Origin of the sequence: Streptomyces sp. NPDC048718, assembly GCF_043198875.1 — a bacterium.
Taxonomy (GTDB): Bacteria; Actinomycetota; Actinomycetes; order Streptomycetales; family Streptomycetaceae; genus Streptomyces.
In genome coordinates this window covers 539,780-595,754 of the sequence record NZ_JBICVG010000001.1, presented here as the reverse complement: position 1 = coordinate 595,754, position 55,975 = coordinate 539,780, and the positions used below count along the sequence as shown (strand labels likewise).

The 55,975-nt window shown below is 70.3% G+C and carries 57 protein-coding genes and 4 tRNA genes (2 of these 61 cut by a window edge); 32 read left to right on the top strand and 29 right to left on the bottom strand.

The annotated features are described in order from the left end of the window. Together ACGFRB_RS02855 and ACGFRB_RS02850 are read left to right on the top strand one after the other, a co-directional pair. Positions 1-508, top strand: partial view of a 2'-5' RNA ligase family protein gene (locus ACGFRB_RS02855; RefSeq protein WP_393238088.1) — the 3' portion only. 32 nt of this gene lie to the left of the window's left edge; 508 of the gene's 540 nt are visible here — the last part of the coding sequence; its start codon lies beyond the left edge, outside the window; it ends in the stop codon at positions 506-508. 208 nt (positions 509-716) lie between these two features. Continuing rightward, entirely contained in the window at positions 717-2,807 is a 2,091-nt protein-coding gene (locus ACGFRB_RS02850) for a PIG-L family deacetylase (RefSeq protein WP_393238086.1), read from the top strand. Between the two features lie 17 nt (positions 2,808-2,824). Here the strand turns inward: ACGFRB_RS02850 and ACGFRB_RS02845 are convergent, their stop codons facing one another. The 7 genes from ACGFRB_RS02845 to ACGFRB_RS02815 form a co-directional block, all read right to left on the bottom strand. Further along, positions 2,825-4,345: an N-acetylmuramoyl-L-alanine amidase gene (locus ACGFRB_RS02845; protein WP_393238083.1), complete on the bottom strand. Its 1,521-nt coding sequence runs from the start codon at positions 4,343-4,345 to the stop codon at positions 2,825-2,827. 164 nt (positions 4,346-4,509) lie between these two features. Continuing rightward, positions 4,510-5,322, bottom strand: coding sequence for an NshR/TsnR family 23S rRNA methyltransferase (gene nshR, locus ACGFRB_RS02840; protein WP_393238080.1), 813 nt, complete (start codon positions 5,320-5,322; stop codon positions 4,510-4,512). A 286-nt stretch (positions 5,323-5,608) separates the two neighbouring features. After that, entirely contained in the window at positions 5,609-6,802 is a 1,194-nt protein-coding gene (tuf, locus tag ACGFRB_RS02835; RefSeq protein ID WP_361236626.1) for an elongation factor Tu, read from the bottom strand. 146 nt (positions 6,803-6,948) lie between these two features. Further along, the gene (gene fusA, locus ACGFRB_RS02830) at positions 6,949-9,075 is read right to left on the bottom strand and encodes an elongation factor G (RefSeq protein ID WP_361236623.1); all 2,127 of its coding nucleotides are present in this window, start codon (positions 9,073-9,075) and stop codon (positions 6,949-6,951) included. Positions 9,076-9,114: 39 nt separating this feature from the next. Then, entirely contained in the window at positions 9,115-9,585 is a 471-nt protein-coding gene (gene rpsG / locus ACGFRB_RS02825) for a 30S ribosomal protein S7 (RefSeq protein WP_359872649.1), read from the bottom strand. A gap of 2 nt (positions 9,586-9,587) precedes the next feature. After that, entirely contained in the window at positions 9,588-9,959 is a 372-nt protein-coding gene (gene rpsL, locus ACGFRB_RS02820) for a 30S ribosomal protein S12 (RefSeq protein ID WP_003948652.1), read from the bottom strand. Between the two features lie 587 nt (positions 9,960-10,546). Further along, a complete protein-coding gene (locus ACGFRB_RS02815; protein WP_363009727.1) occupies positions 10,547-10,978 on the bottom strand; it encodes a helix-turn-helix transcriptional regulator in 432 nt (143 codons plus the stop codon). A 277-nt stretch (positions 10,979-11,255) separates the two neighbouring features. Here ACGFRB_RS02815 and ACGFRB_RS02810 point away from each other — a divergent pair, with 277 nt between their 5' ends. From ACGFRB_RS02810 to ACGFRB_RS02800, 3 genes are all read left to right on the top strand, one after another. After that, positions 11,256-11,738 carry a WhiB family transcriptional regulator gene (locus ACGFRB_RS02810; protein WP_393238075.1) on the top strand — a complete coding sequence of 161 codons (483 nt, stop codon included), beginning with the start codon at positions 11,256-11,258 and terminating at the stop codon, positions 11,736-11,738. A gap of 187 nt (positions 11,739-11,925) precedes the next feature. Beyond that, complete coding sequence (locus ACGFRB_RS02805) at positions 11,926-12,630, top strand: hypothetical protein (RefSeq protein WP_393238233.1); 705 nt, start codon at positions 11,926-11,928, stop codon at positions 12,628-12,630. Further along, on the top strand, positions 12,624-12,869 hold the full coding sequence (locus ACGFRB_RS02800; protein WP_363009731.1) for a hypothetical protein: 246 nt from the start codon (positions 12,624-12,626) through the stop codon (positions 12,867-12,869). Before ACGFRB_RS02805 ends, ACGFRB_RS02800 begins: the two co-directional genes overlap by 7 nt. 91 nt (positions 12,870-12,960) lie before the next feature. On the opposite strand, the gene ACGFRB_RS02795 is transcribed toward ACGFRB_RS02800, so the two are convergent. Then, entirely contained in the window at positions 12,961-13,887 is a 927-nt protein-coding gene (locus tag ACGFRB_RS02795) for a hypothetical protein (protein WP_393238072.1), read from the bottom strand. A 383-nt stretch (positions 13,888-14,270) separates the two neighbouring features. Here ACGFRB_RS02795 and ACGFRB_RS02790 point away from each other — a divergent pair, with 383 nt between their 5' ends. The 4 genes from ACGFRB_RS02790 to ACGFRB_RS02775 all read left to right on the top strand — a co-directional run bounded on the left by ACGFRB_RS02790 (position 14,271) and on the right by ACGFRB_RS02775 (position 16,471). Continuing rightward, a complete protein-coding gene (locus ACGFRB_RS02790; RefSeq protein ID WP_393238069.1) occupies positions 14,271-14,678 on the top strand; it encodes a hypothetical protein in 408 nt (135 codons plus the stop codon). Positions 14,679-14,956: 278 nt separating this feature from the next. Then, positions 14,957-15,571, top strand: a complete 615-nt coding sequence (locus ACGFRB_RS02785) for a phage tail protein (RefSeq protein ID WP_363009737.1) — start codon at positions 14,957-14,959, stop codon at positions 15,569-15,571. Positions 15,572-15,728: 157 nt separating this feature from the next. Beyond that, positions 15,729-16,019 carry a hypothetical protein gene (locus ACGFRB_RS02780; RefSeq protein ID WP_361236603.1) on the top strand — a complete coding sequence of 97 codons (291 nt, stop codon included), beginning with the start codon at positions 15,729-15,731 and terminating at the stop codon, positions 16,017-16,019. A gap of 116 nt (positions 16,020-16,135) precedes the next feature. Next, positions 16,136-16,471, top strand: coding sequence for a hypothetical protein (locus ACGFRB_RS02775; RefSeq protein WP_393238065.1), 336 nt, complete (start codon positions 16,136-16,138; stop codon positions 16,469-16,471). 317 nt (positions 16,472-16,788) lie between these two features. Here ACGFRB_RS02775 and ACGFRB_RS02770 read toward each other — a convergent pair whose 3' ends face one another. Then, positions 16,789-17,604, bottom strand: a complete 816-nt coding sequence (locus ACGFRB_RS02770) for a hypothetical protein (RefSeq protein WP_393238062.1) — start codon at positions 17,602-17,604, stop codon at positions 16,789-16,791. Between the two features lie 248 nt (positions 17,605-17,852). Here ACGFRB_RS02770 and ACGFRB_RS02765 point away from each other — a divergent pair, with 248 nt between their 5' ends. Then, positions 17,853-18,047, top strand: coding sequence for a hypothetical protein (locus tag ACGFRB_RS02765; protein ID WP_393238059.1), 195 nt, complete (start codon positions 17,853-17,855; stop codon positions 18,045-18,047). Positions 18,048-18,152: 105 nt separating this feature from the next. On the opposite strand, the gene ACGFRB_RS02760 is transcribed toward ACGFRB_RS02765, so the two are convergent. Beyond that, positions 18,153-18,398: a hypothetical protein gene (locus ACGFRB_RS02760; RefSeq protein ID WP_393238057.1), complete on the bottom strand. Its 246-nt coding sequence runs from the start codon at positions 18,396-18,398 to the stop codon at positions 18,153-18,155. Positions 18,399-18,653: 255 nt separating this feature from the next. Here ACGFRB_RS02760 and ACGFRB_RS02755 point away from each other — a divergent pair, with 255 nt between their 5' ends. The 14 genes from ACGFRB_RS02755 (at position 18,654) to ACGFRB_RS02690 (ending at position 30,593) form a co-directional block, all read left to right on the top strand. Continuing rightward, complete coding sequence (locus tag ACGFRB_RS02755) at positions 18,654-19,337, top strand: hypothetical protein (protein ID WP_393238054.1); 684 nt, start codon at positions 18,654-18,656, stop codon at positions 19,335-19,337. A 46-nt stretch (positions 19,338-19,383) separates the two neighbouring features. Then, positions 19,384-20,586: a phage tail protein gene (locus ACGFRB_RS02750; protein ID WP_393238051.1), complete on the top strand. Its 1,203-nt coding sequence runs from the start codon at positions 19,384-19,386 to the stop codon at positions 20,584-20,586. Between the two features lie 8 nt (positions 20,587-20,594). Continuing rightward, positions 20,595-21,836 carry a tape-measure protein gene (locus ACGFRB_RS02745; protein WP_393238048.1) on the top strand — a complete coding sequence of 414 codons (1,242 nt, stop codon included), beginning with the start codon at positions 20,595-20,597 and terminating at the stop codon, positions 21,834-21,836. A 115-nt stretch (positions 21,837-21,951) separates the two neighbouring features. Further along, the gene (locus ACGFRB_RS02740) at positions 21,952-22,875 is read left to right on the top strand and encodes a phage distal tail protein (RefSeq protein WP_393238045.1); all 924 of its coding nucleotides are present in this window, start codon (positions 21,952-21,954) and stop codon (positions 22,873-22,875) included. Continuing rightward, on the top strand, positions 22,869-23,015 hold the full coding sequence (locus ACGFRB_RS02735; protein WP_393238042.1) for a hypothetical protein: 147 nt from the start codon (positions 22,869-22,871) through the stop codon (positions 23,013-23,015). Before ACGFRB_RS02740 ends, ACGFRB_RS02735 begins: the two co-directional genes overlap by 7 nt. Continuing rightward, the gene (locus tag ACGFRB_RS02730) at positions 23,012-24,208 is read left to right on the top strand and encodes a hypothetical protein (RefSeq protein ID WP_393238039.1); all 1,197 of its coding nucleotides are present in this window, start codon (positions 23,012-23,014) and stop codon (positions 24,206-24,208) included. Before ACGFRB_RS02735 ends, ACGFRB_RS02730 begins: the two co-directional genes overlap by 4 nt. 89 nt (positions 24,209-24,297) lie before the next feature. Beyond that, on the top strand, positions 24,298-25,479 hold the full coding sequence (locus tag ACGFRB_RS02725; RefSeq protein WP_363009754.1) for a hypothetical protein: 1,182 nt from the start codon (positions 24,298-24,300) through the stop codon (positions 25,477-25,479). Positions 25,480-25,644: 165 nt separating this feature from the next. Continuing rightward, the gene (locus ACGFRB_RS02720; protein WP_363009755.1) at positions 25,645-26,790 is read left to right on the top strand and encodes a hypothetical protein; all 1,146 of its coding nucleotides are present in this window, start codon (positions 25,645-25,647) and stop codon (positions 26,788-26,790) included. A 12-nt stretch (positions 26,791-26,802) separates the two neighbouring features. Then, a complete protein-coding gene (locus tag ACGFRB_RS02715) occupies positions 26,803-27,936 on the top strand; it encodes a hypothetical protein (RefSeq protein WP_363009757.1) in 1,134 nt (377 codons plus the stop codon). Continuing rightward, positions 27,933-28,562, top strand: coding sequence for a hypothetical protein (locus tag ACGFRB_RS02710; protein ID WP_363009759.1), 630 nt, complete (start codon positions 27,933-27,935; stop codon positions 28,560-28,562). The genes ACGFRB_RS02715 and ACGFRB_RS02710 overlap by 4 nt, the downstream gene beginning before the upstream one ends. A gap of 34 nt (positions 28,563-28,596) precedes the next feature. Then, the gene (locus ACGFRB_RS02705) at positions 28,597-28,995 is read left to right on the top strand and encodes an ATP-binding protein (RefSeq protein WP_363009761.1); all 399 of its coding nucleotides are present in this window, start codon (positions 28,597-28,599) and stop codon (positions 28,993-28,995) included. Positions 28,996-29,130: 135 nt separating this feature from the next. Further along, complete coding sequence (locus tag ACGFRB_RS02700) at positions 29,131-30,081, top strand: peptidoglycan-binding protein (protein WP_393238034.1); 951 nt, start codon at positions 29,131-29,133, stop codon at positions 30,079-30,081. A gap of 28 nt (positions 30,082-30,109) precedes the next feature. Further along, on the top strand, positions 30,110-30,343 hold the full coding sequence (locus ACGFRB_RS02695; RefSeq protein WP_393238031.1) for a hypothetical protein: 234 nt from the start codon (positions 30,110-30,112) through the stop codon (positions 30,341-30,343). After that, the gene (locus ACGFRB_RS02690; protein ID WP_361237243.1) at positions 30,330-30,593 is read left to right on the top strand and encodes a hypothetical protein; all 264 of its coding nucleotides are present in this window, start codon (positions 30,330-30,332) and stop codon (positions 30,591-30,593) included. The genes ACGFRB_RS02695 and ACGFRB_RS02690 overlap by 14 nt, the downstream gene beginning before the upstream one ends. Before the next feature lie 107 nt (positions 30,594-30,700). Here ACGFRB_RS02690 and ACGFRB_RS02685 read toward each other — a convergent pair whose 3' ends face one another. From ACGFRB_RS02685 to ACGFRB_RS02640, 10 genes are all read right to left on the bottom strand, one after another. Then, on the bottom strand, positions 30,701-34,600 hold the full coding sequence (locus ACGFRB_RS02685; protein WP_393238028.1) for a DNA-directed RNA polymerase subunit beta': 3,900 nt from the start codon (positions 34,598-34,600) through the stop codon (positions 30,701-30,703). A 100-nt stretch (positions 34,601-34,700) separates the two neighbouring features. Beyond that, a complete protein-coding gene (gene rpoB, locus ACGFRB_RS02680) occupies positions 34,701-38,183 on the bottom strand; it encodes a DNA-directed RNA polymerase subunit beta (RefSeq protein ID WP_363009769.1) in 3,483 nt (1,160 codons plus the stop codon). A 545-nt stretch (positions 38,184-38,728) separates the two neighbouring features. Beyond that, positions 38,729-39,115 carry a 50S ribosomal protein L7/L12 gene (gene rplL / locus ACGFRB_RS02675; protein WP_363009771.1) on the bottom strand — a complete coding sequence of 129 codons (387 nt, stop codon included), beginning with the start codon at positions 39,113-39,115 and terminating at the stop codon, positions 38,729-38,731. Positions 39,116-39,234: 119 nt separating this feature from the next. Next, entirely contained in the window at positions 39,235-39,765 is a 531-nt protein-coding gene (rplJ, locus tag ACGFRB_RS02670) for a 50S ribosomal protein L10 (protein WP_361237231.1), read from the bottom strand. Positions 39,766-40,047: 282 nt separating this feature from the next. After that, complete coding sequence (locus ACGFRB_RS02665; RefSeq protein ID WP_393238024.1) at positions 40,048-41,091, bottom strand: hypothetical protein; 1,044 nt, start codon at positions 41,089-41,091, stop codon at positions 40,048-40,050. 171 nt (positions 41,092-41,262) lie between these two features. After that, on the bottom strand, positions 41,263-41,991 hold the full coding sequence (gene rplA / locus ACGFRB_RS02660) for a 50S ribosomal protein L1 (RefSeq protein ID WP_361237225.1): 729 nt from the start codon (positions 41,989-41,991) through the stop codon (positions 41,263-41,265). Between the two features lie 83 nt (positions 41,992-42,074). Then, on the bottom strand, positions 42,075-42,509 hold the full coding sequence (gene rplK / locus ACGFRB_RS02655; RefSeq protein WP_363009775.1) for a 50S ribosomal protein L11: 435 nt from the start codon (positions 42,507-42,509) through the stop codon (positions 42,075-42,077). Between the two features lie 158 nt (positions 42,510-42,667). Next, on the bottom strand, positions 42,668-43,552 hold the full coding sequence (gene nusG, locus ACGFRB_RS02650) for a transcription termination/antitermination protein NusG (RefSeq protein ID WP_393238020.1): 885 nt from the start codon (positions 43,550-43,552) through the stop codon (positions 42,668-42,670). A 44-nt stretch (positions 43,553-43,596) separates the two neighbouring features. Beyond that, on the bottom strand, positions 43,597-43,881 hold the full coding sequence (gene secE / locus ACGFRB_RS02645) for a preprotein translocase subunit SecE (RefSeq protein WP_361237216.1): 285 nt from the start codon (positions 43,879-43,881) through the stop codon (positions 43,597-43,599). Positions 43,882-43,985: 104 nt separating this feature from the next. After that, positions 43,986-44,058, bottom strand: a tRNA-Trp gene (locus ACGFRB_RS02640). A 259-nt stretch (positions 44,059-44,317) separates the two neighbouring features. Here ACGFRB_RS02640 and ACGFRB_RS02635 point away from each other — a divergent pair. Both ACGFRB_RS02635 and ACGFRB_RS02630 read left to right on the top strand, forming a co-directional pair. Continuing rightward, positions 44,318-45,544 carry a pyridoxal phosphate-dependent aminotransferase gene (locus tag ACGFRB_RS02635; protein WP_363009779.1) on the top strand — a complete coding sequence of 409 codons (1,227 nt, stop codon included), beginning with the start codon at positions 44,318-44,320 and terminating at the stop codon, positions 45,542-45,544. Between the two features lie 138 nt (positions 45,545-45,682). After that, the gene (locus tag ACGFRB_RS02630; RefSeq protein ID WP_393238015.1) at positions 45,683-46,717 is read left to right on the top strand and encodes an adenosine deaminase; all 1,035 of its coding nucleotides are present in this window, start codon (positions 45,683-45,685) and stop codon (positions 46,715-46,717) included. Between the two features lie 78 nt (positions 46,718-46,795). Here the strand turns inward: ACGFRB_RS02630 and ACGFRB_RS02625 are convergent, their stop codons facing one another. Next, complete coding sequence (locus ACGFRB_RS02625) at positions 46,796-47,401, bottom strand: TetR/AcrR family transcriptional regulator (RefSeq protein WP_361237207.1); 606 nt, start codon at positions 47,399-47,401, stop codon at positions 46,796-46,798. Positions 47,402-47,491: 90 nt separating this feature from the next. On the opposite strand from ACGFRB_RS02625, the gene ACGFRB_RS02620 reads away from it, so the two are divergent. Beyond that, complete coding sequence (locus ACGFRB_RS02620; RefSeq protein ID WP_393238012.1) at positions 47,492-48,124, top strand: NAD(P)-dependent oxidoreductase; 633 nt, start codon at positions 47,492-47,494, stop codon at positions 48,122-48,124. Positions 48,125-48,257: 133 nt separating this feature from the next. Here the strand turns inward: ACGFRB_RS02620 and ACGFRB_RS02615 are convergent, their stop codons facing one another. From ACGFRB_RS02615 to ACGFRB_RS02590, 6 genes are all read right to left on the bottom strand, one after another. Beyond that, complete coding sequence (locus tag ACGFRB_RS02615) at positions 48,258-49,313, bottom strand: UDP-N-acetylmuramate dehydrogenase (RefSeq protein WP_393238009.1); 1,056 nt, start codon at positions 49,311-49,313, stop codon at positions 48,258-48,260. A 167-nt stretch (positions 49,314-49,480) separates the two neighbouring features. Then, entirely contained in the window at positions 49,481-49,909 is a 429-nt protein-coding gene (locus ACGFRB_RS02610) for a MaoC family dehydratase (RefSeq protein WP_363009788.1), read from the bottom strand. A gap of 2 nt (positions 49,910-49,911) precedes the next feature. Continuing rightward, positions 49,912-50,364 carry a MaoC family dehydratase N-terminal domain-containing protein gene (locus ACGFRB_RS02605; protein ID WP_361237194.1) on the bottom strand — a complete coding sequence of 151 codons (453 nt, stop codon included), beginning with the start codon at positions 50,362-50,364 and terminating at the stop codon, positions 49,912-49,914. Positions 50,365-50,604: 240 nt separating this feature from the next. Further along, positions 50,605-50,769: a 50S ribosomal protein L33 gene (gene rpmG, locus ACGFRB_RS02600; protein WP_018834916.1), complete on the bottom strand. Its 165-nt coding sequence runs from the start codon at positions 50,767-50,769 to the stop codon at positions 50,605-50,607. An 88-nt stretch (positions 50,770-50,857) separates the two neighbouring features. After that, a tRNA-Met gene (locus ACGFRB_RS02595) sits at positions 50,858-50,930 on the bottom strand. Between the two features lie 42 nt (positions 50,931-50,972). Beyond that, positions 50,973-51,045: transfer RNA gene (locus ACGFRB_RS02590), tRNA-Thr, on the bottom strand. A 518-nt stretch (positions 51,046-51,563) separates the two neighbouring features. Here ACGFRB_RS02590 and ACGFRB_RS02585 point away from each other — a divergent pair. Both ACGFRB_RS02585 and ACGFRB_RS02580 read left to right on the top strand, forming a co-directional pair. Beyond that, positions 51,564-52,904 carry a hydrolase gene (locus ACGFRB_RS02585; RefSeq protein WP_393238005.1) on the top strand — a complete coding sequence of 447 codons (1,341 nt, stop codon included), beginning with the start codon at positions 51,564-51,566 and terminating at the stop codon, positions 52,902-52,904. A 2-nt stretch (positions 52,905-52,906) separates the two neighbouring features. Further along, the gene (locus ACGFRB_RS02580) at positions 52,907-53,563 is read left to right on the top strand and encodes an SDR family oxidoreductase (protein ID WP_393238002.1); all 657 of its coding nucleotides are present in this window, start codon (positions 52,907-52,909) and stop codon (positions 53,561-53,563) included. Between the two features lie 112 nt (positions 53,564-53,675). Here the strand turns inward: ACGFRB_RS02580 and ACGFRB_RS02575 are convergent. Next, positions 53,676-53,757, bottom strand: a tRNA-Tyr gene (locus ACGFRB_RS02575). A gap of 171 nt (positions 53,758-53,928) precedes the next feature. Here ACGFRB_RS02575 and ACGFRB_RS02570 point away from each other — a divergent pair. The 3 genes from ACGFRB_RS02570 (at position 53,929) to ACGFRB_RS02560 (ending at position 55,724) form a co-directional block, all read left to right on the top strand. Further along, positions 53,929-54,420 (top strand): YajQ family cyclic di-GMP-binding protein, encoded by a 492-nt coding sequence (locus ACGFRB_RS02570; RefSeq protein WP_361237184.1) that lies wholly within the window; start codon positions 53,929-53,931, stop codon positions 54,418-54,420. A gap of 165 nt (positions 54,421-54,585) precedes the next feature. Beyond that, on the top strand, positions 54,586-55,104 hold the full coding sequence (locus tag ACGFRB_RS02565) for a methylated-DNA--[protein]-cysteine S-methyltransferase (protein WP_393237999.1): 519 nt from the start codon (positions 54,586-54,588) through the stop codon (positions 55,102-55,104). Next, positions 55,101-55,724: an alpha-ketoglutarate-dependent dioxygenase AlkB family protein gene (locus tag ACGFRB_RS02560; RefSeq protein WP_393237996.1), complete on the top strand. Its 624-nt coding sequence runs from the start codon at positions 55,101-55,103 to the stop codon at positions 55,722-55,724. Before ACGFRB_RS02565 ends, ACGFRB_RS02560 begins: the two co-directional genes overlap by 4 nt. Positions 55,725-55,790: 66 nt before the next feature. Here the strand turns inward: ACGFRB_RS02560 and ACGFRB_RS02555 are convergent, their stop codons facing one another. Continuing rightward, a protein-coding gene (locus ACGFRB_RS02555) for a GlsB/YeaQ/YmgE family stress response membrane protein (protein ID WP_363009799.1) crosses the window boundary here: on the bottom strand, positions 55,791-55,975 show its 3' portion. Its footprint extends 85 nt past the window's final position; the window shows 185 of its 270 coding nt (coding positions 86-270); its start codon lies off the right edge, out of view — the gene reads right to left on this strand; it ends in the stop codon at positions 55,791-55,793.

Below are 55,975 nucleotides of genomic sequence, written 5' to 3'. Positions count from 1 at the left end.
GACCGCGCTCGCCTGGCTGCCGCCGGAGCCGCTGTGGCCGGGGATCCAAGCGATCCGGCGGGTGCACGACCGGCAGATCCGGCGCTGGCCACCGCACGTGAACGTCGTGTACGGGTTCGTGCCGGAGGGCGCCTTCGAGCGGGCGGCGGTGCTGGTCGCGGACGCGCTCGCCGCGTGCCCGCCGTTCGAAGCGCGGCTCGCGGGGGTGCGCTGGTTCCGGCACCGGTACGACGCCACGGTCTGGCTCGACCCTGCCGCGGCGGGCCTGGAGCCGTGGGTACGGCTGCGCACGGCGCTGGAGGAACGGTTCCCCGACTGCGCCGACCCCCGGCCGTACACCCCGCACCTGTCCCTGGGGCGCAGCCCCGAACCCGCGATCCTCGCCGCCGAGTGCGCCGCGCTGCTGGGTACGGCCACCGTCCGCGTGGAGGAGCTGGTGCTGCTCGCCCGGCGCGGCGACGGGCCCATGCGGGTACGGGCGGCCGTACCGCTCGGCGCCGGGCCCTGAGGAGGCGGCCGCTCCCCCGAGGGTCCCGCCGGCTCCGGCCGCCCCTCCCCTTCACACCCCCGGGTGAAGGAATCCCCGCCCGCTGAACCCCTCCCCCGGAATTCCCGTCTTGCCGGGCGCACACGGCCGGTGCCCGACCAGTACCGGTGGCACGCACGCGGCGGTCGGCGGGAAGCGCGGCGCCGCTCACGGGGGGACCGAGGACCAGGTGGACAACCGAACAGTGGCGCGCCGGACGCTGCTCGCGGGCGTGGCCGGCGGGGCGGCGGCCGCGGCCTCCCTGACCCTCGCGGGCTGCTCCGTACCCGTACCGCCGGCGCCCGTCCGCTCCGCCGATCCGGCGCCGGGACGGCCCATCGCGACGAACCGCCGGGCGCTGCTGCTCCAGGTCGCGGCGCACCCGGACGACGATCTGTTCTTCATGAACCCCGACACGCAGCGGCTGCTCGACGCCGGGGTGCCGGTGGTCTCGGTCTATGTCACCGCCGGTGAGCACAACGGCAGGAACGGGCTCCCCGGCAAGCCGCCCGTCTCCGTCGACAAGGCCGCCTACTCCGCCGCACGTCACCAGGGCCTGCGGCAGGCATATGCCGAAGCGCTCGGACTGAACAAGTTCACCGCCTGGCAGCGCCGGTCCCTCGGCCTCGCCGGCGGGCGGCACGCGGAGGCCGACACCCTGGAGCACGCGGGCCGCCGCGTCGAGCTGGTCTTCCTCAACCTGCCGATGCACCACCCCCGCCACTCCATGGCCGTGCCCGCCCTGTGGGAGGACCGCGCCCTGGAGCTGCGCACCCAGCTGTCCGCGGGCTCCCCCGTCCTCCGTTCCGACACCTACGACCACGACCGGCTGGTCGAGGTGCTGGCCGGACTGTTCGCCGCGTACCGCCCGACCGTCGTGCACACCCTCGACCCGGACCCCGACATCCAGCACGGGAACCTCGCCGCCGCGCGGCGCGACAGCGAGCAGCCCGGCTACTCCGACCACGGCGACCACACCGCCGTCGCCTGCTTCACCTGGGCGGCGCTGCTGCGCTGGGTGGCCGACGCGACCGCCGGAGGCGGGCCGGTGCCCGCGTTCACGACGACGGCGTTCCGCGGCTACTACAACCGGCACTGGCCCAAGAACCTCCCGCCCCGCGTCCTCGCGGAGAAGGCCGCCCACCTCGTCCCGTACGGCGGCGACCCGTCCTGGGACTGCGGCGATCCGTCCGGCTGCGGCGACTACGGACAGGGCGGCGGCCGGCCGCTGACCAACCGCAAGGGCTGGGTGCGCGCCACCCACCACCGCTGGCCCGGCGCCCGCCCGGTGCTCGCCGGGGAGCCGGACGGCCGGCTCGCCGCGTACGGGGTGCTGGGGCTGCGGATGGCCCGCTGGCGCGAGACCGCGCCCCGGTCCGGGGTGTGGGGCGAACCGACGGACCTGGGCGGCGGGCCACTGACGCCCGCGCTCGGCCAGGCGATCCTCGGCGACGGGCGGCTGCTGCTGTTCGGGGTGCGGATCTCGGCGCTCAGCGGGCGCGGCGGGCCGGACCGGCGCGAGGTGGTGCTACTCGAACAGCGGTCTACCGGTGGGGAGTTCAGCGCGTGGCGGGGGCTCGGCAACCCGGAGCGCGGGGACGACCGGGGCCGCCGGATCGGCGCGCCGGTGGCGGTCGCCGCGCCGGACGGCCGGGTCCATCTGTTCGTACGGAACGCGGACAAGGGCGTCTCGACCCGGGTCCGGTCCGCCGACGGCGCCTGGGGCCCGTGGCGGACCCTGCCCGGCAGCGGCGAGGCCTCCGGCACGGGCTCCGGCGAGGGGCCGGGCAAGGGTTCGGGCGAGGGCGTCCAGGACGGGCTGACCGCGCTCGTCGACGGTGCGGGCCGAGTACGGCTTCTGGCGGCGGGGCGGACGGCGGTACGGCAGTGGGTGGACGGCTCCCCCGCCGCGCCGCTGCCCCTGGCGGGCGATCCCGTCGCGGCGGTCCCCGGACCCGGCCCGCGGGACCTGGCGGTCTACTACCGGGCGCCCGCCGAGGGCCGGCTGCGCGTGGCACCAGGGGCCGGGGTCCGGCCCGTGCCCGCCTTCGAGGGGTACGGGGCTCTCGCCGCCGCCCCCGGACCGGTACTGCTCGGCCTGGACGACCACGGCCGGGTCCAGCTGCACCACAACGGCCGGCTGTCCGTCCGTACGCGAGGGGCGACACCGGTCGGCGACACCGCGCTGTGGATGGAGAGCGCGGGCGGAGGGGCGCTCGCGGTCGGCATGGGCGCGGACGCCCGGCCGTGGATCTGGCGCCCCCCATCACCCTCCGCGTAACGGCGGATGACGCGCGCTCAGAAGCGCGGCAGCACGGCCTCGTACCGGCCGCCGAAGGACGCCGGACCGCTCTCCGACGGGCTCCCGATCCCGCTCCCCATGGCGCTCCCGATGGCGGTCCCGATGCCGTTGCCGACGTCGGTCCCGGGTCCGTTGCCCCTGATCCGGCCGGGGGCGGCGTATCCGCGGATCGTGTTCAGCTGCCCGTAGAGCCCGTCGCCCGGGCAGGCGGTGGCGAAGCCGTCACGGTGCCCGGAGATCGCGTCGAAGGTGTACGGATCGCCCTCCACGTACTTGTGCGTACCCACCGTCTGGTTGGCGCCGGAGGTCAGGGTCGTCCGGCCGGCCGGATCGACCCGGTACTGGCCGAGCTTGTACGCGATGATCCGCGCCACCGAGGCGAGCGCGGCCTGCGGTGCGCCCTCGGCCGAGAAGTCGCCGATCACGGCGATGCCGGTGGTCTGCGCGTTCCAGCCGTAGGTGTGGGCGCCGTGCACCGGCTGGTCGATGCCGCCCTTGCGGCCCTCGTAGATCGTGCCGCACTTGTCGACGAGGAAGTTGTAGCCGATGTCCCGCCATCCCTCGACGCGGACGTGGTAGTCGAGGATGCCCTGGATGATGCTCGCGGACTGGGAGCACTCGTACGGGCGGCTGTCGGTGTGGTGGACGAACGCGGCCTTGATCCGGCCGGCCGGCAGATAGATCGCCGGTTCGGTGACCTCGGACTCGTCGGCGCCCCACTCGGCGCGGGTGACGACCCGGGGGCGCGCGGCCGTGGACGACGGGCCGGGTCGGCTCGGCGGGACGGTCGGGGAGTCCTCGGCGGCGGGCGCGCCGTTCGCGCCGTCGCCCGCCTTGGTGCCGGCGTCCTCGGTGCGGGGAGAGCCGTCCGGGTCGCTGCCCGCCCTGGTCCCCGCCCGTCCGGCGGCGGTTTCCCCGCTCGCGCTCCGGGGGTCGATCAGGTTCACCCGGAGACCGGCGGGCAGCGGGGCCGCGGCCGTGCCGTCCACGCCATCGCCGCGACCGCTCTCGCCCCGGGCGCCCCCGAGGCGGGCCTCGACGCCGTCGGAGGGTCCGACCCACAGGGGCTCGGTCGAGCCGCGGCCGGCCGACCGTTCGCCGTCCAGGCCCGCGGGGTGCCGGTCCAGCTCGGTCCAGTCGGACCAGAGGCCGGTCACCAGGTCGCGGGTGCGGACCTCGATCGGGCCCGGGACCTCGGCCCGAGGATCGTCCCAGGTCACGCCGAGCAACCGGAACGGCTCCGTACGCTGCCGGCCGAGGACCGCTCCCCCATTCCCCTGGCCGGTCAGACCGAGCGTGCGGATCCCGCCCGGCAGGTCGTGGTCGAGGTCGTGGTCGCGCCCGAGGTCGTACGCCGACACGGACCCCGCGCCGCCGTCGCCTCCGCCCACCCCGTACGCGGCGGCCTGCGGGGCCAGCAGCACGGTGGCCGCGAGCGCCGCCCCCACGGCCGTACGACGAACCCGGGTGCCCGATCCCCCGCGCGTACGCGCGCGTGCCCGTCCAACCGCTGCCACGATTCCTCCACCCGCTCGAACCGCCCGTGCCACGCCTGATGTGCGCGTACGTTACGGGACATCAGATACGGGACGAACGGGATACGGCACGAAGCGGGCCCGCCTTCCCACGAAGGAAGGCGGGCCCGGGAGCCGTGTGGACGCGCACGCGCGCCGGAGGCCGGTCAGCCGGCGGCGGCCGCGAGGTTGCGGCGGGCCCGGCCGTGCAGGGCGATGCCGGCCGAGACGGAGACGTTGAGCGATTCGGCGGCGGGGTTCATCGGGATGGACACCGTCTCGGCGGCGACCCCGGCGAACGAGCCCGACGGGCCGGTCTTCTCGCTGCCGAAGACGAGCACGAGCCGCTCGTCGATGCCGTCGAGCTCGCTCGCGGAGAGCTTGCCGTCGGCCTCGAAGACCACCGGGCGCATCCCGCTGCCGCCGAAGTAGGCCAGCGCCTCGTCGCGCGACGCGAGGACGATCGGCAGGGAGAACACGTAGCCGCGGCTGGCGCGGATGAGACGGCGGTCGGCGATGGTGCCGAGACCGCTGTCGACCAGGACGACACCGGCGGCACCGAGCGCGAACGCGGTCCGCACGATGGCGCCGATGTTGCCGACGATCTTCACGCCGTCGAGCAGGACGACATCACCGGCGAGGCTCTCCAGATCCGCGAATCGGCCGGCCGGCGGAACCTTGGCGATACCGAAGACCTTGGGCTTCTTCTCGGTCTTGAAAACCTGATTCGCGACCGTGGCGGAGAGCAGCCGCACCGGAATTCCGCGCTTTTCGCACGCGTCGAGCAGGTCGCCCGGCACCGGCACGGTGTCGAGACCGTAGACCTCGGCGAACTCGACCCCCGCGCGGATGCTCTGCAGCAGGGGCTCGATGTCCTCGATCAGCACCGTACGCACGACGGACCGGGAAGGCTTGGTCACATCGACGATGCGCTGCACCGCGGGGTCGGAACGGTCGACAATAACGTCAAGATTGGGCACGACGGAGACGTTAGCACAGGGGTTGTGACCGATTCGGACCCTTTCGGGAGCGGCCGGCGAGGACCCCGCTCCCGAATTGTTTTCCCTGGCGAAACCCTGCTTTTCCGCATTCCCCACGCGGGAAATGCCCGGAGCGCGAGACACCGGGGCACGGGACCCTCGGGACGGAGCGTCCAGGATCCCGGGTACGACAAAGGGCCCGTACGACCGGAGTCGTACGGGCCCTTCGCGTGATTCGAGCGCTCCTACGGAGCCACCCGGTCAATCAAGCCACAAGCAAGCGGACTTACTTGTTGATCTTGACGACCTGGCCGGCGCCGACGGTCCGGCCACCCTCACGGATGGCGAACTTGAGGCCCTCCTCCATGGCGACGGGCTGGATCAGCGCGACGGTCATGGAGGTGTTGTCGCCCGGCATGACCATCTCGGTGCCCTCGGGGAGGGTCACGACGCCGGTCACGTCCGTGGTACGGAAGTAGAACTGCGGGCGGTAGTTGTTGAAGAACGGGGTGTGACGGCCACCCTCGTCCTTCGACAGGATGTAGGCCTGGGCCTCGAACTCGGTGTGCGGGGTGACCGAACCGGGCTTGATGATGACCTGGCCGCGCTCGACATCCTCGCGCTTGATGCCACGGAGGAGCAGACCGACGTTCTCACCGGCCTGGCCCTCGTCGAGCAGCTTGCGGAACATCTCGATACCGGTGACCGTGGTGGTGGTCTTCTCGGTCTTGATGCCGATGATGTCGACGGTCTCGTTGACCTTGAGGACACCACGCTCGATACGACCGGTGACGACGGTGCCACGACCGGTGATCGTGAAGACGTCCTCGATCGGCATCAGGAACGGCTTGTCGACGTCACGCTCGGGCTGCGGGATCGACTCGTCGACGGCCTTCATGAGGCCGAGGAGCTTCTCGCCCCACTCCTTGTCGCCCTCGAGGGCCTTGAGCGCGGAGACGCGGACGACCGGCAGGTCGTCGCCCGGGAACTCGTACTCGGTGAGGAGCTCACGGACCTCGAGCTCGACGAGCTCCAGGATCTCCTCGTCGTCCACCATGTCGGCCTTGTTCAGGGCGACGACGATGTACGGAACGCCGACCTGGCGGGCCAGGAGCACGTGCTCCTTGGTCTGCGGCATCGGGCCGTCGGTGGCGGCGACCACGAGGATGGCGCCGTCCATCTGGGCCGCACCGGTGATCATGTTCTTGATGTAGTCGGCGTGACCGGGGCAGTCGACGTGCGCGTAGTGACGCGACTCGGTCTGGTACTCGACGTGCGCGATCGAGATCGTGATACCGCGCTGGCGCTCCTCGGGAGCCTTGTCGATCTGGTCGAACGCCGAGGCCTCGTTCAGCTCCGGGTACGCGTCGTGCAGCACCTTGGTAATGGCGGCCGTGAGGGTCGTCTTACCGTGGTCGATGTGACCGATGGTGCCGATGTTGACGTGCGGCTTAGTCCGCTCGAACTTCGCCTTCGCCACTGGGGTCCTCCTGTGGAGTGGTTCTGAACGCCTTGCTTCATCGGCGCCAGGATGATCTTTGCTGGGGTGCCGTCCGCCGGGGATCTCCCCTTCCGGGTCCTTCCCCGGCGGTCGGTGTCAAGCCTAAAGCGTGGAAACGCGGAGCGTTACTCGCCCTTGGCCTTCGCGATGATCTCCTCGGCGACGTTCCGCGGAACCTCGGCGTAGGAGTCGAACTGCATCGAGTAGCTTGCGCGACCCGAGGTCTTGCTGCGGAGGTCTCCGACGTAGCCGAACATCTCCGACAGAGGCACGAGGCCCTTCACGATGCGAGCACCGTGACGCTCCTCCATGGCCTGGATCTGGCCACGGCGGGAGTTGATGTCGCCGACGACCTCGCCCATGTAGTCATCGGGCGTGGTGACCTCGACGGCCATCATCGGCTCGAGGAGCACGGGGGACGCCTTGCGCGCGGCCTCCTTGAAGGCCTGCGAACCGGCGATCTTGAAGGCGAGCTCGGAGGAGTCGACCTCGTGGTAGGCACCGTCGAGCAGGATGACACGGACACCGGTCATCTCGTAGCCCGCCAGGATGCCGAACTGCATGGCCTCCTGCGCACCCGCGTCCACCGAGGGGATGTACTCCTTGGGGATGCGGCCACCGGTGACCTTGTTCACGAACTCGTACGAGGCCTCGCCGGCCTCGATCGGCTCGATCGCGATCTGCACCTTGGCGAACTGACCGGTACCACCGGTCTGCTTCTTGTGGGTGAAGTCCACGCGCTCGACGGCCTTGCGGATCGTCTCGCGGTACGCGACCTGCGGCTTGCCGACGTTCGCCTCGACCTTGAACTCGCGACGCATACGGTCGACGAGGATGTCGAGGTGAAGCTCGCCCATACCACCGATGATGGTCTGGCCGGTCTCCTCGTCCGAGTGAACCTGGAAGGAGGGGTCCTCCTCCGCGAGACGCTGGATGGCGACACCCAGCTTCTCCTGGTCACCCTTGGACTTGGGCTCGATGGCGACCTGGATGACCGGCGCCGGGAAGTCCATGGACTCCAGGATGACCGGGGCCTTGTCGTCACACAGCGTCTCACCAGTGGTGGTCTGCTTCAGACCCATGACGGCGACGATGTCACCGGCGCCCACCGACGCGATCTCCTCACGCTTGTTCGCGTGCATACGGTAGATCTTGCCGATGCGCTCCTTCTTGCCCTTCACGGAGTTCAGCACCGCGGTGCCGGCCTCCATGCGGCCCGAGTAAACCCGGACGAAGGTGAGCTTGCCGAGGTGCGGGTCGCTCGCGATCTTGAACGCGAGAGCGGCCAGCGGCTCGTCCTCGGACGGCTTGCGAAGGATGACCTTCTCGGCGTCCTTGACGTCCTGGCCCTCGATGGCCTCGACGTCGAGCGGCGAGGGGAGGAAGCGCACGACGGCGTCGAGCAGGGGCTGAACGCCCTTGTTCTTGAACGCGGTGCCACAGAACACCGGGGTGACCGTGGTGGAGTCCTTCGAACCCGACGCGATCGTGATGCGGCGGACGGCCGCGTAGAGCTGCTCCTCGGTGGGCTCGGTGCCCTCCAGGAACATCTCCATGATCTCGTCGTCGTTCTCGGCGACACCCTCGAGCAGCTTGCCGCGGTACTCCTCGGCGAGCTCCTGCATGTCGGCCGGGATGTCGACGATGTCGTACATCTCGCCCTTGCTCGCGTCGGCGGACCAGACGAGAGCCTTCATGCGGACGAGGTCGACGACACCCTGGAAGTCGGCCTCGGCACCGATCGGGAGCTGCATGACGATCGGGGTCGCGCCGAGGCGCTCGTCGATCATGCCCACGCAGCGGAGGAAGTCGGCACCCGTACGGTCGAGCTTGTTGACGAAGCAGATACGCGGAACGCCGTAGCGGTCCGCCTGACGCCAGACAGTCTCGGACTGGGGCTCGACGCCGGCGACGCCGTCGAACACGGTGACAGCACCGTCGAGCACGCGCAGCGAACGCTCCACCTCGACGGTGAAGTCGACGTGACCCGGCGTGTCGATGATGTTGATCGTGTGATCGACGTCCTCGAGCGGCCAGTGGCAGGTGGTGGCAGCGGACGTGATCGTGATGCCACGCTCCTGCTCCTGCTCCATCCAGTCCATCGTGGCGGCGCCGTCGTGGACCTCACCGATCTTGTACGAAACGCCGGTGTAGAACAGGATCCGCTCGGTGGTGGTCGTCTTGCCCGCGTCGATGTGGGCCATGATGCCGATGTTGCGCACCTTGGCCAGGTCAAGCGAAGTGGTAGCCATAAGGCTTCAGTCTTCTCTCGGTCTCGATGTGGGTTGCGACTACCAGCGGTAGTGCGCGAAGGCCTTGTTGGACTCGGCCATCTTGTGCGTGTCCTCGCGCTTCTTGACGGCAGCACCGAGGCCGTTCGAGGCGTCGAGGAGCTCGTTCATGAGGCGCTCGGTCATGGTCTTCTCGCGACGGGCGCGGGAGTAACCGACCAGCCAGCGCAGCGCGAGGGTGGAGGCACGACCCGGCTTGACCTCGATCGGCACCTGGTAGGTGGCGCCACCGACACGGCGGGACTTGACCTCGAGGGACGGCTTGACGTTCTCGAGAGCGCGCTTCAGCGTGATGACCGGGTCCTGGCCGGTCTTCTCACGAAGACCCTCCATGGCGCCGTACACGATGCGCTCGGCGGTGGAACGCTTGCCGTCCAGCAGGATCTTGTTGATCAGCGAGGTGACAAGAGGAGAGCTGTAGACCGGGTCGATGATGACCGGGCGCTTCGGGGCGGGGCCCTTACGAGGCATTCTTACTTCTCCTTCTTGGCGCCGTAGCGGCTGCGAGCCTGCTTGCGGTTCTTGACACCCTGGGTGTCAAGCGAACCGCGGATGATCTTGTAACGAACACCCGGCAGGTCCTTCACACGGCCACCACGCACGAGCACGATGGAGTGCTCCTGCAGGTTGTGTCCCTCACCCGGAATGTAGGCCGTGACCTCGATACCGGAGGTCAGACGCACACGCGCGACCTTACGGAGGGCCGAGTTCGGCTTCTTCGGGGTGGTCGTGAACACACGCGTGCAGACGCCGCGGCGCTGAGGGGAACCCTCAAGTGCGGGCGTCTTGTTCTTCTCGACCTTGTCCTGCCGGCCCTTCCGGACCAGCTGCTGGATCGTAGGCACTACTTCTCCGGTTTCTGTGTGCCGATCGTAAAGCTAACCTGGAACGTCGCCGACCCACGCGGTCGGGTGTGTCGAATCACGCGGACCCTCCACCGAGGGCGGAAAGGTGCGGATCGCGGTGGCCGGTTTCGGAACCTTGTGTGCGGTTGAGGACACGCACTCGGCTCCGGGCACACCCCAGGCACAAGGCATGAGCGTACCTACCGCATGCACTCCGGTCAAAACAAATGCCCACGCAGGCAGAACCCCGGGCGGTCGGCCGAAACGGCGGCCCGGGGCGCGCCTGGGACCGACCCTCCATCAATCCTCCCCCGAGGCTCCGGTGACCCCCCGAGGGACCCCGAGAGGGCCCGTGGGGGCTCTGTGGGCGACCGTGGGGGTCCCGGGGAGGCCTGGAGGCGGGAAAGGGACCGAACGGGGCCCCGGGGGGCACCTGCACGGAATGAGAGGTTCCGGGCGGGGGTGCCGCGGGGGCCCGGAATCGGGGGCGGGTGGGCGCGGCCGACAGATGTGGCCGGTGGACGTGACGGTGGGCGTGACGGGGTACGGCCGCCGGGGCCGGTGGCCGGAACCCGTCGCCCCTCGGATCAGTCCTGGGCGGCGCGGCGGGTGCCGGGCTCGTCCACCTCGGGGTCGAGGAACTGATTGACGACCTTGACGAAGACGCCCATCCGCTCGTCGGGGACGCCGAGCCAGCGCGCGAAGTCCTCCATGGTCGGCTGCCAGTCGCCCGGCGGCAGCAGATCCGCGGCCAGCGGCAGCTCCTCCGGGGTCACCCGCCCGGACCGGATGAGCATGTCGCGGACCGACACCCCGAGGAGCGGGGCGATCCTGCGCATGGTCTCCAGGTCGGGCATGCTCTGCCGCTGCAGCAGCCGGGTCACGGCGGCGCGGTGCACGCCGGCCTCGTCGGCGATCCGCGACTTCCCGCCGCCCCGGGGGCTGTCGATGTCGTAGCCGCGAGCCCGCATCAGTCCCTCGACCCAGCCCGCGAACTCGTCGAGTCCTTGAGTGCTCATGTGTCCTGCTCCCTCACTCCCCCACCCTTACGGGCCCCTTACCTTAGCGTGCTTGCGCGCACAGAATTACGTGCTTTCGGGCACGCAACCGTGACGAATCAGTGAAGAAATACGGAAGGTGAGCGGGGGGTCGCAAAGGGATCACCATCCCTTCGGAAAGAAGTTGGTTGCGCGCTCGCACGCAACATGCTTATCGTGCTCGGCGCCGCACTCGTCGGCCTCCCGAGTCCGTGGGCCCCCGGCCCCCGGGGCGGGGGCCCGGACCGTGGAGAACACCTTGCAGCAGCCCGACACCTCCCCCTGGCAGGCCACCGCCGCGTGCGCCGGCCTCTCCCCGACCGTCGTCTTCTCCCGGCGCGGCAAGGAGGCGGCCCCGGCCCTGCGGGCCTGCGCCGTCTGCCCCGTGAGCCGCGAGTGCGAGACGGTCGTCGCCCCGGCCGAGAGCTGGTTCGACGGCGTCTGCGCGGGCCGTCTGTGGCGCAACGGACGTCCGGTACGGCCGCGCCGCGGGCGCGGCGGGGCGGCCGGGATCGATACGGCCGACGGGACCGACGTGACCGGCGCGGGCGGGGTCGCCGCAGCCGACGGGGCGCCGGCCGCCGCCGGCCCGAACCGGTCCCAGCGCCCGGGCCTTTCGATCCGGCCGTCCCACCAGACCCACCAGACCCACCAGACCCACCAGACCCACCAGGCCCTTCCGGCCCGCACAAGCCGTCCGGACCACCTGGCCGGCCTCACCTCCGGAGGCAACCGTGGCTGAGCGATCCGGTACGGGCGCGGCGCGGCCGCCGCGCGACACCGACGGACGGACGGCGACAAGCGGGCATCCGGCGGACGGACAGCCGGCGGCCCCGACCGACGGGCACCTGGCGGCCCCGGCCGACGGCCACCCGGTGGCCGGACACCCCGCGACCCCGGTGGGCGGCCACTCGGCGGACGAGCGGGTGATGCGGGACCTCACGTTGTGGGCCGCCTCCCTCGTACGCCAGTTCCCCGAGCTGGCCGAGGAGCTGGCGCCCGGTCGCCGGGGGCCCGCCCCGGCCGCTCCCGCCACCGCCCCGCGCCCTGGCCACGACGAACTGATCCGCGCCGAGCGGCGCGAGGCGCTGCTGCTGGAACAGCGGCACGGTCTGGTCGTCCCCGGGCACGGTGCCGCGCCCATCCGGCTGCATGTCTCCGACGCCATCCGCGACATCACCGACGGCGTGGTGGAGCTGGAGGAGGCGGTATGCGCCCGGCTCGGACTCCCCCGGCCGCGCCGGGCGGGGGTCGTGGAGCGGCTGCGCCGGATCGTCGGTCTGCGGGACGCGGTCGCCGCGTACCCCGTGCTCGCCCGGCACGTACGGGACGAGATCCGCCGCATGGCCCGCCGCTGCGCGCGGACGCTGGGCGACGCGGAGACGGTCGTACGGGTCTCGGGACGCTGCCCGTGGTGCGACTCGGTCTCGCTGCGGGCCTTCCCGGACCGGCGGGCGGTGCTGTGCGTGAACCCGGCGTGCCTGTGCACGGACCCGGCGTGCGGCTGCCAGGACGACCCGGCCTACCGGCATCTGTGGCCCGAGGAGCGGTGGGCGGAGCTGGCGGACGCGTCGGGGGCCCGTACGGACGAGATCGAAGCGGCGATGGACGACACGACGGAGACCTCATGCTGAGTTCGACGGCGGCGACCGCGCCGGCCACACGGTCCCTGTCGGGCCTGCCGGGCCTGCCGGCCCTGATCCCGGGGCCGCTCGCCGCCGAGGAGGCGGGCGTCGCCCCGGCGACCATCCGCAAGTGGGTCCAGCTGGGCCATCTGCGGGCGGCGGGCAAGGCGGGACGGGCGCAGTTGTTCCGGCTGGAGGACGTCTTCGCGGCGGAACGCGCGGCGCGGCGCCGGCCCCGTACCGCCTGATCCGGCATATGCCGCACTGAAGCGCCCCGTGTCTCTCGGACGAGACACGGGGCGCTTCGTCGTCTCACCTCACCGCCGGATCACCTCACCGTCACATCCCCCGCCGCGTCGCGTCGTCAGATCTCGGGCCTCGGATCGCGAGGAACGCGTGCAGCGACTCCGTCAGGTCGGCGACGAAACGTTCCCGTACGGGCTCCGCGACCCGGTCGAGGGAGAGATACGGGTTGAGGTCCTCCAGCTCGACGAGGAGCAGCGCGCCCTCCCGGGTCCGGCAGGCGTCGACGCGCTGGATGCCGTGGTCGAGGGTGTTCCAGCCGATGAAGCGGCGGGCGAAGCGCAGATCGTCCTCGGTCGGCTCGTACGGCTCCAGAACCCAGCGGCGCTCGGGGTCGGGGGCGTACAGCGCGTACTGGAAGCGGTCGTCCACGAAGTAGAAGGACACCTCGTGGAGGAAGTCGATCCGGGGCTGGAGGAGGAGCGTGCCGGCGGCGGCGTGGTCGTCGAGCGCGGCGAGTTCCTCGTACGGCAGGAAGCGCAGCCCTATGGAGTCGGCGCCCGCCTTGGGCTTGACCGCGTACAGCTCGGCCGCGGGCAGCCGGTCGGCGTGCTCGGCGCGGTCGACGGTGGGGATGACGGGGTATCCGGCGGCGGTGAGGTCGAGCAGGTACTGCTTGCCCGCCATGTCGGCGCGCCCGTGCGGCGGGTTGTAGACGCGGATGCCGCGCGCGGTCGCGGCGGCGCGGAAGGCGTCGTAGTCGTCCTGGTAGTGCAGGACGGGGCCGCTGTTGCGGACGACCACGGCGTCGAAGCCGTCCATGAGGGCGGCGGCGTCGCGCGGGTGGCACAGGGCGAGGTCGAAGTCGGCGCGGAGCCGGGCGGTGAGGTCGATGTCCTCGTCGCAGTAGCGCCGGCCGCGGGCCGGATAGGCGAGGTCGGTGACGTAGAGCAGACGGGGGCGGCGGGCGGCGGGGGCGGCACGTACCGGCGGCGGGGACGGTTCGGACGCGGTCGAGGGCACAGTGGGGACAGGGGGTGCAGGGGGCACAGGGGGTACGGAGGGCACGGACGGCTCCTGGTTCGGCGCGCGGCAGACGGCGGCCCGCCGGGTGGGCTGCCCCACTATCAGGCCCCTGAGCTGGGCTTTCAAGGGTCCGGTGAGGGGTCGGGCAAGCGGCCGGACGGTCGTGGTCCCGATCGGGTGAGCGATCGGATCCCGAACTAGTTGCGTGCGCGCACGCTCTCTGTCACAGTTGGTGCAGCGGCGGAGCTGCGCCCGTAGGACGGGCGGCGGCTTCGCCGTTCGCCGTCCGGGCGCGCTCCGCGCCCCTCGCCCCCTCCCCCGCGTCGAGCGCCCCGGACGGCCGCCCGCCCTTCCCCTCCCGAGGACCCCGAGGAGCAGTCATGACCACTCCCCCGAGTGCGTTCCCGGACGTCGAGAAGCTGGTCGTCGACGTCCTCAAGGCCGACCCGGCGCTGGCCGGCGTCACGGTCGCCGTCCAGGCGCCCACCGGTTTCGACGGCACGCAGAACACCGTCCTGGTCAACCGCCGCGGCGGCGCCTGGATCGGCGATCTGCACGTCGACAAGCCGCTGATCGAGTTCGAGGTGTACGGCCCGACCAAGAACGCGGCCCACATCCTCGCCAACGCGGCCCGCCGGGCGCTGCTCGCCACCATCGGCAAGCAGGTCGGCGTCAATCTCGTCCAGGACGTGGAGGAGATGGACGGCCCGCGCTGGATGCCCGACTACCTGTACCGCGGCGCCAATCGCTACCTCTGCGTCATCCAGCTCGCGCTGACCGTCTTCTAGACCGGATCGCGCCCGGACGACACGCGCCCCGCGCCCGTCCCGTACCCCGGGACCTCCCGCGCAGGGCCCGCCCACGGCCCGCCCAGGGTCCGCCCAGGGTCCGCCCAGGGCGGCTCGCCGCCCCGGGATCCGCCCGCGCGACACCCCCGAGCGCCACTCCGGCGCTCCCCACAGACCAGGCCTCGCCGGCCCCTCCGGCGGGGCCTTCGCCGTACCCGGACCGGAATCCCTCCGGTCCGGGGCGGTGCCCCCACCCTCTCTACAAGGAGAAACCCACCATGGCAGGAAACAACTCCGCCGAGATCCGCGTCGCCGGAATCGGCAAGCTCTTCGTGGCCGACGCCGGCACCGCCGCCCCGACCGCCTTCGGCACCGACACCACCACCGACTGGACCGGCGCGGGCTGGAAGGACCTGGGCTTCACCACCGGCGACGGTGTCACCTTCTCGAAGAAGGACAAGCTGGAGGCCATCGACTCGTGGCAGTCGGTCTCCCCGGTGCACTACATCTACTCGGCGCGTGACCTGTCGCTGAAGTTCTCGCTGCTGCAGTTCAACGAGCTGACGATGCCGTTCTTCATGGGCGGCGGCGACGTCAAGTCCGAGGCCGTTCCGCCGGCCACGTCCGACGTCTACCGCTACGAGATCGCGGAGCGTCCGTACGCGGACGTGCGCGCCCTCGGCCTGGAGTTCACCGACGTCAAGGCGGGCTCCACGGACAAGGTCACCTACCGCTTCGTGATCGCCCGCGGCCAGGTGACGGCGACCGACGACATCAAGCTGGCCCGCAAGGCCGCCTCCCAGCTGGGCATCACGTTCACCGCGATGTCCAAGGGCGACGGCAAGCCGCTGGCCACCTTCCTCATGAAGGACAGCCAGTACGCCGCGGGCTGATCCCCTTCCCGGGCGGGGCGGGCCGGCGACCGTCGGCCCGCCCCGCCCGGGGCCTCTCCCGCTCGCACCCTCCGCTCCACACTGCTCTCCCTTTCCCCAGCTCTCCCTCTCTCCTCTCTTCCCGCACCTCACGCACTCGGACACAGGAGTACGCACCATGGCCCGTTTCGACGTCAACGCCGCTCGCGCCCAGCGCCAGGAGGCCGCCGGCCGCACCTGGAGTTTCGAACTGGACGGCGAGACCTACACCCTCCCCACCGAGCTCTCCCGCGCGACGGCGAAGGCCCTGCGCAAGCTCGACGACAACGACGTGGACGGGCTGCTCGAACTCCTCATGGGCGAGGCGCAGTTCGCCCGCTTCGAGCAGCACGACATCACCATGCAGGACATCGCCGCCATCCTGGAGGCCTACGGCAAGGAGACCGGGCTCGGCCTGGGGGAAGACTGAGCCTCGTCGAGTTCGTCGACGAACACGCCGAGGCACTCGAGGCGGACCTGCTCCGTCATTACGGCACCGACCTGCTCGACTGGCACCGCGGCGCGCTGTCCAGCCGGCGCCTGTCGGTGCTGATCAAACATCTGCCGAACGACAGCGCCGTGCTGCGCGAGATCCACGGCGAGGGCGCGGAGTGGTCGGTCACCGACCATCTGCTCGCGGCGGCGGTGGATCATCTGGCGGTCTCCAACTGGATGTTCGCCTGCGTCAACACCGGCGAGGACGACGACCAGCCGGAGGCGCCGCAGCCGGTCCCGCGTCCGAGTTCGCCGGACGGCGACGAGGACGGGGACGGGGATGGCGCGAACGGTGAGGACGGCGCCGGGGGTGAAGGTGGGCGCACCGTGCTGGAAGCCGGCGGCGAGGCCGTCAGCCCTGGTGCTCTGGCCCGCTTCTTCGGCTGAACCTCACCCGCGCGCCGCGCCGACGGGGCCGTCGGCGGGCTCGGGCCTGGTGGCTCGCGTCTGGTGGCTCGGGCCTGAGGGCGCGGGCGGGCACGGCGGCTCCGATGGGCCGGTGGGCCCGCCCGTCGGCCCTGCGGCTCTGCGGCTCTGGTGGGCCCGTCGACTTCGGCGGGTCCGTCGCGCCCGGTGGTGTCTGTCAGATCCAGCGAGTCCTACGGGTCCGACAGGCCCAACAGACCCGACAGGCCCGACAAGCTCACGAATCCGTCGAGCCCGCCGAATCAGCCGAACTCGCCGAACCCCGGAGCCCGTTCCCGTCAGGGAGCGCGCTCCGGGGGCACGTCCTGTGCGCGTTCCTCCAGTTCCCTGGCCCGGTCGGAGAGCCGACGGCCCCGGCCGCCGGCGCGTCCGTCCGGTTCACCGTTCTCGGCGTCGCGCGCGGCGGGCTGCCCGGGCACGCCGTCGAGCGGCGGAACGATCGGACGCCCGCCCTTGCCGCGTACCACCTTCCGTACCGGCTTCGGGTTCCGGCGGGTCCGGCTCTCCTGGGCCGCGACCCGCGCTTCGGACCCCGTCCCCGGCCCCGTCCCCGGCCCCGGCCTCGTACCGGATTCCGGTTCAGGCGCGGGTTCGAACGCGGGCTCGGGCTCGGGCTCGGGATCCGGTTCGGGCTCCGGCTCGGGTACGCGTTCACAGTCGCCGCGCCGCTCGAACAGCTCTCGCTCCCGGCGGACGCGCTCTTCGGCGCGGACCACGGAGGCGGGCGGTTCGAGCAGCCGGGCGAAGGGCAGCGCGATGACCCGGGCGCCGTCCGGATTGTCCCGGCGGCGCTGGGGCTGTCGGATGCCCCGCGCGTCGGCCTGGCCTTGCGCGTACGCGTCGGCCACCCGCTTCTCGTACTCGCGCCGTATCCGGGGGAGTTCGTCCGAGACGGCCTCGGCCCAGCCGGCGGTGAACGCGGTGGTCTCGCGCCGGTCCACCTCGGCGCGCGGCATGACGACGAGGTCCTCCGGGGCGCACCCGGCGACGTGGACGAGCTCGGCGACCCGGGCGAAGAGATGGGGCAGGTCCGGGTGGGCTGCGAGCCAGTCGACGACCTGCTCCCGCCGGCTAGCGCTCGGCTCCGTTTCCATGCGTCCGCACTGCCTTCCAACCCCCTGGGGTCCCCACGCGCCCCTCGCGCCCCTCGCCCCCCGACTGTGTCAGGTGCAGGGAACGCGTCCTCCAGAGTACCCGGGCCGCCCGCAGGCGCTCATCAAGGTTCAACCGCTGCCCCATGCCGTCGGGAAGACGCCACGTCAGGTGTTTCATGCTCGACAAGCCCGAACACTTGTTCGACAATGCTTCGCACGCACGATCGATAGTCGGAAGGCAGGTCACCATGACGTCCCAGGCCGGAGGAAACCACTCGGGCAGCAAGCTCCATGACCGCCTCGACGCACTGCTCCAGGGCCCCGGTTCCCTCGACAAACGCGCCCTGCTCGCCACGGTCGACGCCGAACTCGCGGCCCGCGAACTCCACGCGTACAAGGCCGGCTGGAACGACGCCCTGGCCGAGGCCCGCCAGGCCTCATAGACCCACGACACGCCACGGCGCGCACCCGACCGCGCCGTCGCGCGGCGCGGCGCCCGGCATCCGATCACGCCGCCCCGCACCAGGGCGGATGACGGCCGGCACTCGTCAGCTGAACACCGTCGCGATCAGAACGACGGCGGCGACCAGAGAGACGAAGCCCGCCAGGAAGACGTAGGGGAGCCTCACCCTGAAGGAGCGCAGGTACTGCGCCGTGGCCGCGGAAGCCGGCCGCTCCGGGTCGAATATCAGCGTGAGGCGCTCCCCGTACGCCGGGGCCGGCGCAGGGCTGACCACCGTGACGAGCACTTCACCGCCCCCCTCCAGCCGGAAGGCGCAGCTGAGGCGCTCCACGCCCCCCCCCGTCCCTCCGGATGCGCCCCACGCACTCCGCATCGATCTCGACCCCTCTCCTCAGGAGCCTGCGGTCACGGATCAGATCCGGCAGATACAGCAGGGCCACCGCTCCCAGCGGGAGAGCGAAGAAGCACAGATAGGGCAGAGCGCCCGAAAGATCCACTGCGGACGGACTCACGAAACCCCCCGTATCGAAATCCCTCGCGATTCGGCGCCCAGTCTAACGACGGCACCATTCACAGGAGGCCCGAAGTGACGGACTACGTAACAAAGACCGAGCTCCCCGGCGCCATCAGCCAAGCCGTAACAAAAGAGATCGACGCATACGACAAGAAGAAGGAACAGGAAGAGAACTCCAAGGTCGTCGGCGACTGGAAGACCTGGGTCGCCACCGAATTCAATGGCTTCAAGACGGAGTTCACCGCCTTCAAGTCCGAATGGGTTCCCTTCAACGCCTCCTTCCCCTCCGTCTTCAACCTTGAGGAATTCATCAAGGAGAAGGCCGGATTGGAATACCGGAACGGTTTCCTGCGGCGTGAGGGTCCGGACTCCCCCAACAATCGGATAGCGAGGGCGGAGGCGAAAATCACCGCCCTTGAGGGCAAGGCCACCGAGGCGACCACGAAGATCGCCGAGCTTGAGGGCAAAGCCACCGACGCGGCCCAGAAGATCCGCGACCACGGGACCGCGATACAGACCGCGGAGCGAAGGATCACCGCGGCGAACAACAGGATCACCTCGCTGGACACCAAAGTCGGCAACGCCGAAACCAAGATCACCAGGTTGAAGGAAACGGTCCAGCGGATGAACCGCCGGTCGGCCAGCACCAGAAATCAGGCCCGGGGTATCCGCACCGACGCGCAGGTCCAGAACGCCACCAGCGACATCCAGCGACTGGAGCGACAGGTCCATTTGCTCACCTCCGCGCTCTCGTGACCCCACCCCACGCCGTATCGACCCCCAGTAGCGGAGGTGGACACGCATGTCCCTCGTCAGCTCCCTGAAAAACGCCAACGGATCCCTGCAACAGTTCCGATCGGCCACGTCCAACGCCGAACGCGCCGCGTCGACCCTCGGTCAGCGCGCCTCGTCGGCCGGGCGGGGCGTCAGCGGGGTGAAGGGCGCGGCCCAGGGCTCCGCCAAGGAGCTCAAGAATCTCAAGACCGCCTCGGACCAGGCCGAGAAGGCCATGACCAAAGCCGGCAAGACCGGCGAGTCCGCCGGCGGCAAGCTCGGCAAGTACGAGTCCGGCGCCGGCAAGGCGTCCAAGGGCCAGGACAAGCTCAACAAGTCCATGAAGGGCAACTTCCTGGCGCGGCTGCTCGAACTCTTCATGCCGCTCATCGAGAAGGTCGTCGAGATGGCGACCCGCTCGAAGACGATGCAGACGATCATGAAGAAGGCCTTCACCGTCATCAAGTCGGTGATCAGCTCCGTCATGAAGGCCATCGGCCCGATCATGAAAAAGGCCGGCGCCCTGATCAAGACGGTCTGGAACGGCATCAAGTCGGCCATCTCCAGCGTCGTCAAGGCGGTCGCGACCGTCATCAAGACCTACGTGACCATCTGGAAGACGGTCATCACCACCGTCCTGAAGGCGATCAAGACGGTCGTCAGCAGCGTGTGGAACGGCATCAAGGCCGTGATCACCCCGGTGATCAACTGGATCAAGAGCGCGATCCCGAACGCCTTCCACGCCGTCAAGGACAAGATGTCGTCCATCTGGAACGGCCTGAAGGACATCGCGTCCCGGGCGTTCAACGGCATCAAGAGCGGTGTCTCCGGCCCGATCAACGCCGTCATCGGCCTGATCAACCGCATGATCGGCGCCCTCAACCGGGTCAAGGTCAGCGTCCCCGGCTGGGTGCCCCTCGTCGGCGGCAAGACCTTCGGCGTCAGCATCCCCACCATCCCGATGCTCGCCACCGGTGGTGTCGTCATGCCGCGTAACGGCGGTGTCCCCGCGATCATCGCCGAGGCCGGCGAGGCCGAGGCCGTCCTCCCGCTGTCCAAACTGGACCGGCTGCTCGCCGTCACCGCCCGCCGCGCCCGGATGCACGCGCAGATGCAGGCGGGCCAGGGCATGGGCGCCGGGCTGCACATCGAGCACTATCACGCGTCCCGGGGCAGTGACCCGCAGTCCACCGCCGACGCGCTGATGTACCTGGCGAAGGCACGCGGATGAGTACGGCCATGGCCGTACCCCGCGACCCGCTCGCCGGCAGCGCCTCGGCCTTCGCCGGCCTGCGGCGGGCAGCCCAGCAGGGCGAGCAGACGGTGCGGCGGCTGCTGAGTTCGGTACGCCGCGCCGCCTCCGGGGTCGACGCCCTCGGCCGCGACGCCAAGGGAGCGACGCCGTCCGTCCGTACCTTCGGGCAGGACGCCTCCGCCGCGAGCGGCGCCGTCGGCAAGCTCGGTCAGTCGAACGCGACGGTCAGCGGCCTCAAACGCATCGGGACCATGGCGGCCAGGGCCCGCAAGAGCTCCGGCAAGATCGGTACGGGCATCGGCGGCATCCTCGCCCTCCTCCTGCCGCTGCTGCCCATCACCGACATCGTCACCGGGCTGATGGACACCTTCGGCACCGTGATGACCGTCGCCTCCGTCGCCATGATGGCGATCAACGTCGTCATGCGCGGCAACCCGCTCGGCTTCGTCGCCGGCATCCTGCTCCCCGTCGCCGGCTGGCTCATCGAGTACGCGATGAACTCCGAGACCGGGCAGCGGATCATGCGGCAGGTCTTCCAGCAGGCCCTCAAGGGCTTCCAGTCCGTCTGGAAGTTCCTCCAGCCGGTGTTCAAGGTGATCGGCACGGTCGTCGGGACCTACTTCAAGGCCTACCTCACCGTCATCGTCACCATCCTGAAGGTCGTCGTCGCCGCCGTCGACGGCCTCACCCATGTCCGGTCCACCGTCACTTCCGCCCTCAACGCGCTGCGCGGCATCGCGTCGCGCACGATCGGCGGGATCAAGAGCGCGATCCACCCCTTCCTGTCCTTCTTCACCGAGTCCGTGCCGGGCTTCTTCCGGCACGCCAAGGACGCGCTGGGCAAGGCACTCCACGGGATGGGCGAGCTGGTCAAGGGCGGTCTGAGCGCGGTACTCGGAGTGGTGAAGGGGCCGATCAGCGGTCTCGCCGCCTTCGCCAACTGGATCATCGACGGCCTCAACAAGCTGAGTTTCGACTTTCTCGGCAAACACTTCGGCGTCGACATCCCCAAGCTGCCGATGCTCGCCGAGGGCGGTGTCGTCTTCCCCGGCGCCGCCGACGCCCCCCGCATCGACCCGTTGGCCGTCCTGGAGAACCGCCGTGTCCCGGCGGTCACCGAGGCGCCCCGGCCGCCGCACCGGATCCGGGACTTCCACGAGGACCCGGGGGCCGGTCCCCGGTCGACCGCCGAGGATCTGCTGTTCCTCGCCGGCGCGCACTGCTGACGCCCTGCCGCCTGCCGACATCCCCGCCGCACGCCGGCACCCCACGCCGCCCGGCGCACCCATGTGCCCCACGTCGCCCCCATCCACCCGCCCTCAGAAGTGAGGTGACGGCCTCATGGCCGAGAACTCCACCGGCTACGCCGGCAACACCTACACCGCCGACCTCGCCCCCGGCTCCCTCATCACCCAGGACGGGCAGATGCAGTGGGCCGGGCTGCTCATCGGCCCCGGCACCCCCTTCGCCGTGGACCGCTCCGGTCTGTCCGGCTGGGAGGACCTGCCGGAGTACGACTCTTCCGACGCCGACCGGCCCACCTCGCACGGCGCCTGGCCGGGCTCCCGCTACGCCAAGCCGCGCAAGGTCGGCGGCACGATCGTCCTGATGCCGGAGTTCGACAGCGTCCCCGAGGCCCTGCGCGCGCTGCGCCAGGCGCTCGCCCTGATGGACGAGGAACGCTGGCTGACCGTACGGCTGCACGGCGAGCTGCTCGCCGTACGCGCCCGGATCGCCCAGCGGGTGGTCCCGGCCGACCAGGGCTTCGCCACGCAGGGCAGCTCGCGCATGTCGGTGCAGTGGCTGGCCTCCGACCCGCGCCGGTACGCCGTCTACGAGCAGTCGGCGTCCACCACGGCCCCGCAGCCGGAGTCCGGTCTGACCTGGCCGCTGACCTGGCCGCTCAACTGGGGCCAGGCCAGGTCCACCGGGGATGCCGTCGCCGAGAACACCGGGTCCGCGGCCACCCACCCGGTGATCGTCTTCCGCGGCCCGTGCTCCATGCCGACCGTCACCGAGCGGGTCAGCCAGCGCCGGCTGCGGTACGCGATCGACCTGGCCGCCGGGGACGAGCTGATCGTGGACACGGCCGCGGGCACGGTCACCCTCAACAACACCGCGTCCCGCCGCCACACCGCGATGGGCGACTCCAGTCCGGAGGAGCTGTTCGTGCTCGAACCGGGCCGCACCGAGCTGGCGTTCCGGCCCGACGGCGCCACGCCCGACGCGCTGATGACCGTCCGCTGGCGCAGCGCCGAGTGGTAGCCGACACCCCCACCGCCGTACTCGACGGCCCTGGTCCCCGCGCCCCCACCGGCACCACCCGCACCACTCCTCGCACCACCCCCGAACACCCGCCCAGCCCCACCAGCCCCACCAGCCCGACCGCCGAGGTGAAGCGATGACCGTACGAGCCGCCTGGCTCCAGTCCACCGGCCAGACCCGCGAGGACACCCGGATGGCACTGTCCGCGCTGCTCACCCCCAGCGGGCAGAGCGCCGCCGAGACCCCGCTGCGGTCCCGGCCCGGCATCGTGCCGGGCGGGCTCGTGCTGACCGGCACGGCCGCGATGCAGTGTGTGATCGGCACCGGCCGGGCCGTCATCCAGGGCAACGACACCGCCCAGGGCACGTACATGATCGCGGTGACCGCCGCCGAGACGCTGACGCTCACCGACGGCGACCCGCAGTACGGCCGGATCGACCTGATCGAACTGGCCGTCCTCGACGACACCTATGACAAGAGCGGGCGGGCCGAGGCAGTGATCCGGCTGGTCAAGGGCACGCCCTCGGCCACCCCGGTGGCCCCGGCCTCCGGTCCCGGCAGCGCCTTCCCGCTCTACACGGTCGCCGTCCCGGCGGGCACCTCCGCCGGCTCCGGGGGCATCGCCTGGCAGAGCGCCGTCACCACGCTCCACTACCCGATGACGGCGCTCGGCGGGATCATGCCGACGAGTGGTTTCAAGGGCGCGTACGTCGGCCAGTACCGCGATGTCTCCGGTCTGCTCCAGCGCTGGGACGGTACGACCTGGGTGTCGTACCCGAAGCCGATCGGCGGCATCGCGCCCAGCGGCACCGCGACGACCGGCGGCTACACCGGGCAGTACCGCGACAACGCCGGCGTCCTCCAGCGCTGGGACGGTGCCGCCTGGCAGTACGCCGAGGGCAAGGGGAAGATCCTCTTCGCCGCCACGCAGTGGCAGACCACCGAGGCCCAGAGCATCGCTCCCAACATCTGGACCCTGCTCACCCTGCCGACCGTCGAGGCCGACGACGCCAAGGGCTGGAACGGGACCGACACATACGTCGTCCCGCGCTCCGGCTACTGGCGTATCTCCGCCCAGGCCGCCTGGTCCAACGACGGCCAGACCGGCATGCGCGGCGCCCGCGTCTCGGTCAACGGCGTCGTCCAGTCCCGGATGAGCTGGCTCACCCCCGCCGCCAACGGCACGATCACCGTCGGCGGCTCCGCCCTGATCCACATCGACGCGGGCAAGACGGTCCAGCTCTCCGGCTACCAGAGCCACACCGCGGCGGTCCGCACGCTCGGCGGCTCCGGTTACTCCTGCACGCTCACCGCCGAGTGGCTCAAGGCCTGACCGGCCCACCCCCTGCGACGGCCTCTCCCGTCGCACAGCCCGCCCCTTCGCACCTCCCCCTCCGCCTCTCCACCCGATCGGAGAACACCGTGAATCTGCGCAGCAGCTGGGTCGCCGAGACCGGCCAGACCCGCGAGGACACCCGTCTCACCCAGACCCCGACCACCATGGTCAACCCGGTCCAGGTCCGCTCCGGCATCACCCCCGGCTCCTACAACGGCCAGTACCGGCTCTCCGGCTTCTGGATGACCGGCGCCTCCACCATGACCGCCACCGTCTCCGAGGGCCGCGCCGTCATCCAGGGCGACATCTCCCAGGGCGTCTACCCGGTCACGCTGCCCGCCTCCGAGCCGGTCACCTTCGCCACCGGCGACGCCCAGTTCGGCCGCGTCGACCTGGTCACCCTGCGGATCTACGACAACCTCTACGACGGCAGCAACCGCAACGAGGCGAAGATCGAGGTCATCCAGGGCGTGCCGAGCGCGTCCCCGGTCGCGGCGGCCGTCCCGCCGCGCTGTATGCCGCTGTACGAGGTGCTGGTCCCGGCCGGCGCCAGCGCGGGCAACGGCGGCATTCCGTGGAACACCTCCCTGCGGGACCTGCGCACCCCGGTCGTCGCGGTCGGCGGCATCCTGCCGGTAGAGAACGCGGTGCTGCCGGGCGCCTACCCGGGCCAGTACCAGGACACCGCGAACAACCAGTTCCAGCGCTGGGACGGCGGCAAGTGGGTCGCGTACCCGGAGGCGGTCGGCGGTGTGGTGCCCAGCTCGGCCTCCACCGCGCAGGGCAGTTACGTCGGCCAGTACCGGGACGGCACCAACGGCGAGCTGCAGCGCTGGAACGGCACCGCGTGGGCGCCGGCGTTCCGCGGGGGCTACTACAACGACTTCAGCGACGCGGGCACCACCAAGTCCACCACGTACACCCCCAATCTGACCGACACGGTGAAGACGCCGTTCTCGGTGACCTTCACGGCCCCGGCGTCGAAGGCCGTGCTCGTCTCCTTCGGCACCCGGCTGCGCTCCAACAACGCCACCTACGCGTACATGGCGCTCCGGCTCACCCAGGGCACCACGGCCGTCCAGGAGCCGAGCGACGACTACGCGGCGCTCGCCGCCTCCGACACCCTCGTGTCGGTGGCGTCGCACCGGCGGCTGTCGGGGCTGACGCCGGGCGCGACGTACACCCTGACCGCCTACTTCAGGGTCAACGTCGCCACCGTCACCGCCGAGTTCGACAACTGCTTCATCCGCGTGGACGCGCAGTACTAGGGGCTGTCCGGTGGATCAGGGTCGGGACCGCCTCGCCCGGTCCCGACCGCCCCCTCGGCCGGCCTCCCCGGCCCGACCGCCGCCCCTCGCCTCCCCGCAGTCCCCCACCCCCACCCCCCACTCCCCGGCCCCGCCCGCCCCTCCCAGGAGATCCCAGGAGATCCCATGCCCGTACGCTCCGGCTGGCTGCTGCCCACCGGCCAGACCCGACAGAACACCCGCGTCACGAACATCGGTGCCACCACCCCCGTCAACCCGCTGGGCGTACGGTCCGGCATCCTGCCCGGCACGTACGACGGCAAGTACCGGGTCGGCGGCCTGTGGATGGCCTCCAGCGGCCCGATGACGGCCACCGTCTACCACGGCAAGGCCGTCATCCAGGGCGGCAACGCCGACGGCGCCTACCCGGTCGCCCTCGACGAGGACATCACCATCACCTTCGCCGACGGCGACCCGCTCAACCCGCGGATCGACCTCGTCGTGGTGCGCGTCTACGACCAGGACGTGGACACGTTCGGCAAGTACGAGGCCGGCGTGGAGATCGTCAAGGGTGTCCCGGCGGCCGCGCCGGTCGCCCCCACCGCCCCGGCCCGCTCGCTGGTGCTGTTCACCGTGAAGGTGAAGGCGGGGGCGTCGGCGGGCACCGGCGGCATCGACTGGACCACCGCGGGCAATGTGACCGACCTGCGCACCACGATCGTGTCGTCCGGCGGCATCCTGCCGGTCTACAACAACGGCGGTGTGCCGGGCTCGTACCCGGGCCAGTACCAGGACAACGACAACGCCCACTTCCTCCAGCGCTGGGACGGCACCGCCTGGGTGCCGTATCCGAAGGAGATCGGCGGCATCGCGCCCAGCGGCACGGTCACCGCGGGCAGTTACCCGGGCCAGTACCGGGACTACAACGGCGGGCAGCTGCAGCGCTGGAACGGTTCGGCCTGGGTGGCCTACCAGCCGCCGGTGGAGAACGAGAGCACCACCAGCGGCGCGACCGCCCAGACCGGCTGGACGCTGAACTCCTTCACCGCCCGGCGCACCAAGAGCGGTCTGTGCAGCATGAGCGTGGTCGTCACCCGCAACGGCGACAAGATCGACGTCGACGCCAGCGGCAACCTCCCCGACCAGGTGCTGGTCAACCTGCCCGCCGGCTGGCGTCCGGCGATCGACATGGAGGCCGTCGCCTCCGACGGATTCGGCATGGGCGCGGCGATCGTCTACGCCGGCGGCGCGATCGCCATCCGCAGCTGGACCTACAACGGCTCCCTGGTCGCCGGCCGCAACCTGCGTATCTCCGCCACCTACGTCCTCTGAGGGAGGTCCGCCATGGCACTCGACACGCCCTACCGGGCCATCTTCTGCGATCTGCTCACCGACCAGACGCTGGACATCCTGCCGCTGCGGGACGTCCAGTTCGACGACTACATCGGCAAGTCGGGCTCGCTGTCCGGCACCGTCCCCATCCCCGACCAGGCCATCGCCGAGCGGGTGAAGAAGGTCCGCGAGGGCCGCACCGCGGTCTATCTGGAGCGCGGCGGCGACCTGTGGTGGGGCGGCATCGTCTGGACGACCACCCTCCAGTCCAGCGGCCGGGGCGTGCTGACGCTCGGCATCCAGGCGGCGACCTTCGACTCGTACGCGAGCCGCCGCCGGATCCGTACCGAGATCACGTACACCACCCCGACCGAGCAGCTGGAGATCGCCCGCCGGCTGTGGCAGGAACTCGACGTCCAGAACTACCCGGGCGCGCCCGCCGGGGAGGAGCCCCGCCGGCTCGGCATCACCTTCGGCAACGAGCCGGACTCCAAGGTGCTGCGCACAGTGAGCTGGCGGCCCGGTGACGAGACCGTCTACCTGGAGGCGCTCAACCAGCTCGCGGCCATGGACAACGGCTTCGAGCACCAGATCCTGGTCTACCGCGACCCGGTCACCGGCGCCCGGGTGAAGCAGCTCCGGCTCGGTGCGCCCCGGATCATCACGGGCGCCACCGACCTGGTCTTCGACCGGCCGGGCGTCATCCTGTCGTACTCCTTCCCGTACGACGCCACCCGAGGCGGCACCACCGCCGTGGCCCGCGGCGCGTCCACCAACTCCAACGCCGCCGCCGAGTCCCGGCCGCTGTTCTCCAGCCAGCAGACCGCCACGGATCTGCTGGCGGACGGCTGGCCGCTGCTCGACCTGTCCACGGACCACAACGAGATCACCGACCAGCTCACGCTCGACTCGCTGGCGGGCGCGGAGCTGAACCAGGCGCGCGGCGCCGTCGTGATCCCGGAGGTCGGCATCCATCTGGGCGGGATCGTCCCGCCGCAGCTCCTGGGCCGCGTGGCGCGGATCCGGATCACCGACGAGTGGTACGCGCAAGGGCTGGACGCCCGCTATCGGATCATCGGCGTCAAGGTCACCCCGCCGGAGCGCGGCCGGCCCGACACCGCCGACCTCTATCTCGAGGAGGCATGATGCCCCAGCTGCCCGAGGACATCATCGACCGGCTGAACCAGATGGAAAGCCGGATCAAGGCCCTGTCGACGGCCGTCAACACCCGCCCGGCGCTCAATCAGGTGGTGAACGGCTCGTTCACCGTCCGCCGGGTCAACCCCGACGGGACCAGCATGACCGCCCTGGTCATGGACAGCAGCGACCCGAAGCTCAACCGGCCGGTCATCCGCGTCTTCGACGGCTACAGCCACGAGATCTTCGCGGACGACATCGTCACCGGCGGGCTCGCCCGGCCGTGGCTCCAGATGCTGCCGCCGATGGACCAGAACCCGGTCCGCTGGCCGCAGACGACGAGCACCGCGTTCACGATGATCGCCCAGTCGTTCAACCCGGTGTGGCAGCCGAGGATGCGGCTGACGATGTACACCCGGGCGTCCAGCGGCGGCACCGGCTCGGTGAAGGTCCTCGTCGACGGCACGCAGTTCGGCCCCACGGTCACCGCCGGCAACACCTACGACTACACGGGTCCGCTGCCCGGCAGCATCCAGACCAACTTCTCCAAGACCATCACCGTCGAGATCCACGCCCAGGCCACCAGCGGCACGGTCTACGCCCAGCCCGTGATGATGCACGGCATCCAGACCTGATACGGCATCCAGACCCGACCCGGAGGGACTTCCCATGAACACCGACCCCGCCCAGCCCTGGGGCATCGAGATCGACTACGCGGGGCGCGCGCTCGTCACCGAGGGCGGTCACACGCTGAACATCCGCCTGTACGACAACAACATCGGCGATGTGAGCGGCCCGGACCCGGTCACCGGCGAATACCCGACGGTGTACGTCTCCGCGCAGCTCGCCGAGGACGCACGCGAGGACGCGCCGTACGACGTCGCGCTGCGCGGCTCCGGCCTCGTCCTGGTGAACGGCCAGGGCGGGCGGCCGGTCGTGCCCGACCCGACCGCCGTGCCGCGGGCCGTCGCCGCGGCCCTCGCGGACTTCGAGCGCCGCCGCGCCGCGTACGCCGCGCTCTGCGCCGAGTGGGCCCCCGCCGCCCCGGCCGCACCCGCCACCTCGTAGCCGGGCCGCGCCCCGCACGTCCGCCCGCTCCCCGTACGTCCGCCCGCCCCGTAACCAGCCAGCTCCCCGCTCCCGTACGCCCATCCGCCCCGCGCCACCCACCCGGCCGGGGTTTTTCCATGCCCGGAGGACCAGATGGCAGCCCCTCTCACCGCGGACCGGTTCGTCGCCGCGCTCCGCGCCGAAGGCGTCACCGTCGTCGAACACGACGGCTGGCGCACCCACAACCGCTCCGGCCACGGGTCCTGGGGGCCGGTGGCCGGTGTGATGATCCACCACACGGTCTCGGCCGGCACCGACAACACGGTACGGATGTGCAGCGACGGCTACGCCGGTCTGCCCGGCCCGCTGTGCCACGGCGTCATCGCCAAGGACGGCAGCGTCCACCTGATCGGCAACGGCCGCGCCAACCACGCGGGCGGCGGCGACCCGTCCGTCCTCCAGGCCGTGATCACCGAGACGTACGGGGACCGGCCGCCGACGCCCCGCGCCCACGAGGGCAGCCCGGGGGCCGTCGACGGCAACGCCCGCTTCTACGGATTCGAGTGCGTCAACCTCGGCAACGGCACCGACCCCTGGCCGCCCGCCCAGCTCGACGCCATCGAACGGGTCGCGACCGCCCTGTGCCGGGCGCACGGCTGGGGCGCCAAGTCGGTGATCGGCCACTCTGAGTGGTCGGACTGGAAGAACGATCCGCGCGGCTTCGGCATGCCGGTGATGCGCGGGCGCGTGCAGAAGCGCCTCGGCGGCGCCCCGGCGGCCAAGCCCCCGGCCCCGACCGCTCCCAGCACCCCGAGCACCCCGTCCTCGCCGGCCACTCCGCCCTCGGCCCCGCGCCTCCAGCCGTTCCCCGGTACGTCCTTCTTCAAGGCGAACCCGTCGTCCCCGATCGTCACCGCGATGGGCCGCCGGCTCATGGCCGAGGGCTGCGGCCGCTACCAGGTCGGACCGGGCCCGCGCTGGTCGGAGGCCGACCGTCAGTCGTACGCGGCCTGGCAACGCAAGCTCGGCTTCACCGGCTCCGAGGCCGACGGCTGGCCGGGCCGCGCCTCCTGGAACGCGCTGAAGGTCCCGTACACCGCGTAACGCGGACACGTCCCGCAGAAGGAGAACCATGTCCGAAGCCGCGAAGCGCACGGCCCGCACCGTGCTGCAGACCGCCGTCGGCATCGCCGTCGTCCTGCCCGGCGCCGTCGACGCCGCCGGGCTGCCCGCGACCCTGCCGTGGGTCGCCGGGGCGCTCGCCGCCGCCGGCGCCCTCACCCGGGTGATGGCGCTGCCCGCCGTACAGAGTCTGCTGCCGGGCTGGCTGCGCATCGGACCGGGGGCCGCCGATGACCGAGACTGAACCGAACGACCCGGTCGCCGTCGCCGTGGAGCTGGAACGGCTCCGCGGCACCCTGGAGGCCGGCTTCGCCCGCGTCGACGGAAGCCTCGCCCTGCTGGTCCAGCGCAGCGACCAGACCGACAAACAGCTCGCCGACCACGAGGCCCGCCTGGACGCCCTGGAACGCGCCCGCTGGCCCCTCGCCTCGATCGCGGCCCTGACGGCCACGGCCGGCCTGGGCCTGGCCCTGTGGGAGATGGCGGCCCGCTGAGTCTCGGAGAAGTCTCGGAGAAAGCGAATTCCTCCCTCTTCTCTCCCCCTCTGAAAACGCCGCGAGGCGGCACCCCTTTCGGGGCGCCGCCTCGCGGTTCGCACTACTTACTGGTTGTACGGACCGTAGTCGTAGTCCTCCAGCGGAACGGCCTGGCCGGAGCCCGAGCCGAACGGCGAGTAGTCGATGTCGTCGTAGCCGACGGCCGAGTACATCGCGGCCTTGGCCTCCTCGGTCGGCTCGACCCGGATGTTGCGGTAGCGGGACAGACCCGTACCGGCCGGGATGAGCTTACCGATGATGACGTTCTCCTTGAGGCCGATCAGGGAGTCCGACTTGGCGTTGATCGCCGCGTCGGTCAGAACCCTGGTCGTCTCCTGGAAGGACGCCGCCGACAGCCACGACTCGGTGGCGAGCGAGGCCTTGGTGATACCCATCAGCTGCGGACGGCCGGAGGCCGGGTGGCCGCCTTCCTGGACCACACGACGGTTCTCGGTCTCGAACTTCGAGCGCTCGACAAGCTCGCCCGGCAGGAGTTCCGCGTCGCCGGACTCGATGATCGTCACGCGGCGCAGCATCTGCCGGATGATGATCTCGATGTGCTTGTCGTGGATCGACACGCCCTGCGAGTTGTAGACCTTCTGGACTTCGCCGACCAGGTGGACCTGGACGGCACGCTGGCCGAGGATACGCAGCACGTCGTGCGGGTTGGTGGCACCCACGGTGAGCTTCTGGCCCACCTCGACGTGGTCGCCCTCGCCCACGAGCAGACGCGCACGCTTCGAGATCGGGAACGCCGTCTCGTCGGTGCCGTCGTCCGGGGTGACGACGATCTTCTTGGTCTTCTCGGTCTCCTCGATGCGGACACGACCGGCCGCCTCGGAGATCGGGGCGACACCCTTCGGCTGCCGCGCCTCGAAAAGCTCGACGACACGGGGCAGACCCTGGGTGATGTCGTCACCGGCCACACCACCGGTGTGGAAGGTACGCATCGTCAGCTGGGTACCGGGCTCACCGATGGACTGGGCGGCGATGATGCCGACCGCCTCACCGATGTCGACCAGCTTGCCGGTGGCCAGGGAGCGGCCGTAGCACATGGCGCAGGTGCCGACGGCGGACTCACAGGTCAGGACCGAGCGGGTCTTGACCTCCTCGACGCCCGCGGAGACGAGCTGGTCGATGAGCACGTCACCGAGGTCGACGCCGGCCGGGGCCAGCACCTTGCCGTCGACGACGACGTCCTCGGCGAGGCAGCGCGCGTACACGCTGGTCTCGACGTCCTCCGCCTTGCGGAGCACACCGGTCTCGTCCTTGCCGGCGATCTTCAGCTTGAGGCCGCGCTCGGTGCCGCAGTCCTCCTCGCGGATGATCACGTCCTGCGAGACGTCCACCAGACGACGGGTCAGGTAACCCGAGTCGGCGGTACGCAGGGCGGTGTCGGCCAGACCCTTACGGGCACCGTGAGTCGAGATGAAGTACTCGAGGACGGTGAGGCCCTCACGGAACGAGGCCTTGATCGGACGCGGGATGGTCTCGTTCTTCGCGTTCGACACCAGACCACGCATACCGGCGATCTGCCGCATCTGCATCATGTTTCCTCGGGCACCCGAGTCAACCATCATGAAGATGGGGTTGGTCTTGGGGAAGTTCGCGTTCATCGCCTCGGCGACCTCGTTGGTCGCCTTGGTCCAGATCGCGATGAGCTCCTGCGTGCGCTCTTCCTTGGTGATCAGACCGCGCTCGTACTGCTTCTGGACCTTCTCGTCCTGAGCCTCGTAGCCCGCGACGATGGCCTTCTTCGCCTCGGGGACGACGACATCGGAGATGGCGACGGTGACACCGGAACGGGTGGCCCAGAAGAAGCCGGCCGCCTTCAGGTTGTCGAGCGTCGCCGCCACGATGACCTTGGGGTAGCGCTCGGCGAGGTCGTTGACGATCTCCGAGAGCTGCTTCTTGCCCACGGAGTAGTCGACGAACGGGTAGTCCTCGGGAAGCAGCTCGTTGAAGAGCGCACGGCCGAGCGTGGTCTTCAGACGGAAGCTGTCACCCTGCTGCCACTCCGGCTCGCCCTCCTCCGCGACCGGGGGGACCCAGCCACGCGGCGGAACGGTGCCGATCGGGAAGCGGATGTCGATCTGCGACTGGAGCGCCAGCTCGCCGGCGTCGAACGCCATGATCGCCTCGGCCGTGGAGCCGAACGCGCGGCCCTCGCCCTTGACGTCCCGCAGCTCGCCGTCGGTGGTGAGGAAGAACAGACCGAGGACCATGTCCTGGGTCGGCATCGTCACCGGGCGGCCGTCGGCCGGCTTGAGGATGTTGTTCGAGGACAGCATCAGGATGCGGGCCTCGGCCTGCGCCTCCGCGGAGAGCGGCAGGTGGACGGCCATCTGGTCACCGTCGAAGTCCGCGTTGAACGCGGTGCAGACGAGCGGGTGGATCTGGATGGCCTTGCCCTCGACCAGCTGGGGCTCGAAGGCCTGGATGCCGAGGCGGTGCAGCGTGGGCGCACGGTTCAGCAGAACCGGGTGCTCGGCGATGACCTCTTCGAGGACGTCGTACACGACCGTGCGGCCGCGCTCGACCATCCGCTTGGCGGACTTGATGTTCTGCGCGTGGTTCAGGTCGACCAGGCGCTTCATCACGAACGGCTTGAAGAGCTCCAGCGCCATGGCCTTCGGCAGACCACACTGGTGCAGCTTGAGCTGCGGGCCGACGACGATGACGGAACGCGCGGAGTAGTCCACACGCTTGCCGAGCAGGTTCTGACGGAATCGACCCTGCTTACCCTTCAGCATGTCGCTGAGGGACTTCAGCGGACGGTTGCCGGGGCCCGTGACCGGGCGACCACGACGGCCGTTGTCGAAGAGGGCGTCGACCGCCTCCTGGAGCATCCGCTTCTCGTTGTTCACGATGATCTCGGGGGCACCGAGGTCGAGCAGACGCTTCAGACGGTTGTTGCGGTTGATCACACGGCGGTACAGGTCGTTGAGGTCGGAGGTCGCGAAGCGGCCACCGTCCAGCTGCACCATCGGACGCAGGTCCGGCGGGATGACCGGCACGCAGTCGAGAACCATGCCCTTGGGGCTGTTCGCGGTCTGCAGGAACGCGGAGACGACCTTGAGGCGCTTGAGCGCACGGGTCTTCTTCTGGCCCTTGCCGGTACGGATGATCTCGCGGAGCTTCTCGGCCTCTTCCTCGAGGTCGAAGGACTCCAGGCGCTTCTGCAGCGCCGCGGCACCCATCGAACCGTCGAAGTACGTGCCGAAGCGGTCGCGCAGCTCGCGGTAGAGCAGCTCGTCGCCCTCCAGGTCCTGGACCTTGAGGTTCTTGAAGCGGGCCCAGACCTCGTCGAGACGGTCGATCTCGCGCTGCGCGCGGTCGCGCAGCTGCTTCATCTCGCGCTCGGCACCCTCGCGCACCTTGCGGCGCACGTCGGCCTTGGCACCCTCGGCCTCAAGTTCGGCCAGGTCGTTCTCGAGCTTCTTGGCGCGGGCCTCGAGGTCCGAGTCGCGACGGTTCTCGATCTGCTGACGCTCGACGGAGACGTGCGCCTCCAGCGAGGGCAGGTCGCGGGTGCGGCGCTCCTCGTCGACGAACGTGATCATGTACGCCGCGAAGTAGATGACCTTCTCGAGGTCCTTCGGGGCGAGGTCGAGCAGGTAGCCAAGGCGCGACGGGACGCCCTTGAAGTACCAGATGTGGGTGACGGGAGCGGCGAGCTCGATGTGGCCCATCCGCTCACGGCGCACCTTGGCGCGGGTGACCTCGACGCCACACCGCTCACAGATGATGCCCTTGAAGCGGACACGCTTGTACTTGCCGCAGTAGCACTCCCAGTCCCGGGTCGGACCGAAGATCTTCTCGCAGAAGAGTCCGTCCTTTTCGGGCTTCAGGGTGCGGTAGTTGATGGTCTCCGGCTTCTTGACCTCGCCGTGGCTCCACTGACGGATGTCGTCAGCGGTGGCCAGACCGATCCGGAGCTCGTCGAAGAAGTTGACGTCGAGCACTATGCGTCAATCCCTCTCAGGGTTGTAAGGCTGTGGGGTCTGATACGGGGGTCTTGGGGCCGACGGGGGGACCATCACTGGTCCCCCCGCCGGACTCCCGTCAGACCTCTTCGACGCTGCTCGGCTCGCGCCGGGACAGGTCGATGCCGAGCTCCTCCGCTGCGCGGAAGACGTCCTCGTCGGTGTCGCGCATCTCGATGGACATGCCGTCCGAGGACAGCACCTCCACGTTGAGGCACAGGGACTGCATCTCCTTGATGAGCACCTTGAAGGACTCGGGGATGCCGGGCTCAGGGATGTTCTCGCCCTTGACGATGGCCTCGTAGACCTTCACGCGGCCGGTGACGTCGTCGGACTTGATCGTCAGGAGCTCCTGGAGGGCGTACGCGGCGCCATAAGCCTCCAGCGCCCACACCTCCATCTCACCGAAGCGCTGACCACCGAACTGGGCCTTACCACCCAGCGGCTGCTGGGTGATCATCGAGTACGGACCGGTCGAACGAGCGTGCAGCTTGTCGTCGACCAGGTGGTGGAGCTTGAGGATGTACATGTAGCCGACCGAGATCGGCTCCGGGAACGGCTCGCCGGAGCGGCCGTCGAACAGCCGCGCCTTACCGGTCGGCAGGACCATGCGGTCGCCGTCGCGGTTCGGGCGGGTGTTCTCCAGCAGACCCGCGAGCTCGTCCTGGCGGGCGCCGTCGAAGACCGGGGTCGCGACGTTCGTCCGCGGGGCGACCTCGTCGGCGCCGATCGCCTGGAGGCGCTTGGCCCACTCCTCGCCGAGGCCGGAGACGTCCCAGCCCTGGCTGGCGAGCCAGCCGAGGTGGATCTCCAGGACCTGTCCCGGGTTCATTCGGGACGGGACACCCAGCGGGTTGAGGATGATGTCGACCGGGGTGCCGTCCTCAAGGAAGGGCATGTCCTCGATCGGGTTGATCTTGGAGATGACACCCTTGTTGCCGTGACGGCCGGCGAGCTTGTCACCATCGGTGATCTTGCGCTTCTGGGCGACGTAGACGCGGACCAGCTGGTTCACGCCCGGGGGAAGCTCGTCGCCCTCCTCGCGGTCGAAGACGCGGACGCCGATGACCTTGCCGGTCTCGCCGTGCGGGACCTTCAGCGAGGTGTCACGGACCTCACGGGCCTTCTCACCGAAGATCGCGCGGAGCAGGCGCTCCTCCGGGGTCAGCTCGGTCTCACCCTTCGGGGTGACCTTGCCGACCAGGATGTCGCCGGCGACGACATCGGCACCGATGCGGATGATGCCGCGCTCGTCGAGGTCGGCGAGGACCTCCTCGGAGACGTTCGGGATGTCCCGGGTGATCTCCTCCGGGCCGAGCTTGGTGTCACGGGCGTCGACCTCGTGCTCCTCGATGTGGATCGAGGAGAGGACGTCGTCCTGCACGAGGCGCTGCGACAGGATGATCGCGTCCTCGTAGTTGTGACCCTCCCACGGCATGAACGCCACGAGCAGGTTCTTGCCCAGCGCCATCTCGCCGTTCTCGGTGGCCGGACCGTCGGCGAGGACCTGGCCCTCGATGACCCGGTCGCCCTCGTTGACGACGACCTTCTGGTTGACCGAGGTGCCCTGGTTCGAGCGGGAGAACTTGTGCAGGCGGTACGTGTTGTACGTGCCGTCGTCGTTGGCGACCGTGATGTAGTCGGCGGAGAGCTCCTGGACCACACCGGCCTTGTCGGCCTTGAGCACGTCGCCGGCGTCGGTGGCGCAGCGGTACTCCATGCCGGTGCCGACGAGCGGGGCCTCCGACTTAATCAGCGGAACGGCCTGACGCATCATGTTCGCGCCCATGAGGGCACGGTTGGCGTCGTCGTGCTCGAGGAACGGGATCATGGCCGTCGCGACCGACACCATCTGGCGCGGGGAGACGTCCATGTAGTCGACGTCGGCCGGCGGCACGTAGTCGACCTCGCCGCCGCGGCGGCGGACCAGGACGCGGGGCTCCGTGAACTGGAGCTCCTCGTTCAGGGTCGCGTTCGCCTGGGCGATGACGAAGCGGTCCTCTTCGTCGGCGGTGATGTAGTCGACCTCGTCGGTGACCTGACCGTCGACGACCTTGCGGTACGGCGTCTCGATGAAGCCGAACGCGTTGACGCGGCCGTACGAGGCGAGCGAACCGATCAGACCGATGTTCGGGCCTTCGGGGGTCTCGATCGGGCACATGCGTCCGTAGTGGGACGGGTGCACGTCTCGGACCTCGAAGCCGGCCCGCTCACGGGACAGACCACCTGGACCCAGCGCCGAGAGACGACGCTTGTGCGTCAGACCCGACAGCGGGTTGTTCTGGTCCATGAACTGCGACAGCTGGCTGGTGCCGAAGAACTCCTTGATGGAGGCGACGACCGGCCGGATGTTGATCAGGGTCTGCGGCGTGATCGCCTCGACGTCCTGGGTGGTCATGCGCTCGCGCACGACGCGCTCCATACGAGCCAGACCCGTGCGGACCTGGTTCTGGATGAGCTCGCCGACATTGCGCAGACGACGGTTGCCGAAGTGGTCGATGTCGTCGGTCTCGACGACGATCTCCCGGCCGGACTCGCCGATCGTCTCGGTCTCGCCCGCGTGGAGCTTGACCAGGTACTTGATCGTGGCGATGACGTCGTCGGTGGTCAGAACACCGGCGTCGAGCGGCTCGTCGGCCCCGAGCTTCTTGTTGACCTTGTAGCGGCCGACCTTCGCGAGGTCGTAGCGCTTCGGGTTGAAGTACAGGTTCTCGAGCAGCGTCTGCGCGGCCTCGCGGGTCGGCGGCTCGCCCGGACGGAGCTTGCGGTAGATGTCGAGCAGCGCGTCGTCCTGGCCCTGGGTGTGGTCCTTCTCCAGGGTGGCGCGCATGGACTCGTACTCGCCGAACTCCTGCAGGATCTGCTCGGTGGTCCAGCCGAGGGCCTTCAGGAGGACGGTGACGGACTGCTTGCGCTTGCGGTCGATACGCACACCGACCATGTCGCGCTTGTCGATCTCCATCTCCAGCCAGGCACCCCGGGACGGGATGATCTTGGCGGAGAAGATGTCCTTGTCGGACGTCTTGTCGATGGAGGAGTCGAAGTAGACGCCCGGGGAGCGGACGAGCTGCGAGACCACGACACGCTCGGTGCCGTTGATGACGAAGGTGCCCTTGTTGGTCATGAGCGGGAAGTCGCCCATGAAGACCGTCTGGGACTTGATCTCGCCGGTCTCGTTGTTCGTGAACTCGGCGGTGACGAAGAGCGGGGCACCGTAGGTGAAGTCCCGGTCCTTGCACTCGTCGATCGAGTTCTTCGGCGGCTCGAAACGGTGATCGCGGAAGGTCAGCGACATCGACCCGGAGAAGTCCTCGATCGGGGAGATCTCCTCGAAGATCTCCTCCAGGCCGGACTTCGTGGGGACGTCCTGTCCCGACTCAAGGGCGGCCTCGACACGAGCCTTCCACGCGGCATTGCCGAGCAGCCAGTCGAAGCTCTCGGTCTGGAGCGCGAGGAGGTTCGGAACCTCGAGGGGCTCCTTGATCTTTGCAAAGGAGATGCGCAGCGGGGCGGTGCTGGCACCGTTGTTCATATTGGTCGAGGCGTTGCGCGAGGCGGCCAAGAGGGGGTCCTTCCGAGGGCTCGGACTCACTGCGCGCGTACCGGTCCCCCACGGAGCGACGTCGGCGGAAAACCCTGGAATGGTCAAAAGGCCAGGTCAGAGGTGTTCGGCCAACGATGCAATTGCGAGAGTATGCCCCTGGTGACGGGCAGGAGGCAGCTAACAGGCAGCGCAAAGGGTCAGTGTAGCCACTTGGCCCACTGATGTCCAGGGCGAGTTCTTCGCGACCCTCGTAGTTCTCAACTCCGCGCTACACCTCGCGCCATACGGCGCACCTCGATACTGCCCGTTCGGTCGTCGATCCATGCCTCGGAAACGGATCGTTGTGACGACGCGTCCTGAGAATTGCGCGCTCCGTGCTGTTCGTCAAGGCCCCCGCCTCTGAGCGGCGCACGGCGATGATCACCATACTCCGCTTCCGGAGACGCTCACGACCGCCACGCGCCTCCGGGAACGCCGAAAGGCGACCACCCGAATGGATGATCGCCTTTCGTACCGCCGGCGTTACACGTCAGCGGTGAAGAGTCGCTGTTCGCGACGAGGTGTTACTTGACCTCGACGGACGCGCCCGCGGCCTTGAGGGACTCGGCGGCCTTGTCAGCGGCCTCCTTGTTGACCTTCTCGAGGACCGGCTTCGGGGTGCCGTCGACGAGGTCCTTGGCCTCCTTCAGGCCGAGGGAGGTCAGCTCGCGCACGACCTTGATGACCTGGATCTTCTTGTCGCCGGCGCCGGTGAGGATGACGTCGAACTCGTCCTTCTCCTCGACGGCCTCAGCGGCACCGCCGGCGACGCCGCCGGCCATCATGACCGGCGCGGCAGCGGCGGCGGTGACGTCGAACTTCTCCTCGAACGCCGCGACGAACGCGGCCAGCTCGATGAGGGTCATCTCCTCGAACTGCGCGAGCAGCTCGTCCTGGGTGAGCTTCGCCATGGTGGGCGATCCTTCCACTAATTCGGCAGGTGCCGGATGTACATGTGAGGCGGGCATATGTACGGCCCGCTGCGACCCGCTCCGCCTAGGCGGCGGTACGGATCATTGCGCGAGCCGAATTACTCGGCACCGCCCTGCTCGGCCTGCTTGGCGCGCAGCGCGTCCACGGTGCGGACGAGCTTCGTCGGCAGCGCCTGGAAGAGCGAAGCAGCCTGGGACTGCTTGCCCTTGAAGGCACCGGCCAGCTTGCTGAGCAGAACCTCGCGGGACTCGAGGTCCGCAAGCTTCTTGACCTCATCGGCGTCGAGCGCCTTGCCGTCAAGGACGCCGCCCTTGATGGTGAGGTTGGGGTTCTCCTTGGCGAAGTCACGCAGCGCCTTCGCCGACTCCACCGGGTCACCGGTGATGAAGGCGACCGCGGTCGGACCAGTGAACTGGTCGTCCAGCGCGGTGATCCCGGCCTGGTTGGCCGCAATCTTGGTCAGCGTGTTCTTCACCACGGCGTACTGGGCGTTCTCACCGAGCGCACGACGCAGCGTCTTGAGCTGCGCGACGGAGAGACCCCGGTACTCGGTCAGCACTGCGGCGTTCGAGCTGCGGAACTGGTCCTCCAGCTCGGCCACCGAGGCAGCCTTGTCGGGCCTTGCCATAAGCGTTGGCCTCCTTCCGGGTGATGGGACCGCGCGGAAGGGACTGGACAAAACAAAACGCCCCGGGCGCAGGCGCACGGGGCTCAGCTCGACCGAACCGTGAACGGTTGGGGAACTCATCCTCATCCACCTGCGCGGGTCGCTCGCATCACTCAGCGAATCCTTCGGCCTCCGCACCCTTGACGGGCACAGCGACGACCAGCGGTCTTTGGCTTCCTCGGAAGAGTACGTGACGGGGACGGCCGGGGGCAAATCGGCCCCCGGCCGGCCCGCGGTCCGGGATCAGCCCCGGGAGGCGCCGGCGGCGGCAGCGGCGGCAGCAGCCGCCGCATCGGCGGCCGCGGCGGAGTCGGCAGCCGCGTCGGCGGAGTCGGCGGCGGAGTCGGCAGCCGCGTCGGCGGAGTCGGCGCTCTCCATCATCTTCTTCATCATCTCCTGGAAGTCCAGGGTCTTCCCGGCCGGCGGCGGCGTGACCTCGGCCTTCGTGCCGTAGTCGGAGTAGAAGGCGGTGACCTTCACGCTGCCCCGCGCCATCTTCATGCCGACGACCATCTTGGCCGGGTAGCCGTCCTTGTCGACCCACAGCTCGGTGTCGTAGGACTTCAGCCCGGCCGTCTTCATCGTCTCGACGATGGCCTCGCGGTCCTTCTCCGGGACGGCGCCGAGGTTCTTGTTGGCCTTCATCATGTCGTCGACGCTGACCGTGCCCTTGTAGTGCTCGGTGTCGGTGCCCTTGATCTTCTCCGGGCCGACGTGCTTGATTCCGCGCGCCTGAAGAAGGATCGCGAGCTGCTGCGCCGGGTCCTGGTTGGAGCCGCTCATGTTCGCGGTCATGGCCTTCAGGGACGGGTCACCGGACTCCTTGGCCAGGGCGTTGAAGTCCATCTTCATCCAGCTCTTGCCGTCGAACTCCTTGGCTATGTCGGCACCCATCTCGGTGTACATGACGTTGTCCCGCATGATCATGCGGATCTTGTCGGGCACGCCGTCCGCGCCCGCCCGGGCACCGGCGAGCATGCCGCCCTCCATCGTCACGTCCATGACGGTCGGGTCCCAGCCCTGCACGCCCGACATGGTCGTGGTGCCGTCCGTGGCGCCCGTGCCGGACATCTCCATCGTCATCGTGAACTTGGCCGCCTTGGCCTTCGACGTCTTCTCGAAGGCCGCCGTGATGGCCGCCGTGACGTCGTTCGCGCTCTTTCCGACGGCCTTGCCCGCGCTCTGCCCGGCGGACTTGGCGTCGCCGTCCTCGCAGCCCGCCAGACCCGTGACGACGGCCGCGGCCGTGAGCGCGACGCCTGCTCGCTTCCACCCGGAAACGGTCATGGAACCCCCCCTGTCTCGATCACGCACACGTGATCGTTTGCGTATCCCCGGGAGCACCGTAACCGGTGGCACTGACACACGCAGGGCATAAAAACGCCCCCTGGTCCTCCGAAGAGGTCCAGGGGGCGTTTCTCAGGACGCTGGAGCCGCGAGGGCTCCCGAGCCAGTGGCTCAGACCGCGGCCGGGTCCTCCTCGACGAGGAGGTTGCGGGTGCGGTTCGAGTCGAGCGGAATGCCGGGGCCCATCGTGGTGGTGATGGCGGCCTTCTTGATGTAGCGACCCTTGGCGGCCGACGGCTTCAGACGGAGGATCTCCTCCAGCGCGGCGGCGTAGTTCTCCACCAGCTTGGTGTCGTCGAAGGACACCTTGCCGATGATGAAGTGCAGGTTCGAGTGCTTGTCGACGCGGAACTCGATCTTGCCGCCCTTGATGTCGTTGACAGCCTTGGCGACATCGGGGGTGACGGTGCCGGTCTTCGGGTTCGGCATCAGACCACGCGGGCCGAGGACGCGGCCGAGGCGGCCGACCTTGCCCATGAGGTCCGGGGTGGCGACGACAGCGTCGAACTCGTTCAGGCGGTTGCCCTTGGCGATCTCGGCGATGAGCTCGTCCGAGCCGACGATGTCGGCGCCGGCGGCAATCGCGGCCTCGGCACGGTCACCGGTCGCGAAGACCAGGACCCGGGCGGTCTTACCGGTGCCGTGCGGAAGGTTCACGGTGCCGCGGACCATCTGGTCGGCCTTGCGCGGGTCGACACCCAGGCGGAAGGCAACCTCGACGGTGGCGTCGAACTTGGTGCTGGAGGTCTCCTTGGCCAGACGCACGGCCTCGAGCGGGGCGTAGAACTTCTCCCGGTCGATCTTCGCGTCGGCAGCGCGGAGAGACTTGCTGCGCTTCACTTCTGCTCCTGTGTTGTTTCAGGTGTGGAGTCGTGGTGCGGGCCGGCGCTGGCCCTACCACTGGAGGTCACGACGGGGGCTGATCAGCCCTCGATCGTCACGCCCATCGAACGGGCGGTGCCGGCGATGATCTTCGCGGCAGCGTCCAGGTCGTTGGCGTTCAGGTCGGGGAGCTTGGTCGTGGCGATCTCGCGGACCTGCGCCTCGGTGATCTTGGCGACCTTGGTCTTGTGCGGCTCGCCGGAGCCCTTCTCCACACCCGCGGCCTTGAGGATCATCTTGGCGGCCGGCGGAGTCTTGGTCACGAAGGTGAAGGAACGGTCCTCGTAGACCGTGATCTCCACCGGGATGACCCAGCCACGCTGCGACTCGGTCGCGGCGTTGTAGGCCTTGCAGAACTCCATGATGTTGACGCCGTGCTGACCCAGCGCGGGGCCGACCGGCGGGGCCGGGTTAGCGGCACCAGCGTTGATCTGGAGCTTGATAAGCCCCGTGACCTTCTTCTTCTTGGGAGGCATTGCTCTCTCCGGGTCCTAGTGAGAGTTTCCAGCCGATCCATCCGGTCATCCGGACGGAGGCATACCGCACCACGATAACGGGTATCACGGTGCGGCCAAAAACCGAGCAGGTCAGAGCGGCTGCGAGAGCCACTCTGACCTGTCCGGAAACCTGTGGGTCAGTTCTTCTGGATCTGGTCGAAGCTGAGCTCGACCGGAGTCTCGCGACCGAAGATCTCGACGAGGCCCTTGACCTTCTTCGAGTCGGCGTTGATCTCGTTGATCGTGGCCTGAAGGGTGGCGAAGGGGCCGTCGGTGACGGTGACCGAGTCGCCGACCTCGAAGTCCAGGACCTCGACGGTGACCTTGCGGGCCGGAGCCGGCTTGCCCTCGGCCTCGGCGGCCTCGCGGGCGGCCTTCTCCTCGGCCTCCGGGGCGAGCATCTTGACGATCTCGTCCAGGGTCAGCGGGTACGGGTCGTAGGCGTTGCCCACGAAGCCGGTGACGCCGGGCGTGTTGCGGACGACACCCCAGGACTCGTTCGTCAGATCCATCCGGACGAGCACGTAGCCGGGCAGCTTGTTCTGCCGGACGTTCTTGCGCTCGCCGTTCTTGATCTGGACGATCTCCTCTTCGGGGACCTCGGCCTGGTAGATGAACTCCTCGACGTTCAGCGAGACGGCACGCTGCTCGAGGTTGGCCTTCACGCGCTTCTCGTAGCCCGCGTAGGTGTGGATCACGTACCACTCGCCGGGCAGGCCGCGCAGCTCGTCGCGGAGCGCGGCGACGGGGTCGACCGGAGCGGCGGGCTCGGCGGCCTCTTCCTCGTCCTCGTCGTCCTCGTCGTCCTCGGCGGAGTCGTCGGACTCGACGTCCTCATCGGCCTCGGCGTCGGCAGCCTCGTCCTCGTCGGCGTCCTCGACGTGGAGGGCCGCGTCCTCGGCGGACTCGCCGGCCTCGGCGTCAGCAGCCGCGGCCTGGTCCTCGTCGGCAGCCTCGACGATGTCCAGCTCGTCCTCGGCGGACTCGGACTCGAAGGCGTCGTTCAGGTTCGCGTCAGACACGGTGGCTGCTTCTTCCTGCGATACAGATGGGGTGGAACAAAAAGTCAGCCGAAGACGTACTTGACTGCTTCCTGGAATCCATAGTCAATCACGGTCACAAGGCCGATCATGATGACGACGAAGACAATCACCACGGTGGTGTACGTCGTCAGCTGTCCGCGCGTAGGCCAGACGACCTTGCGGAGCTCAGCGATGACCTGGCGGTAGAAGAGCGCGAGACGGCCGAGAGGGCCCTTCTTTCCGCGCTTGCCGCCCTTGCGAGGCTTCTTGGCCTCGGGCGCGGCATCCTCGGCATCAGGCATGTCGATGGAGCCCACGGCGTCCGTCACGATCACTCACCTGATTCCGGGTAGGCCGTGCCGCGCCCGGAATGGAGCCGCACGGCGGTGCAATGAAGTACGTACATGCGCACACGACCTGGCGGTGTGTGTAGCAGGGCCGGAGGGACTTGAACCCCCAACCGCCGGTTTTGGAGACCGGTGCTCTACCAATTGAGCTACGACCCTTTGTGGCTTCCCCAACCTACCCCATCGTGAGATGTGGTCGGTGCGGGCCAACGAGCAGTGAGTGTACGTGGTGAAGCGCTCCACGTCGAACAGGAACCGCGCCGACCTGCCCCGCCGTCCGGGTGCGGGACCCCGCAAGAGCCTTGGGGCACCCCGGATCGGGCCGTTCCGTGCCCCCCGTACGACCGGGAATGACCATTCCTGTCCGCTGCGTGAAACCGCCGCACCGGCCCCCGGCCTGGTCTGCGACGATGGCGTTATGAGCGCTGCTACCTCTCCCACCGAGCGCCGGGTCTCCGCCCGGATCGGTGCGATCTCCGAGTCCGCGACCCTCGCCGTCGACGCCAAGGCAAAGGCCCTCAAGGCCGCCGGGCGTCCGGTCATCGGTTTCGGCGCGGGCGAGCCCGACTTCCCGACCCCGGACTACATCGTCGCCGCCGCCGTGGAGGCCTGCCAGAACCCCAAGTACCACCGCTACACCCCGGCCGGCGGTCTGCCCGAGCTGAAGGCCGCCATCGCCGCCAAGACGCTGCGCGACTCCGGCTACGAGGTCGAGGCCTCCCAGGTCCTGGTGACCAACGGCGGCAAGCAGGCCATCTACGAGGCGTTCGCCGCGATCCTCGACCCGGGCGACGAGGTCATCGTCCCGGCCCCGTACTGGACCACCTACCCCGAGTCGATCCGCCTCGCGGGCGGTGTCCCGGTGGAGGTCGTGGCCGACGAGACCACCGGCTACCGCGTCTCGGTGGAGCAGCTGGAGGCGGCGCGCACGGAGCGGACCAAGGTCGTCCTCTTCGTCTCCCCGTCCAACCCGACCGGCGCCGTCTACAGCGAGGCCGACGCCGAGGCGATCGGCCGCTGGGCCGTCGAGCACGGCCTGTGGGTCCTCACGGACGAGATCTACGAGCACCTGGTCTACGGGGACGCGAAGTTCACCTCCCTGCCCGCGCTCGTGCCCGAGCTGCGCGACAAGTGCATCGTGGTCAACGGTGTCGCCAAGACGTACGCCATGACCGGCTGGCGGGTGGGCTGGCTCATCGGCCCGAAGGACGTCGTGAAGGCCGCGACCAACCTCCAGTCGCACGCCACCTCCAACGTCAGCAACGTGGCCCAGATCGCCGCGCTGGCCGCCGTCTCCGGCGACCTGGACGCGGTCGCGAAGATGCGCGAGGCCTTCGACCGGCGCCGCAAGACCATCGTGCGGATGCTCAACGAGATCGAGGGCGTCTACTGCCCGACGCCGGAGGGCGCGTTCTACGCGTACCCGTCGGTCAAGGCGCTGCTCGGCAAGGAGATCCGCGGCAAGCGCCCGCAGAGCTCCGTCGAGCTGGCCGCCCTGATCCTCGACGAGGCCGAGGTCGCGGTCGTCCCGGGCGAGGCCTTCGGCACCCCCGGCTACCTGCGGCTCTCGTACGCGCTCGGCGACGAGGACCTGGTGGAGGGCGTCTCCCGGGTGCAGAAGCTGCTGGCCGAGGCCCGCGACTGAAGACAAGCACCTACGGATGTCCGTAGGTGACAACGGGCCCCCGGTTCTCTCGGACCGGAGGCCCGTTTTTACGTTCTAGCAGGTCCCTATCGGGGAAACGGACTGTTTTCGTCCATCCCTCTGCGGCAAAATCGGCCAATGGACCACCCACACCGCGACCTCAGCACCCTGCCGAAGGCCCATCTGCACCTGCACTTCACGGGTTCGATGCGCCCCACCACCCTGATCGAACTGGCCGACAAGTACGGGGTCCACCTCCCCGAGGTGCTGCGCGGCGGGACTCCTCCGAACCTACGGGCCACGGACGAACGCGGCTGGTTCCGTTTCCAGCGTCTGTACGACATCGCCCGCTCCTGCCTGCGCGCGCCCGAGGACATCCAGCGGCTGGTGCGCGAGGCGGCCCAGGAGGACGTCCGGGACGGCTCCGGGTGGCTGGAGATCCAGGTCGACCCCACCTCGTACGCGCCGCTGCTCGGCGGCCTGATCCCGGCCATGGAGATCATCCTCGACGCGGTCGACGCGGCCTCCCGGGACACCGGGCTCGGCATGCGGGTGGTGGTCGCCGCCAACCGGATGAAGCACCCGCTGGAGGCGCGCACCCTGGCCCGGCTCGCGGTGCGCTACGCCGACCGGGGCGTGATCGGCTTCGGTCTCTCCAACGACGAACGGCGCGGCATGGCCCGGGACTTCGACCGCGCCTTCGCCATCGCGCGCGAGGGCGGTCTGCTCGCGGCCCCGCACGGCGGCGAGCTGACCGGCCCCTCCTCCGTACGGGACTGCCTGGACGATCTGCGCGCGGCGCGGGTCGGGCACGGCGTCCGGGCCGCCGAGGACCCGCGGCTGCTGGCCCGGCTCGCGGAGCGCCAGGTGACCTGCGAGGTGTGCCCGGCGTCCAATGTCGCGCTGGGCGTGTACGACAAGCACGAGGACGTCCCGCTGCGCACCCTCTTCGAGGCCGGCGTCCCGATGGCCCTCGGCGCCGACGATCCGCTGCTCTTCGGCTCCCGGCTGGCGGCCCAGTACGACATCGCCCGCCGGCACCACGCCTTCACGGACGCCGAACTGGCCGAGCTGGCCCGGCAGTCGGTGCGGGGCTCGGCGGCGCCGGAGGACGTACGGCGGGGGCTGCTGTCGGGGATCGACGACTGGCTGGCGGCGCCGGTCGCGGCCTGACGCCCGGGCCGGCCGCGGGGCAGCGGCTCTGCCGCCCGGTCCCCGGCCCGGTCCGGAGGGTCGCCTCCGGCGGGCCGGTCAGCCGCTCCAGCCGATGCCGCGCAGCACCGTGCGGGCGATCGCGCGGGCGAAGTCGTCGAGCGGCTGCGGCGGCTTGCCGTCCGCCGTCATCTCGTAGGCGAACGCGCGGTGGACGCAGGCCCCGAGCAGGAGCCCGGCGGCCGCCTCGCAGTCGGCGTCGGCGGCGATCCGGCCGTGGGCCCGCTCGGACCGCAGGTACTCCGTCAGGCCCTCGATCGGCCGGTGCGGGCCCGATCCGAGCCGGCGCATGCCCTCCTCGTGGCGCGCCTTGAGCTGGGGCTCGGCGTAGAGGGAGGCGGCCATCGGGAACGTCTGCTCGTAGAACAGGGCGGCCCGGCGGGCGATCTCCGTCAGGTTCTCCTCGACGTCACGCCCTTGCGGGTCGACGGCGAGGGTGCCGAGGAGCCCGCCCAGCCGGGGCAGCCGTTCTTCGAGGACGGTGACGAACAGGTCCTCTTTCGACGGGAAGTACTTGTAGAGCGCCGCCTCGGAGCAGCCGGCGGCCCGGGCGATCTCCTTGGTGGTCGTACGGGCCAGGCCGGCCGTCAGCATCAGCTCGCGGGCGGCGTCGATGATCCGGGTCCGGGTCGGCTTCTGCTCCACGAGGACTCCCGAAAACGCTTGACGGGTGGGTGAGTGCCCACTCACCCTAGCGGTGAGTGAATACTTACTCACCCCTTGGGAGGGTGCGACATGAAGCTCACCGTCTTCGGCGCGACCGGTGGCATCGGCCGGGAAATCGTCCGGCAGGCTCTCGACGCGGGCCACGAGGTCACCGCCGTCGTCCGCGATCCGGCCCGGTTCACCGTCACCGGCCCCCGGCTGGAGGTCTTCCGCTCCGATCTGTCCGATCCGGAGGCCCTGCGCCCGGCCGTGGCGGGCCGGGACGCGATCCTCTCCGGCCTCGGCGCCCGCCTTCTCGCGGACGCGGGCGTGGCGACCCGGCTGACCCGCTCGGTCCTGTGGGCCATGGAGGCGGCCGGGACCCGCCGGCTCCTCGTGGTCAGCGCGGCACCCGTGGGCCCGCCGCCGGAGCGCCAGAGCCTGGCGGACAAGGCCGTGGTCGCGGCGGTCAGTGCCACGCTGAGGAAGATCTACGACGATCTGCGGGAGATGGAGGCGGAGCTGGCGGCGAGCGGCACCGACTGGACCTCCGTCCGGCCGCCCCGGCTGACGGACCAGCCGGTCACCGGCCACTACCGGCGCGTGGTCGGCGGCACCCCGGCGAAGGGCCGGACGATCGCACGCGCCGACGTGGCGCACGCGATGCTGGCGATGGCCGACGACCCGGCGACGGTGCGCCAGGGCGTGGGCATCGCGTACTGACCGGTGACGCGTGATCCGTACGGGGCCGGGGCCCGGCCCGCCCCGTACGCGAATCGGGCGCGCACCAGGCCGGAGAAAATCCGGCCCGGTGCGCGCCCGGGGCGGCTCTGGGAGCAGGCTCGTCCGAGGCCGCTCAGATCTCGACGCCGACGGTCACCGGCTCGTTGACGAGGGTGACCCCGAACGCGTCCCGCACCCCGGCGACGACCTCGCGGGCGAGCGCGAGCAGGTCCTCGGTGGTGGCCTCGCCCCGGTTGGTGAGGGCGAGGGTGTGCTTGGTGGAGATCCGGGCGGGCCCGGAGCCGTACCCCTTGGTGAAGCCGGCCTTGTCGATGAGCCAGGCGGCGGAGGTCTTGGTGGCGGCGGGACCCGCCGGGTACGCGGGCGCCTCCACGTCCGCGCCGAGGCGCTCGGCGACCCGCTCCCGGAAGACCGCGAACTCCTCGTCGGTGAGGATCGGGTTGGTGAAGAAGGAGCCGGCGGACCAGGTGTCGTGGTCCTCGGGGTCGAGCACCATGCCCTTGCTCGCGCGCAGCTTCAGGACGGTGTCGTGGGCGTGCGCGAGCGGCACCCGCTCCCCCATCCCGACACCGAGGGCGCGGGCGGTCTGCTCGTACGCGACGGGGGCGGAGAGCCCGCCCGCGTCCTCCAGGGCGAAGCGGACCCGCAGCACCACGTAGGTGTCGGGGAGTTCCTTGAAGAGGCTGTGGCGGTACGAGAAGCGGCACTGCTCGTTGGTGAGCGTGACCGTCGTGTCGTTCCGGGTGTCGTAGGCGACGACCTCGGTGAGGGTGGCCGACACGTCCTGGCCGTACGCGCCGACGTTCTGCACGGGCGTGGCGCCGGCGGAGCCGGGGATTCCGGCCAGGCACTCGATTCCGGCGAGACCGGCCTCGACGGTCCGGGCCACGACCTCGCTCCACACCTCGCCGGCCGCGACCTCCAGCGTCGTCCCGTCCAGGGCGAAGCCCTTGGTGGCGATGTGGAGGACGGTGCCGTCGAAGCCCTTGTCGCCGATGACCAGGTTGGAGCCGCCGCCGATGACGAGCAGCGGGGTCCCGTCCGCGCCGGCCTCGCGGACCGCGGCGATCACCTCGGCGTCGGTGGTGGCCGTGACGAGCCGGGTGGCGGGGCCGCCGAGCCGGAAGGTGGTCAGGGGCGCGAGGGGGGTGTCGTGGAGTACGTGCACGGGCACAAGAGTACGTTCACCCCGTCCGGCGCCCGTGGGGCGGCACCGCGGGGCACCGGGCGGGGCCAGGCCGTGTGAAGACCGCACCGGGCCACGGCGGAGCCCCGGCGCCATCGGGCGCCGGGGCTCTCGTCCGTACCTCAAAAGACCCGGAAAGGCTCGAAGGGTCAGGCGAGCCGGACCACGGCCCGGGACATGCCCAGCACCTTCTGGCCCGCGCTCATGGCGGTGAGGTCGACCCGTACCCGCTGGTCGTCCAGCTTGGCGGCGACCTTCGCCGAGACCTCGATCACGGCGCCCTCGGCGTCGTCGGGGACGACGACGGGCTTGGTGAAGCGGACGCCGTACTCGACGACGGCGGCCGGGTCGCCGGTCCAGTCGGTCACGACGCGGATCGCCTCGGCCATGGTGAACATGCCGTGCGCGATGACGTCCGGCAGTCCGACCTCCTTGGCGAACCGCTCGTTCCAGTGGATGGGGTTGAAGTCACCGGAGGCGCCGGCGTACCGGACCAGCGTGGCGCGGGTCACGGGAAAAGACTGCGCGGGCAGCTCGGTGCCGACCTCGACCTCGTCGTAGGCGATCTTCGCGGTCACGGTCAGGCCTCCTCGGGGGCGCGGGACACGAGCTTGGTCCAGGCGGTCACGACGTGCTCGCCGCTCTCGTCGTGGACCTCGCCGCGGATGTCCAGGATGTCGTTGCCGGCGAGCGACTTGATGGCCTCGATGGTGCTGGTCACCGTGAGGCGGTCGCCGGCCCGGACGGGGCGGGTGTAGGCGAACTTCTGGTCGCCGTGCACCACGCGGCTGTAGTCGAGGCCGAGCTGCGGGTCCTCGACGACCTGGCCGGCGGCCTTGAAGGTGATCGCGAAGACGAAGGTCGGCGGCGCCACGACGTCCGGGTGACCGAGGTCCTTGGCGGCCTCCTGGTCGGTGTACGCGGGGTTGGCGTCCCCGATCGCCTCGGCGAACTCGCGGATCTTCTCGCGGCCGACCTCGTACGGCGGGGTGGGCGGATAGGTCCGCCCCACGAAGGACTGGTCGAGCGCCATGGCCTCGGACCTCCTGGATCTGTGCGCGATCTGGTGCGTGCGTGGTGCTTCGGGCGTTCGGGTGTACGTCCGCGCGGAGGTGACAGCGCGTACGCGCGCGTACGGCCGGATTCGGCCCGTACGCGTACGGCCGGCGAAGCGCCGACGTACTGGCGTACCGCCGGCGTACTGCCGAGTACGCCCCGTGGAAACGACGCGAGGCCGCCCCCTGAGAGGGGGCGGCCTCGTGTTCGAGCCTGGTTAGCGCGTCTCGCGGTGCGCGGTGTGCGCGTTGCAGCGCGGGCAGTGCTTCTTCATCTCCATGCGGTCCGGGTTGTTACGCCGGTTCTTCTTGGTGATGTAGTTCCGCTCCTTGCACTCCACGCAGGCCAGCGTGATCTTCGGGCGGACGTCGGTGGCAGCCACGTGAGTGCTCCTTGACGGACGGATAAACGGATGAACGCAGACAAGAGTAGCCGATTGCAGGACCGACCCTACAATCGGCTACTGTGTGTAGCGGTGACCGGACTTGAACCGGTGACACAGCGATTATGAGCCGCTTGCTCTACCGACTGAGCTACACCGCTTTGATGTTCTGGATCCGCCCGAAGGCGGATCCTTCACACCAGAGCCCCAATACGGAATCGAACCGTAGACCTTCTCCTTACCATGGAGACGCTCTACCGACTGAGCTATTGGGGCGAGCGAGGAAGACATTACACGGTCCTGAGCCCATCACCCAAATCCATTCCCGCAGGCCCCGGCGGGGGTGGAGTGGAAGAGACGTGCGGGGCGGGTGCGGGTCTCGCGGAGGCCTTGTGCCGTAAGGGTTCCGGCTGGTCGGAGCGGTGCGGGAGGGGGTTTCGGACCCGGTCGCCGGCTCGCCTCCGAGGGCGGCCCGCTCCCCCGGCGCAGGCCCGGCACCCGGGATCACCGGCATCCGGATCCACGCCCGGGAGCGTCGTCCCGTTCCGTCGCACGAGTCCCCCACGCCCCTCCTCGGCCCTCGCGTACGCCTCACGCCTCCTCGCGCGCCTCGTACGCCACACGTGCCCTCATCGGTACGACTACTGCGCTCCTCCCCGAAGGCGGCACCGGGCCGCCCTAGGCTCGGGCCCGCCACGCTGCGTGATCTTGGCGTCCGCCCTCGCTTCCCTCGCCTCCCCCGCCGCTATCGCCTCGCCGGGATCGCCTTCGCCGAGCCGGCCGTGAGGAGTCCTGTGTCAGCCGACAGCAAGCAACCCCAGCAGCCTCCGCCCTCGCCCGACGACGGCCGGGCCGCCACCGGCACCACCGCGATCGCGCCGCTGCTGCTCCGCAACGCGCGGCTGACCGACGGCCGGATGGTCGACGTCCGGCTCGGCGGCGGCCGGATCGAGGCCGTCGGCACCGCGGGCAGCCTGAGCGCCGTGGGCGCCCGGGTGGACCTGTCCGGGTATCTGCTGCTGCCCGCGCCCGCCGAACCGCACGCGCACGCCGACACGGCCCTCACCGCCGACCTCACCGGCCCCACGGACCCCACCAGGCCCACCGGGCCCACCAGCCCCGTCCCGTACGGCACCGAGGAGGTCCAGCGGCGGGCCACCGAGGCGGCGTTGCTCCAACTGGGACACGGCGCGACGGCGCTGCGCGCCCATGTCCGGATCGGGGACCTGCACGGGCTCGGGCCGCTGGAGGCGGTGCTCCAGGCCCGGCGTTCGCTGCGCGGTCTGGCGGAGCTGACGACGGTGGCGGTGCCCCGGCTGCTGACCGGGGTGGCGGGCGCGGACGGGCTCGCGACGCTGCGGGACGCGGTGGCGATGGGCGCGGCGGCGGTCGGCGGCCGGCCGGACCTGGACCCGGATCCGACCGGATACGTGGAGCTGGTCCTGGATCTCGCCAACGAGTACGGCCGCCCGGTGGACCTGCACACCGACGGGGACGATCCGGTGCGCCTCGCGCGGCTCGCGGCGATGGCCGGGGGGCTGCGGGCGGGGGTGACGGTCGGGCCGTGCGCGGGGCTGCGGCGGCTGCCCGCCGAGACGGCCCGGCGGACGGCGGACCGGCTCGCGGCGGCCGGGGTGAGCGTGATCGCTCTGCCCCAGGGCGGCTGCGCGGCGGCGGGGACCCGGGGCACGGCGCCGGTACGGCTGCTGCGGGCGGCCGGGGTGCGGGTCGCGGCGGGCGGCGGCGCGCTGCGGGACGTGTGCAATCCGGTGGGGCGGGGCGATCCGCTGGAGGCCGCGTATCTGCTGGCCTCGCTGGACGGAGTGGCCGAGGCGGCGGCGTACGGGGCCGTGAGCGCGGACGCGCGGGCGGCGATGGGGCTTCCGGAGGTGCGGGTGGAGGCGGGGTTCCCGGCGGAGCTGCTGGCGGTGCGGGGCGCGCGGCTCGCGGGCGTGCTGTCCCAGGCGTACAGCCGGATCGTGGTGCACCGGGGGCGGGTGGTGGCCCGGACGAGCGCGGTACGGGAGTACTGCGACCCGGCGGCGGCGCTCGACCTGCCCCGGCAGACCCGACCCGATCGGCCGGACCGGCCCGATTCGACAGGACCGGGCGGGCCGGGGGCCGTACGGTCGTGAGTATGCGCGTAGTCATCGCTGGAGGACACGGACAGATCGCCCTGCGGCTGGAGCGGCTGCTCGCCGCGGGCGGACACGAACCGGTGGGGATCGTCCGCCGCCCCGAACACGCCGAGGAGCTACGGAAGGCCGGGATCGGCGCGGTCGTCCTGGATCTGGAGTCGGCAACCGTCGAGGAGGTCGCGGCGGCCTTGGAGGGCGCGGACGCGACCGTCTTCGCGGCGGGCGCGGGCCCGGGCAGCGGCGTGGAACGCAAGGACTCGGTGGACCGCGCGGCGGCCGTCCTCCTCGCGGACGCGGCCGAACGGGCGGGGGTGCGCCGCTATGTGATCGTCTCTTCGATGGGCGCGGACGCACGGCACGAAGGCGACGAGGTCTTCGACGTGTACCTGCGGGCGAAGGGCGCCGCCGACGACGCCATCCGCGCCCGGCCGAACCTGGACTGGACGGTGCTGCGCCCCGGGATGCTGACGAACGACGCGGGAACGGGCCTGGTCCGGCTGGAGGTCGCCGCGGGCCGGGGTCCGGTGCCCCGCGACGACGTGGCCGCGGTTCTCGCCGAACTCCTCGACACGCCGGGGGCGGCCGGGCTGACCCTGGAACTCGTCTCGGGCTCGGTGCCGGTCTCGGTCGCGGTGAAGGACATCGCGGGCAACTGAGCCGCGCGGCATAGGCCCGGGACCGGCCGTCCGAACCGGTCCCGGGCATCGAGAAGACCCCGAACATGCGAGAAGGTCCCCGGTGAGAACACCGGGGACCTTCTGCATCGCGTGGCGGCGCCAGGATTCGAACCTGGGTAGGCTAAGCCGACGGATTTACAGTCCGCTCCCATTGGCCACTCGGGCACACCGCCATGGGATTTCGTCACCTCGGAGCCGCTTTTCGGCTGCGCTCCCTGGCAACGACGTAAACAATACCCGATCCCACGGGGTGCTCCACCACTGGATTGATCACAGGTTGGTGGCGGCCGGGTGGCTACGCTTTGTGCCGTACCCGATCACATCCGAGCAAGGAGCCTCACCTCATGGCCGACTCCAGTTTCGACATCGTCTCCAAGGTCGAGCGCCAGGAGGTCGACAACGCCCTCAACCAGGCCGCGAAGGAGCTCTCGCAGCGCTACGACTTCAAGGGCACCGGCGCCTCGATCTCCTGGTCGGGCGAGAAGATCCTGATGCAGGCGAGCGGCGAGGAGCGGGTCAAGGCGATCCTCGACGTCCTCGAGTCCAAGCTGATCAAGCGGGGCATCTCGCTGAAGTCGCTGGACGTGGAGGGCGAGCCGCAGCTCTCCGGCAAGGAGTACAAGCTCTTCGCCTCCATCCAGGAGGGCATCTCCCAGGAGAACGCCAAGAAGGTCGCCAAGATCATCCGTGACGAGGGACCGAAGGGCGTCAAGGCGCAGGTGCAGGGCGACGAGCTGCGCGTCAGCTCGAAGAGCCGGGACGACCTCCAGGCCATCATCGCGCTCCTGAAGGGCAAGGACTTCGACTTCGCCCTCCAGTTCGTGAACTACCGCTGACCCTGCCGCTCCGGCCCTGCCGCGCCGGCTCTTCCCGCCGGCCGCCGCACCCCCCGCGACCCCGCCCCCACTCCCGGCTCCCCCGCCTTCCGGCCGCCCCACCCCGTCAGGGTGGTGTCCGAAAAGCGCCAGCCGGGGGTGGGGGCGGCGTCGCACACTGGGGGCATGAGAACGAACGCGATGGTCTACAGCCGCATCGACGGGCCGCTCGGCGCGATGCTCCTGGTGGGGCGGATCGGCGACGAGGGACGGGTCGTGCTGCGCTCGCTGTCGCTGGAGGGACAGAAGGGCGGCGCGGCGGTCGAGGAGGGGTGGGTCCGCGAGGACGCGGCGTTCGAGGAGATCACCGGGCAGCTCGGGGCGTACTTCGACGGGCGGCGGGCCGGGTTCGACATCCCTTACGAGGAGTCCGGGACGGAGTTCCAGCGGCGGGTGTGGCGGGCCCTGGAGGAGATCCCCTACGGGACGACCGTCTCGTACGGCGAGATCGCGGCCCAGGTCGGTTCGGCCGGCGCGGGCGTACGGGCGGTGGGCACCGCGATCGGGCGCAATCCGCTGCTCGTGGTGCGGCCGTGCCACCGGGTGATCGGCGCGGACGGGAGTCTGCGGGGGTACGCCGCCGGACTCGACCGCAAGCGGGCCCTGCTGGACCTGGAGAGCGGGGCCGGGGAGCAACAGCCGTGACCGAAGGGCTGTTTCCGCGAGAGCGGAGCGAGCCCGCACCCGGGGCGGTGCACGTCCCCGGGTGGCTGCCGCCAAAGCGGCAGCGTGAACTGGTCGAGGCCTGCCGTGAGTTCGGGCGCGGGCCGGTGGCGTACGCGTCGACGGTCCTGCCGGGTGGCGGGGTGATGTCGGTGCGCTCGCTGCATCTCGGGCGGCGCTGGGTGCCGTACCGCTATCTGGACGGCGTGGACCTCGAACTGCCCGAATGGCTGGTCGCGTTGGGGCGGGAGGCGCTGGTGGAGGCGTACGGCGAACATCGCGGTTTCACCCCGGACACCGGGCTCGTCAACTTCTACGGCGACGGCGCGCGCATGGGCATGCACCAGGACAAGGAGGAGCGTTCGCCCGCTCCGGTGGTGTCACTGAGTCTGGGCGACACCTGTGTGTTCCGGCTCGGGAACACCGAGGGGCGGGGCCGGCCGTGGACGGATGTGGAGCTGGCGTCCGGGGACCTGTTCGTGTTCGGCGGGCCGTCGCGGTTCGCGTTCCACGGGGTGCCGAAGGTGTACCCGGGGACGGCCGAGCCCGCGCTCGGACTGCGCGGGCGGCTCAACATCACTCTGCGGGAGACCGGGCTCTGATCCCCGGCTCCCGGCTCCCGGCCGTCGGCGTCGGGTCGGGGTCGGGGGCCCTGACCGGGCGGGGTCTCAGCGTTCGCGCGAGTTGCCGAACAGCAGCCGGTAGCCGATCAGCAGCACCAGGGAACCGCCGATCGCCGACAGCCAGGTGGCGGTGTCGAAGAAGTCGCGGTCGATCGGGCGGTCCAGGAAGCGGGACGAGATCCAGCCGCCGAGGAACGCGCCGACGACGCCGATCAGGGTCGTACCGAGAA

Bases quoted from the DNA above. Each gene is read 5' to 3' on its own strand.
- ACGFRB_RS02720 (WP_363009755.1), top strand. From the start codon at position 25,645: ATGCCCGTACGCTCCGGCTGGCTGCTGCCCACCGGCCAGACCCGACAG.
- ACGFRB_RS02705 (WP_363009761.1), top strand. From the start codon at position 28,597: ATGAACACCGACCCCGCCCAGCCCTGGGGCATCGAGATCGACTACGCG.
- ACGFRB_RS02750 (WP_393238051.1), top strand. From the start codon at position 19,384: ATGTCCCTCGTCAGCTCCCTGAAAAACGCCAACGGATCCCTGCAACAG.
- fusA (WP_361236623.1), bottom strand. From the start codon at position 9,075: ATGGCTACCACTTCGCTTGACCTGGCCAAGGTGCGCAACATCGGCATC.
- ACGFRB_RS02815 (WP_363009727.1), bottom strand. From the start codon at position 10,978: ATGAGCACTCAAGGACTCGACGAGTTCGCGGGCTGGGTCGAGGGACTG.
- ACGFRB_RS02580 (WP_393238002.1), top strand. From the start codon at position 52,907: ATGCGCGTAGTCATCGCTGGAGGACACGGACAGATCGCCCTGCGGCTG.
- ACGFRB_RS02665 (WP_393238024.1), bottom strand. From the start codon at position 41,091: ATGACCGTTTCCGGGTGGAAGCGAGCAGGCGTCGCGCTCACGGCCGCG.
- rplL (WP_363009771.1), bottom strand. From the start codon at position 39,115: ATGGCGAAGCTCACCCAGGACGAGCTGCTCGCGCAGTTCGAGGAGATG.
- ACGFRB_RS02695 (WP_393238031.1), top strand. From the start codon at position 30,110: ATGTCCGAAGCCGCGAAGCGCACGGCCCGCACCGTGCTGCAGACCGCC.
- ACGFRB_RS02570 (WP_361237184.1), top strand. From the start codon at position 53,929: ATGGCCGACTCCAGTTTCGACATCGTCTCCAAGGTCGAGCGCCAGGAG.
- ACGFRB_RS02800 (WP_363009731.1), top strand. From the start codon at position 12,624: ATGCTGAGTTCGACGGCGGCGACCGCGCCGGCCACACGGTCCCTGTCG.
- ACGFRB_RS02805 (WP_393238233.1), top strand. From the start codon at position 11,926: ATGCGGGACCTCACGTTGTGGGCCGCCTCCCTCGTACGCCAGTTCCCC.
- rplJ (WP_361237231.1), bottom strand. From the start codon at position 39,765: ATGGCAAGGCCCGACAAGGCTGCCTCGGTGGCCGAGCTGGAGGACCAG.
- ACGFRB_RS02730 (WP_393238039.1), top strand. From the start codon at position 23,012: ATGACCGTACGAGCCGCCTGGCTCCAGTCCACCGGCCAGACCCGCGAG.
- ACGFRB_RS02780 (WP_361236603.1), top strand. From the start codon at position 15,729: ATGGCCCGTTTCGACGTCAACGCCGCTCGCGCCCAGCGCCAGGAGGCC.
- rpsG (WP_359872649.1), bottom strand. From the start codon at position 9,585: ATGCCTCGTAAGGGCCCCGCCCCGAAGCGCCCGGTCATCATCGACCCG.
- ACGFRB_RS02565 (WP_393237999.1), top strand. From the start codon at position 54,586: ATGAGAACGAACGCGATGGTCTACAGCCGCATCGACGGGCCGCTCGGC.
- ACGFRB_RS02710 (WP_363009759.1), top strand. From the start codon at position 27,933: ATGATGCCCCAGCTGCCCGAGGACATCATCGACCGGCTGAACCAGATG.
- ACGFRB_RS02770 (WP_393238062.1), bottom strand. From the start codon at position 17,604: ATGGAAACGGAGCCGAGCGCTAGCCGGCGGGAGCAGGTCGTCGACTGG.
- ACGFRB_RS02745 (WP_393238048.1), top strand. From the start codon at position 20,595: ATGGCCGTACCCCGCGACCCGCTCGCCGGCAGCGCCTCGGCCTTCGCC.
- ACGFRB_RS02765 (WP_393238059.1), top strand. From the start codon at position 17,853: ATGACGTCCCAGGCCGGAGGAAACCACTCGGGCAGCAAGCTCCATGAC.
- ACGFRB_RS02790 (WP_393238069.1), top strand. From the start codon at position 14,271: ATGACCACTCCCCCGAGTGCGTTCCCGGACGTCGAGAAGCTGGTCGTC.
- ACGFRB_RS02700 (WP_393238034.1), top strand. From the start codon at position 29,131: ATGGCAGCCCCTCTCACCGCGGACCGGTTCGTCGCCGCGCTCCGCGCC.
- ACGFRB_RS02635 (WP_363009779.1), top strand. From the start codon at position 44,318: ATGAGCGCTGCTACCTCTCCCACCGAGCGCCGGGTCTCCGCCCGGATC.
- ACGFRB_RS02785 (WP_363009737.1), top strand. From the start codon at position 14,957: ATGGCAGGAAACAACTCCGCCGAGATCCGCGTCGCCGGAATCGGCAAG.
- rplK (WP_363009775.1), bottom strand. From the start codon at position 42,509: ATGCCTCCCAAGAAGAAGAAGGTCACGGGGCTTATCAAGCTCCAGATC.
- ACGFRB_RS02605 (WP_361237194.1), bottom strand. From the start codon at position 50,364: ATGGCGCTCGACCAGTCCTTCGTGGGGCGGACCTATCCGCCCACCCCG.
- ACGFRB_RS02690 (WP_361237243.1), top strand. From the start codon at position 30,330: ATGACCGAGACTGAACCGAACGACCCGGTCGCCGTCGCCGTGGAGCTG.
- ACGFRB_RS02715 (WP_363009757.1), top strand. From the start codon at position 26,803: ATGGCACTCGACACGCCCTACCGGGCCATCTTCTGCGATCTGCTCACC.
- ACGFRB_RS02630 (WP_393238015.1), top strand. From the start codon at position 45,683: ATGGACCACCCACACCGCGACCTCAGCACCCTGCCGAAGGCCCATCTG.
- ACGFRB_RS02620 (WP_393238012.1), top strand. From the start codon at position 47,492: ATGAAGCTCACCGTCTTCGGCGCGACCGGTGGCATCGGCCGGGAAATC.
- ACGFRB_RS02740 (WP_393238045.1), top strand. From the start codon at position 21,952: ATGGCCGAGAACTCCACCGGCTACGCCGGCAACACCTACACCGCCGAC.